Here is a 57,671-nt window from a genome sequence, read left to right as displayed (position 1 = left end):
TTTGCGTCAGGTTTAAATATATACGTTCTCCTTTGGCCGTAACCAATTCAACCATGCTATTTTCCGATTTTTTGAGTAACCCCATTCTCTTAGGGTCCTCTCCTCCATCAAAAACAACGAGCTTTCCTTCGATCGTTTTCAGCTGTTCTTCCAAGGATCGATAGAGCGGTAATGAGGTTGGGTTTATAGGGAATTGTTCATGAGTGAGCGAGTATGGTCTTTCCCCTTGAGTATAGGGGGTTAGCCATTTAAGATGATGGAGGGAAATATACATGAGCTTATATACCGGAGAGTAGAAAGTAAAGTAATCGTTGAAAACATTCATTATATAACCATGTAGAGATATTTTCCCAGTTACATAGATTTCCGAAAAGATGCCTTTCGCATACATCAACACTTTACGATAGGACATATCCGTTTTTTCTTCCGCTATATAAAACCCTATAGGGGGTGATATGTCGGAATTCTTCTGGCTATCTGTACTCAGGTTGAAGCGACGGACATGCAATATTGGAAAATAGAAAAACCGCTGTTCAGTAAATAACACGAGCATATCTGAACTAAGGTCTGTAAGAACGCCTGTAAACAGATTATGACCAATGAGTTGAAGTTCAATTTGTTTCCCAAGTAATGCTGAAGCATCACTCATTTGTCACTCCTCCTGGGGTTTCATTAGTAAAAGACCAAATGTACCCAATAAAATAGTAAAAGCAATGTCACCACTGTAGCCAACGGGATGACTCGTACGGTAACATTCACATACTCTTTCCATGTGATTTCCACTTTATTTTGTTTCAGGATATGCATCCAGATCAAGGAGGCAAGTGTACCGATGGGCAATAACAAGGAGCCCATATCACTCCCTATTATATTGGCAAGATAAATGGTTTTTAATGTGATGGGATCTAATCCCATTTCCGTCAACGTAATGGTCCCGATCATCAGGGCTTGATGATTATTGAAAATGTTCGATAGGACCGAAACAAGCCCTCCCATCACCAAACTCGCACTTAATAATCCTTTGTTGACAATCGGTTCACAGATTTGAACAAGGATGGCTGTAAGCCCTGCATTCTGAAGACCAAAAATGATGATATACATAGAGAACGCAAAGATAAGAATATGCCATGGAGTCTTCTTCAAAATATCTACGGGACTCGTGCGTAGATGATACCATCTCCAAATAAGCAATGATAATGAACCCATTACCGCAACCCACTCTATAGGTATCGATAGATAAGAAGCCACGAATAATAAACAGCGGACAATGAAGACATAGGTCAGTATCTTGAACATGAATTGTGTACGTTGCCTCTTTGTTTCCACCGTCGTATTCCCTTTTAACGGATGAAAATTTTTAGTGAAAAATCGTTCCTCAATGTCATAGGAATGGGAGGGCAATTTTTTAGGCAAATCTTTCTTGATGACCATGAACATCAACCATGACATGAATAACAGCCCCAATGTTGCAGGTACGAACATCATGGCTGTATGCATATAAAGCGTCATATCGACGATTTTCAAGGCAATCAAATTGACGATGTTACTAACTCCAATGGGTGCGCTGGATGCAGTGGCTATCAAGGCCCCACTCAAGAGATATGAAATGGTTTCGTGTTTCTTCATTCGAAGGTTTTTTAAAAGTAATATGAGGATGGGTGTCGTGATCATGATGCTCCCATCGTTATTAAACAAAAGCGTCATTAAAAAACATAATAATTGAATGTACCAATACAAACGATATCCGGAGCCTTTTGCAAGGGTTACAAGTCTCGCAGCAGCCCAATGAAAGAATCCGAAACTCTCCAGTATGACTGCCATGACAAGCGTTGCCATGATGGTGATGGAGGCACCCCCGATTTTACCGATGATATCCATTACATCCCCACGTGATACTATGCCAGTAAGCAATATGATCGCCGCGCCAAATGAAGCTGGCCAAGCTTCGTTTAGCCCTCGTGGTCTCCATAGTATGACAACCATTGTCATGACGAAGACAAAAATGGTCACCCCGATTTCAAAATGCATGATGTTCTCCCCTTTTTGGGCCTTGTGCCATTGGACCCTACTTGTCCGATTCTTATATATATATTCGTCATTAGGTATAAGGAGCGGGACAAGTAACCACGTCCACTAAATTGTGCCTTTGCCACTTTAGTGAACATGTCTCCTATGTAAAAGGGCCTAACGAAATACTTCCAGGACTCATGCCCACCATTTTTTTGAATTTCCTTGTTTAAAAAGAGAACTCTGCTATAATTTTCAGAAAAAAACTGGAAACCAGAAAGGTTGATTGACATGGAATTCACCATCCGTAGCATGCAAGTCGGCGACATCCCACAAGTTCAGCATGTCGCGAAGACAAGTTGGCATAGTACGTACGAAGGAATTATCCCCCTTTCCATCCAGGAACGTTTTTTAGATGTGGCCTATAGTGAAGAGATGATGAAAAAGAGGGTTGAACACTCTTTTGTTTTCGTGGTCGAAGTGGCTGAAAGGATTGTGGGATTTGCCGACTTTTCTCCTGTAAAGGAAGGTGGAGAAGTCGAACTGGTGGCGATTTACTTTCATCCGGAGTTTCAAGGAAAAGGTATGGGTACAGCTTTATTGCAAACAGGAATCGACCACTCCAAAGGTTGGAAAGAGCTTTTTATAAACGTTGAAGAAGAAAATGAATCGGGGACAGCCTTTTACCGGGCAAAAGGGTTTGAAGTTGTTTCTCAGTTTGATGATGACTTCGATGGACATGTCCTCAAAACAGTAAGAATGGCCCTGAAAAAGGAAGGATTCTAAAAAAGGGCTGTGAAATATTGTTATCCAAGAGAAAATGTTATTACTCTTGCCACGAACATGATAGAGTGAATATATGACTGCGCTTAACTTATGAGGCAGTGTCTAAACATTGGGAGTGAACAACTTGATAACCATCACTAAAAAGGCCCAGGAAGTCATTAAAGAGATGCAACGGAATATGGAAGAGGAAACATATTTACGGTTTGGGGTAACCAGTTCTTGCTGCAACCAGATGAACTATTATTTGAACCTTGTGCGTCATAAGACCGAATTAGAGGAAGTACTAGTTATAGATGGGATAAAGCTATTAATGAACCCTTCGGATGCCCGTTTCACGGATCAAACCGAAATTGATTTTCAAGACAATGGCTTTTTAATCAATAATCCAAATCCATTAGTATCACCGCTACAGTAAATAAACAAAAAGGGAAACCAGATGGATGGTTTCCCTTTTTTGTTTATTCCTTTATATGAAACCCTTTCAATGTATGCTCTAGGTCAACAATCAATTGCGTGACATGTTCTGTATATTTTGCAAGCTCATTGGACGAAGCGGCTTGTTCCTCCATGGATGATGCAATTTCTTCTGAAGAAGCAGATGTTTGCTGAGAGACCGCAGTTATTTCCTCCATCATTTTCACAACCGTTTCTTTTTGTTGATTAATCGATGATATGGACTGGGTTTCTTCAACAAATGAATAGGATATTTTACGAACTGAGTCCTCAAGTTCCTTCATGGCCTTGCTTACCGTCATGACTGCACTTTTTTGGTTCGCACTAATTTGATTCGTTTCATCGGTCGTCTTCAGTAGCATTTCCGTGTCTGAAAAAATGCTGTGTATGATGTCCTGGATGTTTTTTGTTGCTTCTTTCGATTCCTCGGCTAAGCTGCGAACCTCATTCGCCACGACCGCAAACCCTTTTCCGGATTCGCCCGCCCTTGCAGCTTCTATGGAGGCATTCAAGGATAATAAGTTGGTTTGCTCTGAAATCTGGGAAATCGTATTCGTCACATTCGAAATGGTTTTTGATTTCTCCACAAGACTCAAACTCATGCTTGTCACGGCTGAAAAAGCTGTCTCCAATTTTTGATAAGACGTTTCCAACTCGTTGACTTGTTCCTTCCCTGACTCGATTTTTTCCGAAGCCGTCTCCAAAACGTTTTGTGTCCTATCCGATAACTTGGATAGTCCATCGATTTCATCACTGAGTAACTGGATGGTATGGGCTCCTTCTTCTACCGACTCGGATTGATTGGCTGCCCCTGCAGCAATTTCCTCCACGGCACGTGAAACCTCAGTAATGGATGTACTATTTTCCATCGCAATTTGACTCAATCCTGCAGTGGCCTCCGTTACAGCATTCGTATTTCCTTTCACATCGTTAATCAATTCTCTTAATTTACTTAACATGATGTTATAACTTTTGGATAAGTCGCCCATCTCATCATTCGAGGCATGGTGAAATTCGGTTACTAAATCCCCGCTCGCTGTCTTCTTCATGACATGTCGAAGATTAGATATCAGCTTTTTCAACTTCCCTGATAAATAAAGGGCACATACGATACCAATCAATATACCAAATATCAAAGAGATGATTACGATACGATTGGTATCATCCAACTTAGCTTGTAAAACTTCATCGGATGTCAAGGCCACCACTTTCCAGTTTAAGTCCGGAACCGAATTCGTTTCTCCCGTATACTGTTGGTCTTTCCACTCTAACGTCTGGGCTGTTTGCTTCGAACCATCGTACATGTCCGAAACCCACTTGAACTTGGAATTGAATTGATTCGCATCCGTTACTAGGTCCCCCACTCCTTCGACCTTCCCACTTTGATTTGGATTCATATTCTTCCCGTCCATTTCCTTCATGAACGAACTTACGATAATGCCTTGCGAATCGAGGATCACAAGGTTACCATCAGAATGCCTCTCGATATCCGTACGCATCTTCCCGATGGTCGATAAATCAATATCATACCCTAACGCCCCTACCATTTTCCCGTTTTCCAAAACAGGCGTGACCACTGAAGTCATGATACTGCCATTCACGATATCTTGATACACATCCATCCATTTTGTTTTCGGGTTTTCCGATAGCTGCGTATACGTTACGGTGTCTCGAGCATCTCCAGTGAATTCCATTTTAGGGGATGCGTATAATGATCCATCCGTACCGTCCATATAATAAGCTGATAGCAAGTGATCATTGTTCAGTTGAAAAGATTCAATGGTCCTCTGAATATCTTTCAATGAGTCCCCATCCTTTAGATGGATCGTTACCAATTGCGACAATTGGTCAATTGAATCTTCATACACCTTCAAATCTGCGCTAATCTGTGATACAGCATTTTGGGCGGCGCTTTGATTTGTGGCAACACTATCTTCCTTGAACACATTGGAAACCTGGAAGTCCATTATTGAAACAGAAACACCCATCGCCAGAAAAATGGATAGACAAATAAAAAACATCCACTTTACCCGGATCGAGATTCTTCTGTGCTTTTTTTCCCTTTTAACAGTTGGTGAATTCCCCATTATGATTTCCCCTTTTTTGATTACGCGTTGGCTTGATTGTCCCTTGAAGTAAATCGCCATTTAGGATAAGCAACATGCTTGATTATAGTAGACACCTAATTTTTCCACATAACAATACTATATACCTAAAATAATATTGTCAATGACTAATACAACTCTTTATTTATAGTTATATAGTCCATACCTTAAAGAAAGACGGAATTAAAATGAAAATCATGTAATCTATCATCTTTTAATTTCAGAAAGGATATATATGGGAAACTTAATCGGAAAACGTGAAACCTTCCCTTTTAACAATCGTATATACAGAAAAAGGAAAATGAGGTAGGGGCGTGATTATTTGAAGAAGAACATTCTATTTAATCGGGGAAAATTACTACTTCCCAGCCTGGTTGCAGGAATTGGCTTCTGGAAGTTTATGAAGGCCAGATATGAAGCAAACCCTGACTATATCGTTCATTTCATTAAAAAGTATGCTGAGAGCAAAGACGTTTCTTTATTCATCCATCATAATGATGAGATGATTGCCGAGGTGAATTCAACCGTGCAGCTTCCATTAGCAAGCACCGTTAAAATCATCATGGCCATTGAATACGCTCAACAGGCTGCGGAAGGATTAATGGATCCTGATCAAAAAGTGCAAATAGCGGACCTCGAGAAATTTTACATACCAAAAACAGATGGCGGTGCACATGAAGCCTGGCTTTCCCAGGCAGGAACGAGCGGGAACGTTCCTTTATGCGAGGTCGTGAATGGAATGATTGCCTACAGTTCTAATGCGAATACAGACTACTTAATGAACCTGCTAGGGCTGGATAGCATCAATTCCGTTCCAAAAAGCTTGGGAATCCCGAACCACGAACCCCTGTATCCGATTAGCGCTTCCCTTTTCATACCCAGCACTCTCATGAAAGAAAAGAATTTCACAAGAAAAGAGACGCTGCATGCGATGGAAAAGATGGAAATGGCAGAGTATCGAAGTTGGGCGCTTGCCATTAATGAGCGATGGAAAAGCAAACCGCCTACCGAACAAGAGAAGAAAGAAGCAACGAAACTACTCTCTCTTGATTTTCAAAAAATCTGGTCTGATCGTTTGTCACGAGCCACTACAAAGGACTATGTATCGATTATGAAGATATTAAACAATAAGATGGATCTTGATCAACATGTTCATGAACACCTTGATCCCATCTTGGAGCAATTGATGAAGAATCCCAGTAATCGCAAATGGCTTTTACATGCTGGTCAAAAGGGAGGATCTACCGCTTTCGTTCTTACGGTGGCCATGTACGCAACAGATAGAGACGGAAATAGGACAGAGCTCGCCCTTTTTTCAAATAATCTATCCTCCATGAACCAAGAAAAACTTACCCGAAGTCTAAATGATTTCCAACTTCAAATCCTAACCAATCCAAAATTCCGAGCCTTCATAAAAGAAAACTTCGCTATCTCATAGAGCACTTTTTGGGGAAATTGAATTCATTCGACTACTAAAAAAATGAACAATAGGCGTTCCTGAATGGTATTATTGGATTATTCGGAATATAATTGGAGGTTTCATGCATGGTTATCAAAAAAGCCACAATGGCAGAGCTTGATTCACTTAGCGAGTTATTTGATTCATACAGGGTTTTCTATGAGCAACCCTCTAATCTTGAAGGGGCTCAGCATTTTTTAAGAGAAAGACTAGAGAACGAGGAATCGGTCGTCTTCATTGCGAGGGATGATAACGATTCATTGGGTTTTGTTCAATTATATCCTTCCTTTTCATCGATAAGCATGAAACGGTCATGGATCTTGAACGATTTATTTGTAAAGGAAAGTGCCCGCAAGAGAGGAATTGGTGAGAATTTATTACAAGCCGCCGTCGATTTTGCAAAAGAATCGGGAGCAAATGGGGTATCCCTTGAGACCGGTAAGGAGAATGTTACTGCGCAAAGGCTTTATGAGAGATTTGGATTCGTAAAGGAATCGAACTTTTTTTATCATTATTCCATCTAACATTTCGAATGACCTACTAAAAGGGGCCAATTTCAGGCCCCTTTTAGTATGCAGATAATTTTCATTTGTACAGCGCATACTAAGATCATTATCTATAGGGAGTGATACGATTGGATCAAGAACAAACGATTAAGATACTAAATAAATTCTTACAGGGAACATACATGGGCATTCACGCCTATAAACGCTTTATAGAAAAACTGCAACATTCCTCTTTAAAAGACTCGTTCATTTCGATTCAGAAAGACCAAAAAAATCATGCGACCCTCATTTCAGAGAGAATTCAGCATCTCGGTGGTACACCTGTAACGAGTGAGGGGATCATTGGAAAGATCGAGGCAGGCATTGTAAATGTAGTGGAAAATTACAATTCAGAGGAAGAGATTATTAAACATGCCATTAAAGGGGAAAACCTATATGGAATAAGAATGAGTGAGGACCTAGTAAGGGATAAATTAGATGAAGAAAGTCTAAATCTAGTCCATAGAATTCTTGATAAAGACCGGGAACATGTGGATTACCTAAAGTCTCTTCTACATTCTTAGAAAGTGAGTTTCCAATGCCCGTACATTTTATTTTCTTAGTGTTCGTTATAAATGGATCTAGCCACCTGTTAAATATTTCTTTGTGACATAGTGTGAAAAAAGCCACCTCCATATGGAAGTGGCCGACCCATTACTCAACTGAAGTCCCAGACTCAGCTATAAAGTCTTTATCTACTAAAGGTTTTCCATCTTTATCAACCATAACCGTTAACCCAGAAGTAGGACCGCCATAATGAAACATATATAGGACTCCTGTTTCATTATCACGAATTATTTTAGTAACAGCCATTTTTCCTTCTGTATAAATGTCCTCAAAACGTTTCTTTGCCACTATAACACGCTCCTTTTTTCGGATTGTTGAAGCAGCTATCTCCATCTTACTTCCAGGAAGTACTTTTCTTCCTTCATCCCTAATTATATTAGTTCCGCAAGTTCCTGATTCCAAAAAAGGAGTAGTCGTTCATGGTGGATAAGTGGCCCAACTGGCGTAGCATGGTCGAAATATTGCCTCTGTGATACGTGCCGTGGTTATCTTTGTCTTTGCTATGGTATACCGAGCGATAGTGTATAATGAAATATATTCCATTAACTGAAGGGGGTCAATCGTGTTATCCAGTAAAAATATATATGTAAGACAACTTATACTATCAGATGCTGAAAATTTACTACAATTGCTAGTGGAAAATAGGCCGTTCTTTGAACCATTTTCGACAGACCAACCAGCTAACTACTATTCTTTAGAAAAACAAAAGGAAATCATAACTTCGGGACATAAGTCAAAAGGAAATAGTAGTTACGAGTTTGGAATATTCCTGAATACTAATCATAGGTTAATAGGAACGATCAGCCTGTTTCATATTATTCGCGGGCCCCTTCAAAGTGCCACCATGGGTTATTACTTAGACCAAAAAAACAATGGGAATGGTTACACTACAGAAGCTGCCAAAATGGTGGTGGATTATGCTTTTGAAACGATTGGTTTACATAGGATTGAGGCTGGGGTTATGCCACATAACATAGGTTCCATACGCGTTTTGGAAAAGGTCGGTTTTCACAAAGAAGGAATCGCAAAACAAAGTGTAAAAATACAGGGGCGCTGGGAAGATCACCAGATATTAGCCATAATCAATCCAAATGATTAATCCGAAAGTCGGGCAAACTATCAATGTGAATTCTTCTTATGGGTAACATCATTTTTTATGTTCGAGTAAGAATGATAGGAGATTAATAGAAGAAAAAAAGCGCAACGGGTAATTTCTTCCCGTTGCACTTTTTTTACTTGAAAACTATTATTTTGCTGTTTCAAGGCTAGCTTGAATTTCTTTAATTAGAAGTTCAGCGCCTTCTTGGCTAAGGATTAACTTACCACCAGCAAGTTTCATATTGTCATCAGATGTTTCACCCGTTACTTGACAAGTCATGTTCGGTTTATATTTTTGAAGAATGATACGCTCTTGTTCTACATAGATTTCCAAAGCGTCCTTCTCTTTAATTCCTAATGTACGGCGTAATTCGATTGGAATTACCACCCGGCCTAATTCGTCAACTTTACGTACAATACCTGTAGATTTCATTTGTCATTACCTCACTATTTATTATGCATTATTATATTCGTCAAAATTCGACATTCTTTTCTCTTATTAAAGATACCACCCCTTCCCAATTTCGTCAATTACCGTATCTTAATATATTATCTACCTTCTATTAGAAGATTCTAAAAATACGGAATAAACACTGATATAATGGCATTTTTATAGGTTTCAAGAGGGTATTTTTTATCTTTTCTTATATATTAATATATTTTTATTCAAATAATCTTCAAAAATACCAACAATTACACATTGTCGTATTTTGTCGAAAATAGGTAGATTCATGATTTTAGTGAAAACGTTGTTGATTTTATTTGGTAACTGGTAGACAATTTAACAAAGAATTAGGTTTCAATATTCTGATAATTATCCCGAACTGAGTATACATCTTTATGGTACCCATTGAATCACGCGTCCGATATGATGGGGTTGGTGGCAAAAAAACAGATAGAGGTGAGTCGATTGCGACCGATTTTAATAGGGGTTTGTTCCGCTCTCTTCTTTGCGTTTACCTTCGTTCTCAATCAGTCGATGGAATTGGCTGGTGGCAGTTGGATTTGGAGCGCTTCCTTAAGATATATCTTTATGGTTCCTTTTCTGCTATGTATCGTTCTGAGCAGGAAAAACCTTCGCCCTCTTCTCCTTGTGATGAAAGAACAACCCGGAACTTGGCTACTTTGGAGTTTCGTTGGGTTCGGGTTATTTTATGCACCATTATGCTATGCTTCGGCATACTCACCTGGCTGGTTAATCGCCGGGACCTGGCAAGTCACGATCATATCCGGTGCTTTACTCGCCCCGCTATTTTTTGAAATGGTTGAAACAAAGGATGGGCTTCTAAGGCAAAAAGGCAAAATCTCCTTGAAAGGGCTTAGCATGTCCTTGATCATCCTGTTTGGAATTATATTGATGCAGGTGGAGCACACCAAGCATATTACATTCAGCAATCTCTTGTTGGGTGTCGTTCCGGTCCTTCTTGCTTCCTTTGCTTACCCACTTGGAAATCGTAAAATGATGGACGTTTCTCGAGGACGTTTGGATGCCTACCAACGGGTGTTGGGCATGACATTGGCAAGCCTCCCGTTTTGGTTTTTACTTTCGTTGTATGGTTTTTTCACCGTTGGGGCGCCAACGATGATGCAGAGTTTCCAATCACTTTTGGTTGCCCTCTTTTCAGGTGTGATTGCAACGGTCCTGTTTTTCAAGGCCACCGATATGGTGCGGGGGAACATGCAGAAACTAGCTTCCGTTGAAGCGACACAATCAATGGAGGTCCTATTCGCCTTAGCTGGTGAACTGGTATTTTTATCGCTCCCGATTCCTTCCGCCCTTTCCTGGTTAGGAATCTTCATTGTGATTCTTGGAATGATCCTGCATAGCTACGTTTCACACACGAGAGAAAAGAGAGCGGATCCTTCTTCCGAGAGCGCTTGATCACTATAAAAACGCAGTGATTGTATTCACCGCGTTTTTTTTGTTACCGCTTTTCGTATCAATGCTCTCCTTTGACAGCCTTTCTCTCCATATCATAAATATACCCAAGCTTCCGATGGTTGATCATATCTTTAGGCGTCGTGTCCCATGGAAACATGGGATCATGTAAATTGTGGCCGAATGGTCCCCCTTTTCTTGGCAAATATCTTTCCTGCCGGTTAAGGATTTTCCACATTACCCATATCCGGTCTACATTTGCATGATGCAAAAAGAAAACAGGATCATTCGGTGAGGTAGGGACAGAGCCCATATGGCCCCCAACCCAACCATGGACACGATTATGAAGTTGAGGTCCATCTATGAACCCTTCAAGTTGATTGCGAAAACTCGGGGTGCTCGTCGTATTCCAAGGAGGCGAGTCATATGGAGTGACCTTCAGCACTTCCTTCACATCTGCTTTCGTCGGTAAGGTCGCTACCGGTTCACTTGCAGCAAAGTTTCGCCTTAATCCCCCTGCAGGATTCCCCTGTTCGTCGATGACTTCCCACTGTCCCGCTGCAAAAGGTCCCTCTGTGACAAGAAAGTCATTTCTCCTGTTTCCATTCCCCCCCATAAAATCATCGTCCCAAACTGGGGATGAAGACGGATCTTCCAGTTCCGAATCAGCCGCCCAATCCCAATATGGAATGGTCACACTTGGGTCAATCTTTTGGAGATCACGTTCAAAGCGCCAAAGGAAATCGCGATGCCATGGCAAGAATGCTGGCCCCATATGTGCGGCACTTCTATGGTCTCTATGATTTCCATGTAAATTCTCCGCGACACTCCTTGCGCTTGGATTAGCATGATTGTGTGCAGGGCTTTCAGTGGTTGGATCTCCTCCCGGCGGAGTTTGAAACGCCCCTCCTGCCAAATGCCAGGCGACATATCGATCATAGATCCCTTTTTCCTTTAAGGCTAAAACGGCAGTGATGTATTTCTTTTTTTCCTTATCCGTAAGGTGTAGAACATTTTTCCTCACTTTATACTCAAGTGTCATGGGTATACCCCTTTTCTAGATGGTCATCTATACTAGTTCCTTTGATATTCTAAGTAATGGATGTTAGAAAGGTTCAGGGCGAATGCGGATAGTTGGTAAAAATGGGCATTTTTCCGTTGACCTTATATCGTATAATACGATATATTCGTTTCAGGCGATTTAAAAAGGAGGGGTAATCATGATACAGGAAATCAATGACTACTTCACGGATATCTATTTTCATTTACATCCGCAACAACAAGAAGCCATTTCCCATCAAAGCGTACGAGTCTTGCAAATAATTCAAAAAAGGAAAGATGTTATGATCCGAGATATTGCCGAACAATTATCGATTTCCCACAATACAGCTTCTGAGCATGTCAAAAAATTGGTGCAAAACGGATGGGTGCTTAAGGAGCGATCGGAAGATGATCAGCGTAAGGTGTATTTACATTTAACGGATGTCGGTGCAACCATTTTAAAAAAGAACACGGAATTGGATGAGAAAAAACTACAACAGGCGCTTAGCAAGTTATCCGTTTCTGAAAGGGAACAAATAAGAGAAGCATTCCGGTTATTAAGTGAGGTATCTACTTAATGTATTTGTTCATTAAAATAGCCAGTTCCGCGGTCATCATTGGACTTATAACGGAAATGGCCCGACGATTCCCTTTATATGGCGGGATTGTGGCTGCTCTGCCATTAATCAGTATCCTCAGTATAATTTGGCTAACGGTTCAGGGAGAGCCCACTCAGAATATCCATACATTCACACTGGGCGTTCTGGCAGGTTTTCCCGCTACAGTGGCCATGCTAGTTGTGATTAATACGGCATTAAAGCAATCCATTCATGTAGGGCTGGCTATCCCCCTTGGGCTCGTGGCTTGGGGGATATTTTTAACAGGGCAAAAATATATAATGGCTAGGTTTATTTCCTGATTGATTTCCTACTGCCCTCATTTTTTGGTATGATAAATGTGTTAAATAACATAATGAAGGTGATTTACTTTGTCTGAAGAAACTCCAAAAGAAAAAAAGGTATATGACACCACAATCATTTATGATTATGCAGAGTTTCCTGACATAGTCAGTGGTCGTTGTGATAATTGCGGCAATGCTCAGTTCAAAAGTTCCGTTAAGGATTATGTATATATTCGTACATGCAGAGAATGCGGCATGAAGAAATCGATTTGACCCTATTTAACGATAGGGTTTTTGTTTGTTCACTTTTTCTTTTTCCTCTTGAACGTATCGCTTATATATTTTCCCTTCTTATCATCATAATCGGAAAAAGTGACGGCATATGGATAGGAACAAGAAGAATTATCCAAGTACTTCTCAGTCGTGCCTCTAATGAACGACTCGACTACCTTGCCATGCTTATCAAATAACTCCACACTCACCGTACCTTGACAATAGAAGTCCACCCATAGAAAAGAATTCTCCTTCACCGAATTATGATAGATGACAGATCGCTTCTTCATCTTTACATCGTATTGCGTAAACTCCACTCTTTTCACACCGTGTGAAAAGAAAAGCTGCCATGAAAATTTCTTGTTATAGAAATCTGAATGGGATGGTGGATAAAATTGTCCGGACTGGCCGCTAGCAACAGCAGGGGCAGGCAAAAGGGATAAAGCTGTTAAAAGGAACAGGAGCTTTTTTATCATGGGATCCTCCAAAATGGTTTTCTCTTTATATCGGCAATTTCTCCCTTCTTGTAGAGAAAAAAAGAACTTGTCCAATCGAAAATTCCCATTTGCCACAAGCACTTCTTCACCCATCGTTAACATTTAAAAGTTCTTCTATAGAAAAATAAAAAAATTAAATAAAATAAGCCATATATACTAACCGTTCCTTTTTATGTTAAAATTTATGTGACTTTAGGTTGATAAATAGAGAAAGAGGAGATATTTATTATGGTTAAAAACTCGTTTTTATTCACGGCATTTTTATTTATTGCTACAATTTTCTTACATATACCTATTGCAGAGGCTGCAACGGAATATGAGTCGAATGACTCACTTTCTACAGCTACGCCAATTAGTTTTAAGGGTAGTAAAGCAGATGTTGACGGCATACTGAGCGACAGGTATGACGATGATTATTTTAGTTTCACTTTAACTGAACCAGGAAAAGTTGTATTGAAAATTAATCATAATCTGAATACAAGGTACGAAGTAAGGCTTATAAATGCGCAACAAGAAACGTTAGAGGCTTATACTACTACGTATAATGTAAATAAGGGAGTAAAAGAGCTCTTTTCACAAGGTTTAGATGCGGGGACTTACTATGTAAAAGTTGAACATTATGACGGTAACGGTGAAAGCGTTCCATATAAACTGCAGGTCGATTATACGCAAAGTAGTGTTTACGAAAAGGAATTTAATAATGATCGTTCAACCGCTAACCTAATTAATCTAAATAAGCAGTATAACGGATGGGCAGATTACGATAGTGATTACTATGTGATTGAGGTACCATCAAGTGGTGAAGTGAAAGTCGAAATGAATAGAACCTTGAAAACGAGCTACGAAATTTCTTTGTACAATAGTGCAGGAAGTGAAATGGAAAGTTGGTATACATACTACGGTAAGGATTCTATGATTCCTGTTATACATACAGGATTGCCTCAAGGTACCTATTACATAAAAATCAGAACAACTGATGGGGATAGAGATAATATTCCTTACCGCTTTAAAGTGAACTTTAAGGCGAACTCTTTATTTGAAACGGAAGACAATGATTCAATGTCTCTAGCAGATACTCTGAAAGTTAGCAAAGCTATGAATGGTGTAATCAGTTCAAGAAGTGATTCAGATTATTATAGCTTGAACTTGACCAAAAATATGAATATCGCTGTACAATTAACAGCCTCAAAGGATACAAGTTATGATGTACAAATATTTAATCAAGATAATTCCGTTTACGAAAGTTTATATACCAATTACGGAAATGGAAAGCTTAAAACGATAAAAAACCTCAATCTAAAAAAAGGTATTTATTATATTAAAATTCAAAGAAGCGATGGAGAATCGAAAAGCGTCCCTTATACGTTAAAAGTTGTACAAAGAGATACTACGCCACCCGCCACTCCATCAGTCAATAAAGTAACAACGAAATCTACAAAAGTGACAGGTAAAGCGGAAAAAGGTGCTACTGTTTATGTATATAGAGGCCAGACAAAACTTGGTCAAGCAACCGTATCAAGTTCTGGCACATATTCTGTGAAAATCCCAAAACAAAAGAAAGATACCAGCCTAAAAATTTATGCCAAGGATGTAGCCGGAAATAAAGGGAAGACGAAAACTGTAAAAGTGAAGTAATCCTAATAAGTCCCTGATAACAAGCACATCAAAAAAAACGGAGTCAGAAGTATTTCACTTCTTGACTGCCGTTTTTTTTTTTGATACCAATCAATACTTCCAGGGCCCTTATCTTCTTCTCTATATCATCAGTATCTCCTTGATGTCTTCTTCAGTAAGTGTAGAAGCTGACTGATTTCCTGAATCGATGATTTCCTCGATCAGATGCCTTTTTTTCTCCTGCAGTTCATTCATTTTTTCTTCAATCGTGCCGCGGGCCACAAGCTTGATGACCTGGACCACATTCTTCTGGCCCATGCGGTGTGCTCGGTCCGCCGCTTGTTCCTCGACGGCTGGGTTCCACCATAGATCATATAAAATCACGGTATCGGCACCCGTCAGATTGAGTCCCGTGCCGCCTGCCTTCAAGGAAATGAGAAAGACGTCACGGTCGCCCGCGTTGAACCGATTGCAAATTTCAACACGTTCTTTTGATGGGGTCTGTCCATCCAAGTAGAAAAAGGGTTGCCCCTGTATGGCCAAATCCTTGCCGATGATCTGAAGCATTTTCGTGAATTGAGAGAAAATCAGGACCCTTCTACCGGAAAGCCTTGATTCCTCCATAATCTTCATCAGCTGTTCGAATTTTGACGAACTCCCTTTATAGCCATCAACAAATAGAGCAGGGTGACAACAAATTTGCCGTAACCGGGTCAAACCGGCCAGTATCCTAATCCGGTTTTTCCGAAGCGTGTTTTTGTCCAAATGCTTCAACGTATCCTCACGCAGTTTCGCTAAGTAGGCCGCATACAGTCTCTTTTGGTCTGGAAGCAATTCCACCGATTCCAACGTCTCGATTTTTTCCGGAAGCTCCTCCAGCACATCTTCCTTCAACCGGCGTAACAAAAACGGCCGGATTCTGCGAGCAATCTGTTTTCGGGAAAGATGACTATATTCCTTCAAGCCCATGAAGAGCTCTGGAAAGACGACGTGAAAAATCGACCATAGTTCCTCCAAAGAGTTTTCTACTGGCGTACCAGTGAGAGCGAAACGGTGGTCCGCCTTGATTTTCTTCACGGAGCGTGCCGTTTGTGTCACAGGGTTCTTGAAAGCCTGGGCTTCATCGAAAAACACCGTGTGGAACTCCTGTTTTTCATACCAGAGAATATCTTTGCGCAATAACGGATAAGACGTGATTAGGGCATCCACCTCGCCCAGTTCCTTCTGCATCTTGGATCGCTCCTTTTGGCTGCCATCCATGACAACAGCTTGTATCTCCGGGGCGAATTTCATGAATTCACTCAGCCAGTTATACGTCAAAGAAGAAGGGCAAACGATGAGGACTGGAAGCTTCCTTTGTCGGATGGCGGATAATTCGGAAAGGATGAATGCGATGCTTTGCAACGTTTTACCCAATCCCATATCATCTGCCAGAATCCCTCCAAACCCGTATCCAGCAAGACTCTTCATCCACTTATAGCCGTTTCTTTGATAATCCCGCAGTATCGGCTGCAAACGCTCCGGCAGCTCGAACTCCAGATTGCTTGGGTTGCGGATATTCTCCAAGAACTGACGGAACGACTCCTCCATCCTGAATGTGCCATCAGCTGCGGAGTCAAGAAGCTGAAGTCCCTTCACGATTGGTACATTCAAGCCGCTTTCCAGATCTTCATGTTGAACCGGAAGGGCATTCAAGAACCGGTTAATTTCTTCGAATTCCCTTGTTTCCAATGAAAGTAACGAACCATTCCGAAGACGGTAATACTTCCGTTTTTCTTCGAGTGCTTCTAGGATCTCCCGTATCTGCTTGTCAGGGATCCCGTCCATTTCAAACTTGAATTCGAGCCAGTTGGTACGTTCTTTTTTAATTTTTATCCGCACCTGCGGAGGAGGATTCCCTCTGGCAATTCGACTTCTTACAGCAGTCGTCGCATAAAGTTGGACGAGCTTTTGCAGTTTTGGCACACTGTGGTACAAAAACTCGTATTCCAGTTCTTCATTATGTAAGAAGTAGCCACCCTCATTCTTGGCAAACTGACTTTCTTCCATCAACGTAAGAATAACCTTTTCCTTCTCCACATCCCTTATGAGCATGGAGACCGCTTTGTTTTCCCGGCTTTCCAAGGGATTCATCACAATATTGCCATAGTGGAACTCGAGCCCGGCAAGCAATTTGTTATTTACACGATCCAAGTATAACTTGGCAATCAGGGGAGTTTTCACAAACTGCTCGGTAATCGAATCCGAAATATGGACAATTCCTATTTTCTTCAACCCCGGGACCACTTTTTCAAGGAATACATCCAATTGGTCCCAGGCGATTGGAATTCGATTCGCCCCGGAAGTCTCCAGCATCGATTTCAATTCGATAAGGCGTTGGCAGTCTTCTTTTTTCAAAGAAAACAGCTTGCCATCAGCCAAAACGAAATCATAGGCATTCATCACGATTACCGAATCCATCCCCTTGATATTCAACTGGTAGCCCTTGCTTTCAGTTTTGGTAAAATCAAACTGGAGTGGCAGTAAGTCTTCCGATATTTGGAGTCCGTCCACGATTGTCCCGTCATGCCGTAGTTTCACCATGGGAGCTTGGATGAGGAGCGGAAAAAGCCTTTTCCAAGAAGAGGGCGGAAGAAGCAATAAGGAATGAATCTGTGTGTAGCCCGATTGACCGGAAGCATCCAGATAGACCTTTTCATCAGAAATGACCGTGATCATCTGCTGAATGACGGCATCATTTTCTTTTTGAAAGCAGTGCAGGCTTGGGTCATAATGAAAGGATAGGGAGACGGTGGAACGCCTTCTTTCCTTTATCCTCATCAGGAAATCCCTGATATTTGGCACATCGATCGTTCCAATCTTCATTTCAATCCCGAACATATACTGCCCTTTAGATACCATCACAGGTTTACATATAAATTCCGTATCAAGCACTTCCCTATTTTCAAAGTGAAGTTGATGTCCGCTTGAACGCACCGGCTGATGATTGAAAAGGTTCAGCAATCCATCCGTCAGCTCCTGGCTCGACTCGGACTGAATAGTCGGGACGGTCCCTTGGCGCTGATGATGGTATACCGCAAGTAAAACGGCCGCGATATGCTGACAATCCTTGGAGAAAGAGGCGAGTGTAGGGCAACTGCACTTCGTATGGAAGCCCCCGATTTTATCCACATCAATGGTGACGTGAAAATCCTCGACTCCTGAAACCGTCGCTTCGCAGCCACTAGGGCCATATGAGTCGAATAATACTTTATTAGCACGATAAAAAGCGTCCCCTCTTTTGAAGGAGACCGTACCGCACATATCTTTTATGATGTTCACGTTCAATTTGGTATTCATTGCCTTGCTCCTTCCTGAGGTCCTATACACTTTTGTGCGTGGTGAATGTATTCATATTCTTCAATCGTACCATAGTTCTCTTTTTTTGAGCGAACGATCTTACCTGTCACTGCCCACCAAGTCGTATGAAGAATTATCCCATTGTCCAACCCGATGATGCAAATAAGCTCAATTTCTCAAAAACTCCTTAATCGGACTTACTAGGTATGTATTCTCAGGAAGAAATTCGCTCAAAGCAAATGGTTATCCAAAATGGAGATAAATAAGTCCAAATGAAAAAAAAATCACCTTATCTTGAGATTTCAAGGTAAGGTGATTTTTTTCTTTTCATTGGTGGAATTCCTTTTCTAAAGAATGGATCGTATCCTTCTAGAGGGCCTAATTGATCACTAAATGGATTTCATTTCCCGATGGATCAGTAATGACATACCCTTCATCATTTTGTATGGTCTCTACTCCTATTTGTTTCAGCTGTCCGATCACTTTATTTCGCGCCTCTTCGTCTGCATAAACAAGAGTAAACCAGTTCAGCCCTACACTGTTTTTCTTAGGAGTAGGTACACCCACACCGTTCCATACATTTAACCCGATATGATGGTGATAATCCCCGGTTGATGTAAAGAGTGCCCCTTCGTAACGGGTCACGACCTTGAATCCAAGTCCCGATGTATAAAATTTCTCCGTGTCTTTTAGATTGGCTACATGCAGATGAATATGCCCCATCAATGTTCCGGCGGGCAAACCACTCCATGCGGCATCACTTTCTGCCAGAATACTATTACCGTCTAACGGGTCTGTCACCATTTTAACTTCCCCATTCGCCCATTCCCATTCGGACGATGGACGGTCATAATACACTTCAATCCCATTTCCATCCGGATCCGTAATGTATAGTGCTTCGCTCACAGCATGATCCGCCGCTCCGAAACGATATTGGGTGGTAAGCAAATGCCGTAAAAAGACCGCTAAGTCCGCACGTGTCGGCAGCAAAAGGGCAAAATGATACAACCCTGATGTCCGTCCTTCTTTTGGAATAACATCTTCCGGCTGCTCCAGTGTTAATAGAGGCGTTTTTCCGTCCGTCGTTAACACGGCTTTACGATTCGTCTTTTCCAATACTCGAAAACCGATTATTTCTTCATAAAATGCAATGGCATCCGCCAAATTCAGGACATTGATACTCACTTCCCCAACAAACGTTACTGGTTTTCTATGAAATTTACTCAATCGTTACACCCCCTTCTTTATTTTTAAAAAGTCTATAGCCAAGTGAGAAACGAGTGCGATTTGCAGAGGCGAGGCAAAGGGACATAGCCAACAACGCCAAATCAAACTCGTAACCAAAAAACTCATCAGGTAATTTTGCTGTGAAGATGGCCCCAACCATGATGACCGCAAATAAAATGGAAATAATTCGTGTGCCCATGCCTAGTATCACCGCAAGGCCACCAACTAATTCTATACTTGCGACCATATAAGCCATGAACCCTGGTATTCCGAGACCTTCGAAATAGCCTACCGTATTATCGATTCCACCTTGAAACTTTGAATATCCGTGAATGAAAAAAATCAGTCCTAAAATAATGCGTAAAAAAATCAAACCCAATTCGTTCCTAGTCAACTTCCATTCCCCCTATCTAGTTACTTTATGTAAGTAATTATATTTTAGTAACTTGTAATTGTCAAGGAGGTTTCTAGATTGATATGAAAGCACAAAGGTGATTCCAGTATATTTATTCAGATTTTCCCTTAGAATACGGCCGGTTACTGCTTATATGTATAAAATACCGTTGAATTAATAATGAAGGAATCTGCAACGGTCCTGCCTGCTTCTTCACATGAAACCGTCTGGAATTTCGTTGCATCAACTGGTTCATATAGCAATTGATGAATCCCATCAACAGAGCGGATAGCCACAAGTGCTTCCGGATTCGTTTCAAAAATCCTTCTTACTATCTCCTCTTTATTCGGTACGAGGCTGGCAATCCAAACGAGATCCAGTCCCTTATAATCATGCAGCGCTCCATCTTTCAAGATGTAGTCGGACGTTCCATCCCTATCCAGGTCTTGAATGAAACGTCGCCCATGTTCATGGGCCTGGACATCCAGGTCGAGGCACGTCATTTCAGCCCCCATTTCCTGTTTTAGCAACAAGGGGCTTAAAGGTAAAGGGCCTGTCCCTACAAATGCAAAGGAATTCACATCCCTCTTTATCCTTTTCAATTCTTCCATTTCCGTCTTGATTAGTTCTACATAGTTATCCCAATAGATGAAAGAACCAAAGTCATGTATCGATTGCACTTTATCCCTAAATGTTTGGGCATAGTACTCTTCCATCAAGCACTCCGCCAAAGACAGCTTTTGCAGCATGTCTTTTCGTATCTGCTTGATTCCCTCATCACCTAGAATTTCGTCAGCTTCCGATTGCTTCATCGGTTTAGATAAAGTGGAAACCAACTCGGATAAAACGCGGTTGATGGTCTCGTTACGGGGAGATAAATCTTCTTCCTCTACCAAAATTCGATAACTATCCTTATACATATGGATGATTTTTTCTTGTTTGTTAGCCCATTCTATTGTCTTCAAATTCAACACTCCTCTTAGGAAATAATTTTCGACTTAACTGTGGAATATAGAGAACCAAGAATACTGAACGTCCTAAACTAAATAGGATGAACGCCAGCCACACTCCATGGTTTTGAAATTCAGGAATCAACAAATATAAAGCCAGTAAAAAGACAAGTAAGGAGTACACCATGGAATTTCGGACCGGTCCTGCTTGAGTTGCCCCTGTAAAAACGCCATAAAACACGATGCCCACGCTTGCTGAAAGTGGAAATAAGAGCAACCATGGGCTGTAAATGGTAGCTAGGTCCACAACACTCGGTGTGCTCGTGAAAAAGGATATAATCCAACTATTCCCTACGAAATAACTGCCTGCAATTAGGAGGGAAGATAGAATTCCCCACTGCCATGACAATCTAATGGTCCGTTTAAATAAAGACCGATCATTCGAGCCAATTGCCTTTCCTGCAAGAATGCTTGAGGCGTTGGCCAATCCATCGAAAAAGTAAGCCATGATGTAATGGATTTGGATGAGAACGGCATTTGCCGCCAATACTTCCGTGCCATATGAAGCTCCTTTTGCCGTAAAGATATTGAACACCATTAAAAGACAGAGCGTCCGGATAAATAAATCGCGGTTCACCGCCATCATTTTTTTAAAGGATAACGGGTCAAACAGGTTTCTCCATGAAGGGATTTGGATACCTGGCAATGCTCTTACGATGAAGAATAGCCCGATGAAACAGGCTGTCACTTCGGATAATAGCGTTGCGATGGCCACTCCCGATACTCCCCATGCAAATACTGTGACGAACAACAGGTCGAGGACAATGTTCATGATGTTCATGAATACTTGCAGCATTAAAGAAACCTTGATTTTGGACATCCCCATCAGCCATCCCAGAATGACGTAATTCATCAAAGTAAATGGCATACCCCATATTCTGATGGTAAAATAATCAGAAGCGTATTGTCGCACGTCATCTCCCGGGCCGATTAAGGCTAACGAAGCCATTTCAATAGGTCCTTGAAGAAGAATGAAGAATAACCCCACAGCAATCGCGAGTAAAAATGGTCTTGTAAAAGCGAACATCCCTTGCTTTTCATCATTTGCTCCAAGTGCTTGTGCGGCAAATCCTGACGTACTGACACGCAAAAATCCAAATAACCAATACATGGTGTTGAAAATAATCGTGCCTACAGCCACACCGCCCAGGTAAGCAGGATTAGGTAAATGCCCCACGACAGCCGTATCCACCGCACCCAAAAGTGGTGTTGTGATTGTCGAAAGCGTCAGGGGAAGCGCTATTGCCAAATATGACCGATGGTTCAAAATAACCTCCTCCTCAATTTGTTAGTTCTTCATTAATCAAAATGATTACGATTTAAGCCTTAAAAAAATCACTCAAACACGGAAATCAAATCTTGTGTATAGGAGTGACGTGCCCGCGAGAAAAGTTGTTCTTTTTCAAATCTATCCACAATCGTGCCCTCTTTCATCACGAGGAGGGTTTGGCTCATTTCATGTACAGCCGCTAAATCATGGGAAATAAATAAGTAAGAAATTTCTAGTTTTCGCCGCAGTTCATCCAATAATCTTAGTACAGCCCTTTGAGATATGACATCAAGACTCGATGTCGGTTCATCCAATATGATGAGCGAAGGTTCTATGCTTATGGCGCGGGCGATGGTCACACGCTGTTTCTGTCCTCCACTCAGTTCATGCGGATAGCGTTCCGCCATTTCTTTGGTAAGTTCAACGGCCTCCAACAATTGAGCGACGAATGCCTTTTCACCCGTATACGGAAAATGGTTCATCTTCGCCTGACTGCCGTATTGTAAAAATGGATCGAGTAACGAATCTTTTATTCTCAGCTTTGGATTCAACGATGCCGTAGGGTTTTGTAAAACTGCCTGAATGTTTTTTCGATATGGTTTTAACTGGCGTTCATTTTTGTCATGCAGTGACACCCCATCGAAAACGACGCTTCCTGAATGGAAAGCTTCAATTTGCAAAAGGCAACGGGAAAGTGTACTCTTCCCACATCCACTTTCCCCGACGATTCCTAGGCATTCCTTTCTATCCAACGCAAAAGAGATGTTCTTCAGTACGTCCGTTCCGCCATTGAAGGTTTTGGTTAGGTGCTTCACTTCCAACAGACTCATCTCACCACCTCATACGTGATTGATTCATGCCTCGGTCTAAGAGGTGGAGATGACCGAATCAATTGATCCGTATAAGCATGCTTGGGGTGGCTCAACACTTGGTGCTTATCACCGGTTTCAATGATTTCCCCATCCTTCATGACGGCAATCCTGTCTGCATAGTTCCTTACATGGCGTAGATCATGGGTAATGAACAAGATGGCACACCCGGTTTCTTTTTGCAGCAGGGATAATACCTGTAAAACCTTGAAAGAGGATACACTGTCCAAGGCCGTCGTCGGTTCATCCGCTATCAAGATATCGGGTTTAAGTAGCAAGGCAAGCGAAATCGAGACCCGTTGGAGCTGCCCTCCACTAAGTTGAAAGGGATATCTATGATAGATTTCTTCGGAAAGCCCCACCGCTTTCAGTGCATGTACCGCTTGCTGCCGCCGAGCTTTTTTAGACAGCGACAGATGCGCCTTTTGATATTCTTCAAAATGTTTTCCTATCGTTAGAAACGGAGTGAATGAACCTTGGTAATCTTGAAAAATATAAGCTATACTTTTTCCCCGGAGCTTACGCATTTGAGAATGTGATAGTGTCAATAGATTGTCCCCTCTGTAACTGATCACCCCTGTTGCCTGAAGATTAGGAGCCAATAATTGCCCGATGGCCATGGCCGTCAAGCTTTTGCCGCTCCCACTTTGCCCAACAAGTGCGAGCCATTCCCCCTCACGGATATCCAAGAAAATATCCTTAACGATTCTATTTTCCTTAGAACTAACCGAAAGATTTTCCATCTTTACAATGCTCATGACCCCACCTCCTTTTTCACATCAAATCTATCACGCAAATAATCTCCGAGTAGATTGGAAAGTAGGACAACCCCTGCAATCGCGATTCCCGGATAGATCATCAGCCATTGGTTGTTCTGAAAATAGGGACGGGCATCATTTAGCATCGCCCCCCATTCCGGTGCGGGAGGCTGTGCGCCAAGGCCGATATAGGAAAGTGAGGAAATAAGCAAGATGATTTTCCCCAGATCGAGGCTTGCAAGTACAAGTACATGGCCAATCAAGTGCGGCAACAGGTGTTTTCGCAAAATACGGAGTGAACTCAACCCATTTATTTTCGCTATCGTGACATAATCCTTTTGGCGTTCAGCAATGACTGTACTACGCACTAGCCGGGCATAATTCACCCATTTCACGACGACAATCGCAAGGAGCAAGTTCCCGATTCCCGGACCTAATATTCCACTCAGGACAATGGCCACGATTGTATCCGGAAACGAAAGAAAAGCGTCAGCAATCCTCATGAAGACTCGATCCACCAGCCCTCCCTTGAATCCGGCAATCATACCAAACGGCACACCGACCCCCACGATTGCCAAAAGGGCAAGTACCCCATAACCGACCGTCAACTTCGCACCAAGTAACAGGCGCGTTAACACGTCACGTCCTAGATGGTCCGTCCCAAGCGGATGTTCCAGGCTTGAAGGCCCTAGTCTCTCTTCCAAATTGACGAGTGCTGGATCATGCTTCAAGTAGTGAAAGACATACACATACATGCCAACAGCCAGCAACGAAATCACTGTGGTGGTTAGAACGGCCGCTTTCTTTTTTCGCTTGATTTGGTGTCCACATACTGCTTCCATCACAATCCGTCCTTTTCCTTTAATCTAAGTTCCGGGTTTACATATCGGTATGACACATCTACAGCGCTATTTACGATAAACACCAGAATGGCCATGATCACCATATATCCTTGGATGACCGGGTAATCACGCGAACGAATGGAATCAACGACCATCTTGCCCATACCAGGATAAGCAAAAATCACTTCGATCACGACGACGCCGCCTATCAAGCTGCCAAGACTTACACCAAAAACCGTGATGACCGGTGGTAGGCTATAGCGAAAAGCATGGGAGAAGAATATTCTTGTTTCTGATATCCCCCTAGACCTGGCTGCTCTAATAAATTCGTGGCTGAGCGAGTCTATTAAACTTGAACGGATCAAACGGACATATGCACTTGATATCGCAAGACCCAACGTAACGGAAGGAAGGACCATGGATTGAATCCCGTCCCTTCCCATCGTGGGGAACAAACCCCATCGCACCGCCAATAAGTCAATTAAAAGCAAGCCCAGCCAAAAACTCGGAATGGCGGCCCCCACCATCGAGAAAGCCCGGCTAAATTGATCGATCCAACTTTCCCGGTACAATGCGGCGAGCGAGCCAAGAGGGAGGGCAACACTAACCATCACAAGCAAGGCTCCAATCGACAACTCCAGCGTCGCGGGCATGCCGCTTATGATCATGGTCATCACAGGCTGTTTCGTGATATACGATTGACCGAAATCCATCCGGATGAAATCCATGAACCAGTGACCATATTGCACAAGCAAAGGATCATTAAACCCCATTTCTTCACGGAGCTCATCGACTTGGTCGCTTGTTATGGATACATCATCCACTTGAAGAATCGTTAGCACCGGATCCCCTGGGGCGAGACGCACGAAGAGAAAACTGACAAACGTGATGGCGAGAATAAACAAGGTCACTTCTAGAAATCGCCGTCCGAAAATGCGGAACATTTACAGCACATCCAGTTCATTCGTCAACATGTAATACTCACTCCGCGACGTGACCCAGTTCTTCACTTTATCGGAGTCATAGGCGACAAGTGTATTCGGATGTAAAATAAAAGAATTATACACCTGTTCATCCACATACATCGCAATGCCCTCTGCTAATTCCGAACGCTTGTCCTGGTCAACCGTTACGTTTAACGTATCGATCAGTGTCGTCAAATGATCGTCAATCACACCACTGAAATTCAAGGCACCTTTTGGATGGTATGTCGCATTCAAGTAATATCCTGCATCTCCGCGCGGTGCGGTTAAATTACTGTACGTCGCTAAATCCCAATCTCGATTCGCAGCCATGTATTCTTCCGGTATATCGATTTGTTTAATCTCCACATCAATTCCTAATCTGCCAGCATCCGACTGAAAAACTTGGGCGATTAACGGTAAATCGGCCCGCGAGCTGTAGGTCAACAACGATAATTTTAGCGGTTTCCCGTTTCTTTTCAGGACTCCACCCACTTTCCTATATCCCGCTTTTTCCAGATACATTCGAGCCGCTTCCATGCCACTTTCCTTCTTGGGGTAATCTGGCGCAAAAGAAAAACTGGAGGGGAATGGCCCTTTTGCCACCTCAGCATGCCCTTGTAATATCGTATCGACGATCGATGGACGGTCGATCACCGCATCGATTGCCTTCCGCACATGGATATCTTGCAAAGCCTTCTTTTCCAAGTTCATCGTTATTTGATGGACACGGAACGTGGGAGTGGAATCCACCTTGATGGTATCCATTGCTTCCAGATCAGCGAGACTTTCCACCTCCGGACGAAAGACGATATCTGCATCACCCGATTTCAGTGCAAGAGAGCGTGCATTGGCATCTTCATTGAAAGAAAACCTGGCTGTCTCCAATTTTGCGGCCCCATCCCAGTAAGAATCATATCTGACCAAATCGACCCTAGTACCCGGCATGAAATTCGCCACGGCAAACGGCCCTGTCCCAATCGGTTTGTTCCTATAATCACGTTCTTTTACGTCAATGATCGACGTATTCGGATGGACCAACTCAGAGGGGAATTCCGGGAAAGGCATCTCCGTTCTGATGATCAGGAGATTTCCCTTCGCTTCAATTGATTCAATGCGCAAAGCATTCTTAACGGCCAGGCTATCTTTCATCGCCCTCTCCAAAGATGCCTTCACCGCCTTTCCGTCCATCGGCTTCCCATTTTGAAAGGTCACCCCCTCCTTCAGGCTAATTTCCCACACTTGCCCATCCTGACTCTTCCAACTCTTTGCAAGCCACGGCTCAATAGATAAATCCTCGTCATTAAGATGAACCAACGTTTCCGTGATCCCTGCACGAAGCGATACATAACTTGTATCGACATGTGGATCCAATGAATTCGTCGAAAAGTTAAATAAGACATTCACTTCTTTTTCCCCTTCCTTTGCAGACTCAGAAGCACAAGCCGCCAAAAGGAAAAACATGAAAAGGAATAGTGGCAATGCCCGGTATGTATGTAACATATAAACCTCCATTTTTAATTTTTTTATGTATCACCCACGAATATCAATTCTCCACCTGCCTTTCCTCTTCCTTAGTCCATTAATAAATCAAAATGATTACGATTTAAATCATAAACCGTAATCATTACTGTTTGCAAGAGTTTTTTATATCATTCTTCTTTCCCGTTCTAAATAAGGAAAAAAGCACCATGGTTTTACCCCTGGTACTTTTGGAGAGATTGGTAGGATTTAAAAGCGACTGAGTTTAATTGTAGGTCACGATGAATATGGAAGCTCCTCAATCCGGTAAGCAGCAAAAAAGGACCAGACACCCCTAGGCATCCAGTCCCGCTCCTAACATCATTAGTCTATACTTGTCGTTAAAGTTTTCCCTTCCGTGCCGTCGCGGAGCTCATGATATAGTAGCCGATAATCAACACTAAAATCGATAACGTATAAAGAAGGGTATGTACCGGATTTTCATGGTAGACAATGATGAGCCGGATCATGGCCGTTATGCCAATATAGAGAAAATATCGTATAGGAAAATGATAATCCTCTTTGAAATATTTCACGATCATCGCGATGAATTCAAAATACAAAAAGAACATCAAAATGCGTTCCAAGAGTTCGAATTCTATCCGTATTTCCGGATCATAAAGCGCCATCTTTATGAAATAGAAGATTTCCTTAGCAAGTAACACGCATAAAGATAAAGCCAATAAGATCAAGGCCGTATTCAAGGCTAGTTGAAGAACTTCCGCTATTTTAATGTCCTTCCATTTGTTTTGTTTACTGTGACCCAATGTGTCTTCCCCCTGAATATCAAAGTTTCTTTGTGTCTCTATACTACCATTTGTTTTTTAAGTGTATGTAAATTTTCATTGAACTGTTGGTTACAGTACACTTTCTTGTATACTAAAAAGAGAAGAAATCTCTAAAAAAAAGGAGGAGGAATATGAAAGAAACCATTAATTGGGCGGTTTTAGCATACGACAAATGGCATCTATACATAGCGAAAACGAAGAAAGGCCTCTGTTATGTCGGTTCACCTGGTCAGTCTTATGAAGATTTGGAAAAGTGGATACAAAAACGGTTTCCTCAGTCGATTCTTTTGGAGAGTGAAGAAGCGTTACATCCTTATCTTACTGAACTATATGAGTATTTCGAGGGAACACGACGGACTTTTTCATTACCTGTGGATGTGAGGGGAACCGCTTTTCAAGTAGCCATTTGGGAAGCATTGAACCAGATTCCATACGGGAAAACCACTTCTTACTCCGAAATTGCGAGGATGATTCAAAGACCCACCGCTGTTCGTGCGGTCGGAACGGCCATCGGGGCCAACCCCGTGCTGATCACCGTTCCATGTCATCGGGTCATCGGAAAAAATGGGGCAATCACCGGATACCGGGGCGGATTGGAAATGAAGGAATTCTTACTGCAATTAGAGACGCAAAACGGGGACTGACTACCGCGGAGGACTTATATAAGCTCGTTTTTTTCTATCAAAGGAGCGAGTTTATCTTCTTAAAATGGAAAGATATCTTCCCAAAGGGGATTTGTTTCGTCGAAAAACCTCCATATATCGATTTTTCGACAAAAACCATCAAATCCCTGACTTTTTTCTTATTTTAATTCACGTTTAATCGACTGGATCAAGCCTTCGTAATAGGAAGTTTCGTGCGGAACGAATCGATCCCTGCCTACATATCGATCGACGGTAACGCGCTGACCCAGATCATTCATTTCGAATCCCTGAATATGTATCTCTTCTATAGGACCGAACCATAGCTTTTCGAAATCCTCCAGTTTAACCTTCACGATTCCCGACACTTCTTCCTTTTGCAAGGTGAAATCACTCAGCGGATTCGTGCTCTTATATATAAATAGATGGACCAGTTCTTTATCGATGAAATTCTCCATCATCGCACAGTCTTCCATCACCCCTACTGACACCAACTCATCAAAAGATAACGCGATGCCTAACTCTTCTTTAATTTCTCTTACACCATCTTCCACCGTTTCGTGAGCCAGTAAATGACCCGCAGCCGTGATGTCCAACAAATCCGGATAATCCTTTTTCATAGAACAGCGATGTTGGAGATAGAGATAATCCACTTCATCTTCCCGACTGACGAACCAGCAATGGAACACCTCATGCCAATGTCCGAGCCTATGCACTTCTTCCCTCGTTGCTTCACCGATATGGGTTCGGTCTTCATTGAATATTTTCAACATTTCAGTTTCGATGATTCTCACCTTCCCGTTTCTTTCTCCAATTCTTTGGATGGAGGTAACTTTTATATCTCGCTGCCACTTCTTTTCCAACCAAAATGGCTCCTACCCAAAACATGATTTCGGCGATGATGATGGCTCCACCAATGATCATCGCCTTTATGTTTGTCGAAAAAGGCGTAAATGGCGCCACAACCGGAATGAGCCAAGTGAGCAGAGATAGCATCAGAAGGACCATCCCTATTTTATAATACTTCTTTTTTCTTTCTTTTTTTACGATGACAACTTCTTTCTCCATAAAAGTGGGCCTCCTCTCTTCCATTTGTTAAGGTGATGGAAACTCTTCCTTGTATATGACCATCGCACTAAAAAAAAATACCGGACTACCAAACTTAATATCCACAACATTAATGGATGGGACCGCCGCTAAGAATTCATTCACTTTTTTATCCATTCCTTTTTCCGTCCAGCCATAAAACGTCTTGATTTTCATCCTATCCGCCTCCTAAAGAAGTGATTTTATTACGTATACGATTGAAACGTCATTCCGTTCCATAAAACATGGAAAAATCCAGAATACGAAAAAGGACTGTCTATTCGACAGTCCCGGTTTATCTTAGGCTTTATACCGCTTCATCGGTAACGACATCAAGGCTTGTCCCGTCGCGGCATCGGTCAGCCTGTCTTCTAAAGTGAAAGATTCGACTGGTTCGATGCGGGCGTATTTCTTCACGAATGTGGTGAGGGCAATTTTGGCTTCAAGTCGGGCGAGCGGTGCCCCTAAACAGAAATGCACGCCATTCCCAAACGTTAAATGTTTCTTATTATTAGGTCGGTGGATGTTTACCGTGAAAGGATCTTCAAACATGGCTTCATCCAAGTTCGCCGCACTCATCCAAACGATCACGACGTCACCTTTCTTAAGTTCCACGCCCAATAGATTATTATCTTCTTTGACCGTGCGATCCAATTTGACTAAATTGAACCGGTACCGTAGCATTTCTTCGACCGCTTGTGGTACCAATTCCGGGTTTTGGTGCAGTTCTTCATAAACGGTAGGGTCATCATACAAAAGCGAATAAAACGAGTTGGCCAGCAAGTGGCTGGTCGTTTCCACTCCTGCTCCCAATATCAGCATCGTCGTCCGTACCACTTCATCATCTGTGAACGTTTCTCCATCCACTTCCGCCTTCAATAAATCGGAAATGATATCATCTGCTGGATTCAAGCGCTTTTCCAAAACGATAGGATAAATATATTCATAGTATTCCTTTGCGGCTATTTGCTTCTTTTTATTAACTTCTTCCTCTTTTTCCTTTTCAAAAGGAAGGAATAAGATATCGACCCATTTTTTGAAGAGCAATCGATCTTTAGAAGGCACCCCCAGCAAGTCAGACATAATAATGATAGGAAGGGGGCTTGTCAATGAATGGACAATATCCATTTCGGAGTCCCCTATGTCCTCGATCAGTTCATTCACGATCTCTTGAATGCGAGGCTCCCAGTTTTGTAGGCTCCTGGGCGTGAAGGCAGCCGCTAAAAGCGAACGATGTTTTCTGTGTGAGGGTGGATCCACCCCAATCAAGTTAATCTTGTCAGGGATGGCCCCTTCTTTACTATCTGCACCAACTGAAATCGTGGTCCGTTTTCGTACGCTCGAAAAGTGCTTGTAATCGCTGAGTACAAGTTTAACATGGTCATATTTAAAAGCATTCCACGTATCCGTTCCCTCGTGATAGATCACAGAATCATTTTCTAGCATCTTTTTGCACCAATCGTACGGGCTGAATTCCTCTGTACGTGTCTTAAACTGTGGGATTTCTTTTACGGCAATAACTTCAGTCATGATATCGACCCCTATCTTTTCAAAATTCCTACTAGAATCGTCATGTTCCACTATGTAATTTCTAAATTTACCTTTAATAGTAAACTACACCATTATAAGATAAATACCCAAGAGTAACCATGAACCTTCCATCCCACCACTTTTTACCCACCCATTCTATAATTTTATGAAGTTCCTTACATAAAAAAAACCGGCAGCAATTATGCTACCGGCTAAAAATTCATTCCACTATTTCACTTTCAACCTGAGAGGCTATCCATTCGTTATAAAAGGCCGCCATCGTTGTCCCAATATAAGGAACCAACCATAAGAATCCAATTCCTATCGTGAATAAACAAAGAATTCCCCACCCTATAAAGCTTAAGCACATGAGAAAGTATTTCCATTTAAGGCCGTTCATCCTTCTTCGGCTCTCCGTAATCGCTTCAAGCGTCGTTAAGTGCGGATGATCTTTTAATAAGAAAAACACTTGGGAATACGCCAAAGCTTTGATAATCCCGGGTATGAGTAGTAATAAAGACCACAAAAAGACGAATATTCCTTGCACAATGGATACAATGATCACTTTTGAAAACATTTTCCCATCCTTATAAATCGAAAATGTTTTCTCGAACGATGTACTTTCCATTCTTACCAGGTCAAGATAAAACCAGTAAATACCTATCGAGAACGGTATTATTAAAATCGATATAAGCATATCCATTGCAGACGCCCATATCGGCGTCACTTCCTGGTTTGACCATTCTGCCCACCCTCCACTTAACATGATTTCTAATGTGGTGGGTATGACAATGCTAACCAAGAACATGATTAACGAAAGTGCTAATGCCGTTCCCCAGTTCCCTTTCAATGAAAGCCTTGCTTCTCTTTTTAATTCTGATATTTTCATAGTTGAATGACACTCCTTCTTAATACTTAGTACTGTTACATGAATATGTAAGATGTCCCAATAAAATTCATAAAACATACTGAGGTTACTTTATTTGGGTTATTATTTTATTCTACCATAATTGTTCTTAGATGAGATTTAATCCCCAAGAGTATATATAGGTATATCGTTTCATTTATTTGAAGCCTTCTTTTTGAGTCCTACGCTTCAAAAGGAATTTTTTTACATGTGGTGGTATTATGGAGGAAGCACCAGGCAGGAAGTCCGAGGAACGGGCAACAGCTAGACTACTAAACAATAGAAATGGGGAAGTCGATTGGAACATGGCACGCAGAAAATCTTCTCACCACCAAAACACATCGTCTCAGCAGCAACGATTGTAATCAATGAGCAAGGGGAAATTCTATTAATCAAGGGGCCCATGCGAGGTTGGGAAATGCCTGGGGGACAAGTTGAAGAAGGCGAGTCCTTGAAAGAAGCCGCCATAAGAGAAACGAAAGAGGAAACAGGTATGGATATAGAGGTTTTGAAATTTTGTGGGATCTTTCAAAATGTTGAAGAGTCCATCTGTAATACACTATTTTTAGCTAAACCAGTTGGAGGAACAGTAACAACGTCACCAGAGAGTTTGGAAGTGGGGTATTATCCCATTGAGCAGGCTTTGGAAATGGTGACTTTCAGGAATTTCAGTCAGAAAATTGAATGCTGTTTGGATGAAAGCACCCATCCATTCTATATAGAATTTTAGGATACCTCTCGCCTAATAACAAGGGGCTTCCAGAGAGGAAGCCCCAGATATAGAGCACTGTACAAGCGCCTTCTCTTGCTTTTGAACATCACCCTGCTATTTCTTTTGAAAGACCCTCTTACCGGCCATATACGCTTCTTCAACCTGCACTTCCCCTATTTCTTCCGGTTTGATGGTCAAAATGTCCCTATCCAGGACAATAAAGTCGGCATGAAAGCCCGGTGCAAGCTGGCCAACATCCGGGATGCGCGTGACTTCCTGTGCCGCTTTTGTATAAAGCATGATGGCCGTTTCAATGTCTATGCGTTGTTCCTGCCCTGTATCCGTTCCATCATAGGCCTTACGTGTGACGGCTGCCATCATCCCGACAAATGGGTTGACCGGATCTGCCCACGCCGTTGCAGGTGCATCAGATGAGAAGGCCACCATGATACCCGCATCTAACATGGAACGAATTGGATACGTTTGCTTCGTACGCTCCGCCCCAAGGTTAGTAAGGTACGATTCAATTTCAGCGTAGAGAAAGATCGGTTGTGGGACGAATGCGATTCCCATTTCACTCGCTTGTTGAAGGGCCTTCCTAGAAGGCATGGCCGCATGCTCTATCCTGATGGAAGGGCCATCTTCCATCCAGCCCTTCTTGCCATGAAAGGTATCAATGATTAAATCGATCGCCTGCTCACCCATGGCATGTATGACCAATTGGATACGATTCTCCTCGGCTGCTTGACCGGCAAGTAGCAACTCCTCCTTAGTGGTCATCGGGATGCCATAGTTCTCGCCTTCCCCTAAAAATGGCGGATTGACCCAGGCCGTTTGGCCAGAAACGCTTCCATCGGCGAATAACTTGATTCCTCCAATATGATTGTCCTGGTCTCTATTCGTTTTGTTCTTGGCTAAAATCGGATCGTCCTTAATGGTTTCCCATATGTAATACAGGACTGTACGCTGCTTCATGCCCTTTTCCGTAGCAGCACGATACATGTCTAAATAATCCGCAGGTTTAGGCTTTGCCATCAAATCCGTAATGGCCGTAATGCCGTGCGATAGCAATTTTGGGCTTAATTCCACAAGTCCTTCTATTTCTTCCTCAACAGTTTGTACGGGCATTACTTGTTGGACTAAATCTTTTGCGTTTTCACGTAAAACGCCCGTCGGTTCACCGTACGGATCTCTATCAATTTTTCCACCCACTGGGTCTGGTGTATCTTTGGTGATGCCGGCGAGTTCCAGTGCCTTACTGTTGACCACAACCATGTGAGTGCATGTGCGCGTGATGATAACGGGAACCTTCGTCGTGGCTTGATCTAAATCCCAGCGTGAAGGCGAACGACGCTCTTTTAATTTCCCCTCATCATATCCCCATCCTTCTATCCAACCCCCGGAATCTTGTGATTCGCTTGCCTTACGAACTTCGTCAATTAAATCTTCCAGTGATTCGACAACAGGCGGCATACAGGAAATTTGCTTGGAAGACCCGGCTAGATACAATGGATGCAAGTGTGCATCGATGAGCCCCGGCAACACCCGGCGTCCTTGAAGGTTCATGCGCTCTCCAGTCATCCCTTTGGTTTCTTCTTCTTCCCCAATCCAGTGTATGCGCCCATCACGAATGGCCATAGCACTTGCATAAGGTTGTGTTGGATTGGCTGTGAATATTTTTCCGTTCACATAAATGATGTCATGATTCATTCTTTCTCCTCCCCCCTATATGAACACATTTCATTTGTACCGCTTTGATTTTGGATTTCCTTTATCCTTGCAGACGAAAAAGAGCATTCCAAAATGGATAAGCCTACGCTTTTTTTTGGAATACCCTTTTTTCATGACTCAGAATCAGTAAGCGACATTAAGCTAAAACTTTTTTAATACGGGCAATAGCCCAATCTAGTTCTTCCTTCGTAATCACAAGTGGCGGAGCAAAGCGGATCACGGTATCATGCGTTTCCTTACACAGTAAGTTTTCTTCTTTTAATTTTTCACAATAAGGCCTTGCCTCCACCGTTAACTCCACTCCGATAAATAAGCCTTTTCCCCGTATATCTTTAATCTTTGGATTATTGATTTCATTCAAGCTTTCTTTAAAGTATTCGCCTAATTCCAACGAGCGTTCCGCAAGTTTCTCTTCTTCAAGAATCTCTAAGGAAGCGATGGAAACCGCACAAGCCAATGGATTGCCCCCAAATGTAGAACCATGTGAACCAGGATTGAAGACGCCTAGGATGTCACGATTGGCCGCCACGCAAGAGATTGGGAAAACCCCACCACCAAGTGCCTTGCCTAAAATGTACATATCAGGAACAACATGATCCCAATCGGAGGCGAATGTTTTACCTGACCGGCCAAGGCCCGACTGAATTTCGTCCGAAACGAACAATACATTATTTTCTTTACACAGTTCAAATGCCGCTTTCAGGAAACCGGCTGGTGGAATGATGATGCCCGCTTCCCCTTGGATCGGTTCAATCAGGAATCCAGCCGTTTGCGGTGTGATGGCCGCTTTCAATGCCTCAAGGTCACCATAGGGAATCAACTTGATTCCTGGCAACATCGGCCCGAATCCCCTTCTATATTCATCATCGGAAGATAAAGAAACGGCTGTCATCGTCCGGCCATGGAAGTTGCCGATACAAGCGATAATTTCCGCTTGGTCTTCAGCGATTCCTTTTACATCATAGCCCCAGCGTCTAACAGCCTTGATGGCCGTTTCAACTGCTTCAGCCCCCGTGTTCATCGGAAGGGCCATGTCTTTTTGGGTAAGATGGGCCACCTTTTCGTACCACGGACCCAATTGATCACTATGAAACGCTCGGGACGTTAACGTTACACGATCCGCTTGGTCTTTTAGCGCTTGAATGATTTTTGGGTGCCGATGACCTTGGTTCACGGCTGAATAGGCACTAAGCATATCCATATACTTGTTTCCTTCTGGATCTTCTACCCATACTCCTTCTGCCTTTGATATGACGATGGGAAGTGGATGATAATTGTTTGCCCCATATTGTTCAGTTTGTTCAATAACCTTTTCCGTCACAGTTTTCATATAAATTCCCCCCTATGATTTAAGCGTTTCCGCTATGATTTACGTTGTAGATGAAGATGTAGCATATTTCAGGATTGAAAAATCAGTTCAGGTCCCCCTATCTATCAACCAGCAAGTTCCATGCCAAAAATAAATGCCTCTATCAAAAACACCCTAACTCAAAGAAAAAATATATTTCAGGAAAGGGGTTTCACCCATTTTTTTCATAAAATCCGCAAAAATATTTGGCACCTTTCCGCCATGCATTCTTGCAGTGCAAATAATAATTGCACCAATATTGGATTTACTTTACAATTAGCTTCAACAAAAGGAAAAACCTGGAGGTGCCTCATGGATTTAAACCAGATGATGAGAATAGAAGGTTTTCAAACGATTCTCCATTCACTTGTGGATGTGATTGATATAGGCATACATATTATAGATAGGAACGGCTTGACGGTCATCTATAACAAAAAGATGGCGGAGATTGAGGGAATGGATTCAAAAGATGTATTAGGAGAGAAGATTCACGACATCTTTAAGTTCAAAGAAGAAACGGAAAGTACACTGGTCAGGGCCCTTCACTCCGGCCATGCAACCGAAAACTCGAAACAGACTTACTTCAATAGCCTGGGGCAGGAAATCTCGACCATCAATAATACCTATCCGATATTCGACACCAGTCAAAATATCATCGGGGCCATCGAAGTAGCCAAGGATATTACCAACCTGGAACGAATCATCAAGGATAATATATTAAATAAGGGCGACACCAAATATACCTTTGACTGTATCCTAGGTGTCAGTGCGAATTTCTTGGAGGTCATCGAGATGAGCAAGCGTTCGACAAGAACCTCTTCCACCATCCTCATCGTTGGGGAAACCGGAACGGGAAAGGAACTTTTTGCACAAAGCATCCATAATGGAAGCAGTCGCTCCAAACACCCGTTCATCAGCCAGAACTGTGCAGCACTTCCTGATAGTTTAATAGAGGGAATCCTTTTCGGAACGAAGAAAGGTGCCTTCACCGGCTCCGTCGAACGACCGGGATTGTTCGAACAAGCGGAAGGCGGCACCCTCCTTCTAGATGAGATCAATTCCCTGAACCCCAATTTACAGGCAAAATTATTGCGGGCCCTTCAAGAAAGGAAGATTCGTCGCGTAGGTGATACGAAAGATAAGAATATCGACGTCCGCGTCATCGCAACCATCAATGAAGATCCGATTGACGCCATATCAAACGGCCATTTACGTAAGGATCTTTATTACCGCTTAAGCGTTGTGTCTTTATTCATACCCCCGCTTCGGGAACGGAAAGAGGATATTCCATTGCTCGCCCAATCGTTCATTAATAAATTCAATGCGCTTTTCGAATTGGACATCGAAGGAATCAGTGAAGAAGTCTACGAACTTTTTTATGATTATGACTGGCATGGAAACGTGAGGGAACTTGAACATATCATCGAAGGGGCCATGAATTTGCTAGAGCCTGGCGATAAGAACATAGAAATCTCGCACCTTCCCACTCTCTTCAAAAAGAAAGCGAATAGGGAAGAAGCGGAACCAAAAAGCATTGTGGATCCCATCCCTCCCGTGGGAACGCTCCCTCTTGAAGATTATATTGCGCATACAGAAAAGCTCTATTTGGAAAAGGTATTAAAAGAACATGACCAGAACATCTCACAAGCCGCGAAAGCCTTGAATATTAGCCGGCAAAGCCTACAATACCGCTTAAAAAAGTATCAAGCCAAAAATCCCCTCACTTAGAAAGTGGGGGATTTCCCTTCTTTATAGGAAAGTAGGAACCTGTCTTTTTATAGCGTCTCCAGCATATGAACACATAGATCATGGCCACCGTAATAAAACAGACAAGATAATACATCAACATCTCATTCGTCATCATAATTTGAAAAACGTCTTCCCAGCTCATTTGAAGATATATTTTGTATGGATTCTCTTCACTGTAAGAAATCGGGACCGGCTGATCTTTATAAGCATGGTAGGTATGGCTTGTGACTTCTTTCGTCACGTACACGGTCTCGCTCGCTTGATTCTCAAAGCTGAGTGCCAAAAAATAATCACTATCTGCATAACGGCCTACATCCAGGTCGGCAAAGTGATCGGTCACAACGGCTGTAGTTTCGATTCGGTCCTCATCCGTATATTTATCATAGGCGTTCATCGCCATTTGACCCATATGATAGAACCCGAATGATAGACCTAAAAGCATGCCCCCGTAAAACAAACCATATAAAAGGACGCCTAATAAAGAATTGAACAGTCTTTTTTGCTCCATCCGATGAAAAAAGGTTACCACAAACTTAACTTTACTCAACCAATACGAGATATAACCAAAGATATAAATGCTGACGAAAGCCAGGCCAATATAATAGGAAGAATACTCCCCCTTTAAATCCTCTTGATTATGAAAAGTACCATCGATTTTGAATCCGCTAACCGTATCTCCGATTTCGAGTTTGTCAAATTCCTCTTTCTCCACATACGCCCTCTGTCCAATATCCAAATTCCAAGCAACCTTACCTGTGAGTTTTTCATTGAGTAAAACCATGTAATACGTTTTTCCATACAATAGGTCCTGTGCCGCCGTTTTTTCATAAACCACGGCCGTCATCGGTTCGCTTTCATCCTCTCGCTTCAGCTCTTTATATTCTTGGAAATTCTCAACGGTTTTGAATAGCACGAAAACAAATACCCCAAAAGCAAAGAGCATCCATCCTATCCGCTTCAGATCATAGTTATATCTCATAAATGAACCCCTTTTTCATTCGTTTACCTATCCTTACGGGTGGAGGGAATGTTTTTTCTTTAGATTTGGAATCAAAATAGGTTTCCCTTCATATTTATCTACAAACAACATGATTACCAACATCTATTCTATTCGGCAAAAATCTGTTATCTCCTATTTGGGACTGACTCTTTTCAGATTCTTAAATTTGACCCATGAGCATGATATCCTCTATACTTACTGTAATGTAACTAAATAAATGAATTCTTCTGTTAAGGGGAGTAGCTATACAGTAAAGTCGTCAGTACAGGATGTCCATCCTCGGCTTTATTGGCAACTAATTTACAGTTGTTTGCAAGACCTTGCCGATTTTTTGGTGAGGTCTTTTTCGTATCTAAGACGGTATAACCAAGATAATCGGTTATACCGTCTTTTTTTGTATCATCAATCTTTTGGAGAGGTGTGAAGGAGTTGTCACAATATTATAGGTTGGCTCAAAGTGTGAAAATCGCGAACGATAAAAACCATACATTGATTGAGGCCGATGATTCATTGTCGCTAATCGGCAAAGGACGAAGCGCATATGTATTTAGAATCCAAGATACCGACCTAGCCTTGAAAGTATTTTTCCCGGCTCATACCCACACGGCTAAAATAGAAGCGGATATTTACCGGGCCGTTCAGCATATCGAGTACTACCCGACCCTATTCGATGCAGGGGAGCGTTACCTCGTGATTGATTACATCGAGGGTCACACGCTTTTTGAACATTTGACGATGGGCATCCCGGTAACGGAAGAAAAGGTGAAGGAAATCGATCATGCCCTGAACTTGGCCAGAAAGGTAGGCTTGAATCCATCCGATATCCATTTACGGAACATCTTGATAACGTCCGATAAGAAAGTGAAGATTATCGATCTTGCGCGGTTCCGACAGACAAAATCCTGCAAGCAATGGCATGATTTAAAACGCGTATTCCACCTTTTCTATAGGAGGCCCTACTTTCCCAAGAAAATCCCTACCTTTATTCTCAATTCCATTGCGGCCATCTATAAGAAAAGGTTCTTGCCCATTTAATAAACCATACAGGAGGAAAAACATGAAAAAAATACTTATGCTATGTACATCACTTATCTTATTAACCGGCTGCTCGCTTCTAGGGGAAGTCAATTCATCATTAGACTATGCCGATACCGCAACAAGCTATGTCGGTACCGTAAAAGAGTTTGCCAATGAAGTGCCCGCCCTCTCTAAGGATGCTGTCACCGACAAGGAGGCAATGAAGACACTTGAGAATGAACTGCAAACGATGAAAACGGAAATCGAAGAATTCAATGAAACCGAACCGCCCCAAATCGCTGATGGCATTCACGATAAAATCGTCAGTTCCAACCAACAGCTTCAAGACGGAATCGATTTATATCTAAAAAATATGGAAGATGGGACATTGGATCCTGCGGTCCTTGAAGATTCGGAAATCATGAAGACGATTGATAACATTACAAGCCTGACCAACCAAATTGAAAAATTAGGGAACTAAATACCTGAATACTCCTTTTAACCGAGGAGTATTTTTTACATTCGGGATGATTGCCCCTTTGAAGTGCTGACTTCCTAAAAAAGAATTTCACCTCCAACCCCCTCCATTTCTACCCTTCAAAAAAAATATCTTTAAATCATACTATTTATCGCTGGTAAAATAGTAATAAATGATGTATCATACTCTAGTATTTATTATTCAGAGTAGATTAATAGGAATTGGGGAGGATTTAAAATGATTGGTTATGTTTTTCTGAATATCGCCATAATGATTGTCCTGTTGGGCCTTCTATTTTATATGAACAAAAAACATATTTCCTTTACGAAAAGAGTGTTTACGGCACTAGGGTTAGGGATCATATTCGGTCTGCTTTTGCAGTACTTCTATGAACCTGGTTCGGTTGCAATCGTGAAATCGACCGATTGGTTTAGCATCGTAGGTTCGGGTTACGTGAAATTTCTACAAATGATCGTTATGCCGCTTGTATTCATTTCGATTTTGTCGGCATTCACGAGATTGAAGCTTACAAGCAATATCGGTAAAATCAGTGTCTTGATCATCGGGATCTTGCTTGGAACGACTGCCATTGCAGCAGCCATCGGTATTACATCGGCCACAGTATTCGATTTGGAAGCCGTTCAAATTGAACAAGGTGATGCAGAAACGAGCCGTGGTGCTGAAATAACGGAAAAAACGGGTACCATCGAAGATAAAATGTCGATGCCACAACAAATCATCGAGTTAATTCCAGCCAATCCGTTTCTTGATTTAACGGGTGCTCGCTCGACTTCTACGATTTCAGTGGTCATCTTTGCTGCATTTCTTGGTATCGCCTATCTAGGGGTTAAAAGAAAACAGCCTGAACACGCAGAGTTTTTCTCTAAAATCGTCGATGCCCTGCACAGTATCATTATGCGAGTGGTGACGTTAATTTTACGCTTGACTCCTTATGGAATCTTGGCGATCATGACAACTACGGTCGCAACGAGTGACCTCGATGCCATCCTTAAATTAGGAAAATTCGTGGGAGCTTCTTATGTAGCCCTTATCGTGATGTTCTTGATTCATCTGCTATTGCTGATGATTGCAGGATTGAATCCAATCACTTATTTAAGAAAAGCATTCCCTGTCTTGTCATTCGCTTTCACAGCTAGATCGAGTGCAGGTGCACTACCTATGAACATTCAAACGCAAAAGCAACTAGGTGTCTCTGAAGGGATTGCCAACTTTGCCGGATCATTCGGGTTATCCATCGGACAAAATGGGTGTGCTGGTATTTATCCAGCCATGCTTGCCGTCATGATTGCACCGACAGTGGGAATCGATCCGCTTTCTCCATCCTTTATCGCCACTTTGATCCTTATTGTGGCCATCAGTTCCTTTGGAGTGGCAGGTGTCGGTGGCGGTGCAACATTCGCAGCCATCCTCGTCCTTTCCGCAATGGACTTACCGGTAGCCTTGGCAGGACTATTAATTTCGGTTGAACCATTAATCGACATGGGTAGAACCGCCTTGAACGTTAGCGGAAGCATGACGTCAGGTGTGCTGACTAGTAAAATCACGCATGACCTGGATAAAGAACAATACAACGAAACATCTGTTAAACTAGACACTGAAATGTAATTACTTCTCCCCCATCTCGTTACTGAGATGGGGGTTTTGTTTTTCATGAAGTTATTCAAAAGAAAATCCACTCTAAAGGGTGGAAAGACTATATAATAAATGTTAGATAATGGATACATATGGAGGGTGAGTATGAAAAATAGTTCCTCATTAATCATCGGGGTGGCCATCATCATGGGTTTTACAATCCTAGGTTTATTTCTGATGGCCTCATCTAAAGAAGATTCAAAGGGTGCAAGTCATGAAGATCGATATGAATTAGTCCCTGTAAATGAAAATAATATGATCATCTTTGATAAGACGTCAGGGGCATATTGGAATAAATTCGTCCCGAGCGATGAAGGCCCTACGACATGGGAAAAAGGCGATTCTCCCATTAAGAAGAGCAATAACTAAAAAACACTACAATATACACGAAGGAAGTACTAAAAAGGCTTGGTTGAATAACCAGGCCTTTTTCATCCATTTAAATCCCCACCACTCTTTCTGTCTTTAATTGTATGAAAATGTCGGTAGTTTAAATTTTCTAAAAACTAATCTTACTATATTTTCCATGTTATATTGTTAAAGATAAAAAATCCAATAGAAATGTTAGGTGAGTGAACTGACAATAGAAGTTTTAATTTTGCACTATATTCAAGAAACACACCAAAAGCCTTTTCATGCTGATGAATTATTAGATTACATTCAAAAAGAATACGTGAGCGGGAATTTATCTATTTTCCAATACAAAGACCTCTGCAAGGAACTATATAGACGCGGCGCAAAGAAACAACTTCATTTAGGATGATTGCCCATCGAAGGCTTGCAACAATCGCAAAAAGGACTGCCCACTATGAAGACAGTCCTTACTATTTTTTTATAGGTCACTATTTTTCATTCTATTTTTCATTCGAGCTGTTCTAATGTGGTTAACCTGAACGCTCATTCCACCATTGAACATAAACTGGGCAGCAGCATATACCGCACAGGCGACAAGAATCCCTGCCAATGCATCCAGGATGGCATGCTGTTTCGTGAATAATGTGGAGAGGATAATAAGGGTACCCATAACCGTCACACATGCGTATTCCCGCTTGAAGTCCTCTTTTCTGTTATATACGATGATCATCATGATAAACGTCGTCATTACATGAATACTAGGTAGACAGTTGACAGGCTGGTCATGCATATAAATGAAACGGACCAGGTTTGCAAAGATATCGTCCCCGACCACGTCCGGCCGCGGTACAGTCGTTTGCCAGAAAACATAGACGACAAAACAAATCAATTTACCGGATATCAAACTGCTTATCGCCACGAAATATTGCTTTCGGTCAACAAAGCAATAATAAATCAATAATCCATACATAAACGGATACCAAAGTAAGTAAGGAATGATGAATTCCTTGATAAAGGGAATCCCCTCATCTATTTTCGTCGTGACATCGACCGCATCACTCGGCAATTGATTGATGATGGAGTATATGAAACTAGTAAGGATAAACAATAATAAATAACTTAATGGGTAAAGGATTTTCATGTTTTTTTTCATAGCTTACTCCGTTTTTTTATTGAATTTATATTATAGGATTTACCCCATATCTTTTCATATGAATCATGTATTCATCTATCGTATTTAAAAGCTATGATTATGTCAAAATCTTTATTCTTGGAGGACAAAACCCTATACAAGAAAAATTTATAACGTGACAAGCTAAAAAAAGGTACTTAAAACCCTTTCCCTAACCCTGACATGACTATCATTAAAACCCCGATAACTACTACGACAACCGGTCCTACAACAAATAATCCGAATAATAACGATAAAACAGCATCCATAAAAGTACGGCCGGGGCCTGCATTCTCTTTTCTTCCAGTAATTAATAAGTTTTCAAGAGATGCAACCTTTTGTTTAAGTTCCTGTAACTCTTGAACAACTTTTGCATTTTGGTCCAAACCCCCAACTCCCTGCCTCATTTTCTGTCGTTAATTATATCATGAGTCCCCATACAAAGTATAAAATGGTAAAAAATACTTACAACATGGAACTAAATATAGGAATAAATAAATCTATGATTTCAATTAATTATAGGAATGTTACAATAAAAAAGTTGAGTGGACATCAATCTATAGAATATGTGGGGTACTATTACATTTTATGAAAACATTACGACTACTAAGAAGCTTTAACTTTTTATACTTTGGTTTACTTGCCATTTTCATTCCCTTTCTTCCGGTCTATCTGGATGATCAAGGTCTATCGCCAGGTCAAATCGGTTTCATCATCGGTACGGGCGGGTTTGTGACTTTGATCACTCAACCTTTGTGGGGAATGATCAGCGACAAAACAAAGACCATTCGCAAAGTCCTGTTGTTGCTGATTCTCTGCTCAAGCATACTCGGGTATTTCTTGTACGATTCGGGAAGCTATCTCCACCTGATTCTATTTGCCATGTTGCTATACTTTTTCCTGATGCCGATTGACCCGCTTACGGAAAGCCTCAATTTCACGATTGCAGAATCGAATGGAATCAGTTATGGCTCCATCCGTACATACGGTGCTTTAGGATATGCCGTAATCTCATTGATTACCGGCTATGTCATGTCCCATTTCGGTGCTACTAGTCTAGCTTGGCTCTTTTCTGGCATTGCCATTATCGGTTTTGTCATCATCTGGATGATGCCCGATGCTCCCGTTTCCGGGAAGCCCGTCACGATGAAAACGCTCAAGCACTTTTTCAGTAATAAAGAAACGCTGCTATTCCTCTTACTGGTCTTTATATGTGCCGTTCCAGCCAGGATGAACGATACGTTCCTTGGTGTGTACATTCGGGAACTTGGTGGAAGTACCACTCTCGTGGGTCTCACATGGTTCTTGGCGGCCGGAAGTGAAATTGTCGTGTTTGCCTTAAGCTTCTGGTGGCTTCGCAAAGGGAAGGAAATCATCATCATCTCATTCGCGGCCGCATTTTTCTTCATTCGGTATTTCGTCTCGGCCTGGTTAACCGACCCGCACCTGCTAGCTTACTTGCAGATCCTGCAACTGTTAACCTTCCCGATTTTCTACTCGGCGGCCATACAGTATTTGTACCGGATCGTCCCAGCCGAATGGCGTGCCACTGGTCAGACGATATTGGCCTTGCTGTTCTTTGGGGTATCGGGAATTCTCGCCTCATATGTAGGGGGCGCCATCTACGGTGCTTTTGGAGGAAAAGTCCTTTATCTTTCGATTTCTTCCATCTCATTCGTCGGAATGGTGTTCGCCTTGATTCTTTACCGGATTTATGGGAAGAAAGAAATTCTGGTGAAAGCAGAATAAGACACAAAAAAAGTCGACTCCTGTTACAGGAACTCGACTTTTTTTGTGTCTTTCATATCAATCAGCATAGCCATTTACAAAGAAGCCCACTGTCTCCCTTTCACTTTCGGTTAGATCACGGTTAAGCTTCGTCGCCAGTTCCCGCTCCATTGCTGCTTGATCCCCCTGATGTTTGCCGACAAGGCTGGCACAATCTTTGAATAACTTGAACTCCTGCTCCATTTCCTGCTTCGTGCAAGGCTGATCATGATGGGAAAGGATATACGTATCGGCATCATAGGATTCAATCTTCTCAACGAGCCTCAAGGCTTCTTCAGCGGTATAATTCCATTTATCCGCATAAAGATTGGCATACAGGCAATCTCCCAGCATTAAGGTCTTTTCCTCTGGGACATACACGATGCAAGAATCAGCGGCGTGATCCCCACCTACGTGTTCAACGATGCATGTGATATCCCCAAGATCGATTGTTAGTGACTTTTCAAAAACAATATCAGGAAGCTTCTTCGAGATATCCCGCTTCGAACCGAACTCCAATTTAATGGCATCGGCACAAAATGGAATCTCGATTCCTTCCTCGACCCGTTGATCTAATGCGTGATCGTCCCAAGAAAGAGACTGCATCTCTTTCACGTTTCGGTACGTTCGTTCCTGGCAAATCACGGGAATGTCCACATGTCCCAATCCGAATACATGATCCCAATGAGAATGAGTAAGAACAAGCATGTCCCCACTCCAATCGATCTTCGCCAATTCAGCTTGAAAAAGTTGCGCATGTAAAACAGAATTCCCCGCATCAATGATGAGCGTTTTCTTCGCTCCTGAAACAGCGACCAAAATTGGCCGGTCGGTTACCTCCACTCGCGTCAGGTAAACGATATGGTTGGATACATGTTCTAAAGTTTGCATGGATTAAGTTCTCCTTTGGAACGTCGGATTATCTTCTTCAATCAGTTTGCTTACAGTATAGCAAACAAATACAGGGTACGATGTAATATTTCATTTACCTATCCTCTTCCAGAATGATCTATGGTACATTAAATGATGAATTATCAGAATAATCAAATGAAGATGGGCGGTTTCTCACATGGAAAACTATTATTTATTTATCATGATGTGCATTCTTCTCATCCTATTGCCCGGTCCTGATACGGCGATTGCGACTAAGAACACCTTTTCGATTGGAAAAACGGGTGGCCTCCAAACGATGCTTGGTACGTGTTGTGCCTTGCTCATTCATACATCCGCCGCTGTCTTAGGACTTTCAGCAATCATCGTCAAATCAGCTTTATTATTTTCCATCTTTAAATATGTCGGGGCCGTGTACTTGATTTATCTAGGCATCAAGACATTATGGGGATTGAGGAATAAGGAAGTGGCAGTAACCGATGAAAGGAAGGATGAAGATAAATACGGAAGCAAGTCTTGTTTTAAACAAGGGTTCCTGACCAATTTGCTCAATCCGAAAGTGGCCGTGTTCTTTCTAACATTTCTCCCACAATTCGTGAATCCCGGACAGGATACATTCCTGCCATTTCTATTGATGGGTGCCACTTACACCGGACTGACTGCGCTCTGGTTCTTCTTCTATATCTACTTACTTAACCAGATCAGTGCTTTCATGAAAAGACCGCGAACTCAAAAGGTTTTTGAGGGCATCACAGGCATTGTGCTAATCGGATTTGGAATGAAACTGGCGTTGGAAAAGGCCCAGCATTAACCTAACCTTAGGTCTTGGTCATTATTGCCATATTGATACCTTTGTATCTTTTATTCAAAAGTGTATACAACAAAAATAAAGATTTGCTAAATAAATAAAAGGGGCTGTCTAATAAGTCCTTATTCCAGCAAAAAATAAAGAGGCAGAAATGTTGTTAAATTAACGTTTCTGCCTTTTACTATTTATTCAATTTCGGTGTACTTACCCCTTTTGGTTTATTCCACATGACGGGCCCTTCCGGAACTCATCCCGAATATCATGACTAATGCAGAGATAAGGATAAGTGCAAAAAGCGGAATGGTCCAATCTTGAGCCACATCGAACAAGTATCCAATGAATATCGGTCCTACGGCTGCAAGTAGATAGCCTGTTGATTGGGCCATTCCCGATAACTCGGCAGCTCGCCTCGCATTCCGTGCGCGAATGCCTATATAACTTAGCGCCAACGGGAAATTCCCTCCCAATGCGATACCGATTAACGTGATACTGATGATGAGGATAGGAAAAGAAGATCCAAACCATAACCCTGCATATCCGACAACCGAGCATAACCCGAGCCCGAATGCTACCCACACCTGGGAGGTAAGTCGTGCGGCGAGAACAGGGATGAAGAAGCTTGAAGGCAACCCGATGATTTGCGTAAATGATAGCAACCATCCAGCCGTCCCCCTGCTTATCCCATGACTGATCAAGATTTCAGGTAACCATGTAATCGTGACATAAAATAAAAACGATTGAAATCCCATGAATAACGCGATTTGCCAAGCAAGTGGTGAGCGCCAGATTTTCGTAGCGCTTAAGCTCACACTTTTAATGGGAATGCCTTTTCCTTGATCCAATCTGATGAGGTACACCCAGATCAATATGGCCAAGACGGCCGGGATTCCCCAGACAATCAGGGCCCCTTGCCAACCAAGGTTCAATCCACTGGCTAATGGTACGCTGAGTCCTGATGCCAGAGAAGCAACCAACCCCATGGACGTAGAATAGACACTGGTCATCAAACCGAATTTCTGCGGGAATTTATCTTTTATCACGACGGGCAACAGAACATTTCCGATGGAGATTCCCATACCAATGAAAACGGTACCAAAAAAGAGAAAGACTGACATCGAAACCGACCGAATGCAAACCCCGATCAGCAGAACGCACAACCCCACCAACAATGTCTTCTCGTTTGTTAAGCGATTGGCGATTTTGGGAACGATAGGCGACATGATGGCAAACGTAATTAATGGAACGCTCATCAAAAGCCCTGCACTCCAATGGGCAAGTCCAAGATCAGCCTGAATCACACCGACTAACGGTCCCACTGAAGTGATGGCCGGGCGTAAATTGAAGGCAACGAGAACGATTCCCATGGTGAAAAAAAATAAGAATAATGACTTTTTTTGTTTTTGAACAACGGTTTTTTGTATCTCCATTCAAGAATCCTCCTACCAATCCACAAACTTTCTAGATGATATCACAATAGAATATCACAATATTTGCAGAATAAGTTGGAGTAATTTCCCTTTTGTAAAAAAATGCTCATGGTTATATTCGATTCCGAAACCAGTTACGCCAATCCTCTCCATAATATGGACACCTTCGAGAGTGCATTTAATAGGATAGCCCGATAAGACTTGTCCTTTTTCTCATCTTTAGGCGTGTCTATCTTCTTTTTCTTATCCGCCACTAACGTGCTTTTATCGATTTTGTCATGAATAGCCTCTGTCAACTGTACCGCGAATTCCTCGCTATCTATAATCACCATCGAGTCCGTGCTTAAAACGGTTGATCGTGAATCAAGGTTGAAGGAGCCAACTGCACTTAGCCGTTGATCAAAGACCACCGATTTAGCATGTAAGGAATGCTTATCGGCATATTCATAAAGTCTTACCCCAGTCTTTATAATGTCGTCTCTCATATCCAAGTATCCTGAGAAGGCCATAACATTGGGAGTGGATTTCACGGAATTGGTTAGTAGGGTCCAGTTGGCAGTCGAATTCATATTTTCTGGTACATATCCCTTCATTTCTTTTGTAGGGACAACATATGGACTCTGAATCAGGACGGACTTCTTCGCTTCCGTCGAGATATCAATAAGCATTTGCCAGACAACGGGTTGTTTTTTGAAGCGCTCGATTGGATTGTGCAGAAAGCTCACCCGTTTTGTTGGGGTGGTGATGGCCATCCAGTTCATCGATGGTGAAACAAAATGTTCATTTTCTTTAATGGCGGTTTTGTATTGATGGGTTAGCTTATCTTTTTCCTTTTTCCCTTTAGTACTCTGCCTTTTTGAAAGGTCCGAGAAGGGGTCGCTCGTGTATGGGTGGTTCCATAATTCATTCATATACTTGTTCATCTGAACGATCACGTTTTCTCCAGTTCGCGTGGCATGAAAGATGATGACATCACGGTCATGGACGAAATTCTTAGGTGGTTTTTTCGCTAAATACTTATCGGCGATATTTCGCCCTCCAATGATGCCCAACCGCCCGTCGACCATCATGATTTTGTCGTGAAGCCGGTTGTTCCATGTCCAAGGCTTGAATATCTTGAACGATTCATAATACCTTAATTCAATATTTTCATGTGATGCCAAGGCGAAACGGGCATCACTCATTTTAAATCGCAGACCATGGCTAATCCCATCCAATAGGACCCGAACCCTAACGCCCCGGTCCGCCGCATCAATAAGGGCACCGAGAATCAGCTCAGTCGACTTACCTTTTGCTATCGAATAATAGGCGATATCAATCGTATCAGTGGCTTCCTGAATCATTTGCATCCGTGCACGTCCCGATTCATACCCATTTTCCAGGAGCAACACTCGATCTGAAGAATCTCCCTGCCCCATAAAACCACTTATATCGTTAGGGGGTGCCTCCCCTTTTTTATCCAAAGGAAAATAGAACAGAACAACCGCCGTAGCCACTGCATAAAGGACGTATAATAGACATACAAACAGTGCTCCTTTCACGATCTTTTTTGTCATGAAATCCCTCCCCCTAACTTTCCTAATACTATTTGTATAAAAGAAGAACTCTATACAATGGTAAAGGGAATGAACCACTGGATTGGCAAGTGTATATCAACTTGTATAAAGTTCGATAACAAAAAAAGGATGCCTCTCAGTGGAATACCACTTCGAGACATCCTTGATGTGTCGTTTTTTCCCTAACTTATGGGGTAGTAGAGAATAAAATAGTTGCTGCTACACCACTTGCAAATGCTCCGTCACCAGTAGTGATTCGTACAGATATTAAATCGCATTGCTGAACAGCAAAACTAGAGGTTGCGACTGCACAGCAATTTGGGGATGCATCTGAATTAGGTCCCGTTACTGTAGCAATGATACCAGTTGCCACAGGAGCATCAAAACCACAATCCGAACTTATATATATCTCAGCCGTTGCTGTTCCACCGACCCCTAAAGCATTATCACGGATATTTAAAATCAAACCTGTAAGGGTGGCATCCTGTGGAACAACCAAGGTGTTTCGTACAAAGTCTGCTGAAGAAGTACCTAATCCTAGAAAATCATTATTACCAATGGATTGGTCTGTTCCAAGGAAAACTGTCAGTCCTCCTGGGCCGGTTTCCCCTGTCGCCCCAGTCGCTCCTGATGCTCCCGTTGCTCCTGCTTCTCCTGTCGCTCCTGGTGCTCCCGTTGCTCCTGCTTCTCCTGTCGCCCCTGGTGCTCCCGGTGCTCCCGGTGCTCCCGGTGCTCCTGCTTCTCCTGTCGCTCCTGGTGCTCCTGTTGCTCCTACTTCTCCTGTCGCCCCCGTTGCTCCCGGTGCTCCTGCTTCTCCAGTCGCTCCTGATGCTCCCGTTGCTCCTACTTCTCCTGTCGCTCCTGATGCTCCCGTTGCTCCTACTTCTCCAGTCGCTCCTGATGCTCCTGTCGCCCCTGGTGCTCCCGTTGCTCCTGCTTCTCCCGTCGCTCCTGGTGCTCCCGTTGCTCCCGTTGCTCCTGCTTCTCCAGTCGCTCCTGGTGCTCCCGTTGCTCCCGTTGCTCCCGTTGCTCCTACTTCTCCAGTCACTCCTGGTGCTCCCGTTGCTCCTACTTCTCCAGTCGCTCCTGATGCTCCTGTCGCCCCTGGTGCTCCCGTTGCTCCTGATGCTCCTGTCGCTCCTGGTGCTCCCGTTGCTCCCGTCGCTCCTGGTGCTCCCGTCGCTCCTGGTGCTCCCGTCGCTCCTGGTACTCCCGTTGCTCCTGGTGCTCCCGTCGCTCCTGGTGCTCCCGTTGCTCCTGGTGCTCCCGTCGCTCCCGTTACTCCTGTTGCACCGATGGACACGTTTGGTACGTCCACCTTTATTTTTACGTTTTGTTGAACCCTTTGAGTTTTACATTGGCAGTTTGTATGATTACACTTTTTGCATTTTTTGTGTCTTTTCTCATGGTTGTCCTTCCCCACTTTTTGATTCCACTCCCTTTCCAGTTTATAGCACATTATACGACTTCAATTTTTTTTGGATTGGGCTCATACAATGAGTTTTATGATTTTTCTTAATTTTAACTTTCATAAAATACTTCGTATGAGGGAATAACTCAATAAATTATATAAAAACGAAAATACTAATAAAGTACTTGGAATAATCAAAGGATATCTTCATTAACACAAATTTCGTTTCATAAAGGAGTGATAGTTTGAGAAAAATAATTGGTTTCATTACGATATTGCTTTTTCTTGTAGCCATGGATTCCTCACGTCATACCTTGGCTGGTGAACGGCCGGATGGTAAGAGAAAGACAGTGGACATACAAGTTCTAACCTTCAACATCCATCATGCTGTTGGAATCGATGGGGTTCTGGATTAGACCGGGTCGCGAATACAATCGAAGGAGAACATGCCGAAATCATTGGGTTACAGGAAGTGGACAATCATTGGTCAGAGCGGAGCCTTTTCGAAGATCAAGCAAAATGGTTGGCCAAATGCTTGAATATGCATTATGCATACATGGCCAACTTGGAACGTGATCCTTTGAATCACGGGAAACACCGACGACAATATGGAACGGATTGATTATATTTTCACTTCAAAGGAGATAAAAACATCTCAAGCGAAAGTGATTTATACTCCAGGATCTGACCATTACCCCATTATCGCCACCCTGGCTTTGGATAAGAACACCCACACTCGCCGTTCCAACTAAGGATGGCGAGTTTCATGTATTACTTACACCCCGCCCCTTTTTTGTTCATCACTTATATTCCCCAGGAAACTTTGTATCCCACAAAAACCCCTGCCAAATGGATTATTTTTCAAAAAATAAATGTGTCTAACTTGTGAACAAGATGGATATCGTTTAATATATATATAAAGAGGGAGGAATTTCCATGATTAAGCAACCTTCAAAAGTAAGCGTTTTCAATTATGGTTTTGCATTAGGTATATCGGAAGTGTTTTTTTTAACCAGCTTCTATCTCAGCATTCTTGATGTTTCCTACTTTGCCCTGGCCTTACCGTTTTCGGCTGTATTTCTTTTAGTGTCCTTATACTTCTTTATCCGCACTGATAAAGTCGCAAAGACCTTATACAAACAGCGCGTAGAAAGAGAAGCTGTCTATTCATTTTATCATAAGTCTTTCGGAATCTTCTTAATCATATTCGCTGCATTGCTTTGCATAGCACTTGCTTATTTACCTTTTATACAACAAGGAGGACACTTCTACATTCTTTATTGCGTCCCAATGGCCGTCTTATGTTTGGTTCCTTGCATCACATCGTATAAAGGAATGAAATTGTCCAAAATTAACATTGAAAAAACGCCACCTCATGTAGATATGAATTAATGTCGAATCGAATAAAAAAGCAAGAGGATGGGTCATGTTCTTCTACAATCTAGAAGCATGCCCATCCTCTTTGCATAGAAGGCTCCATCTTCGAAATGCCACATACATACACTTCACTCTTAGCCCCTAACTTCTAACAATATCCTTTAAAACAAAATAAAAAAACATGATCATGAGCCTCTCCTCCAAAAAGGAGATGACCATGATCATGCTTATATTATCTTATGATGTTTGTTTTTCCCTTTTAGCTAGCTTATCTTCTGCAGGCCAAGCGCGCTTAATGAAGAATGTTAAGATTAGCGCCAATCCAGCGATGAAGGTTGCAACAAGGAAGGCAAAGTTAATGCCATCTAACATCGCTTGCATCCCAACTTGCGCTTGCATTTGAGTCATAATCTCAGCTGTAGGCTGACTTGTTAATTTGCTCATGGCCGCAGTCATTAGGTCTTCACCAGACGAAGTGGCTCGGTTAGACATGACCGTAACGAGCAATGCTGTTCCGATTGCACCTGAAACTTGGCTCAGCGTGTTATTCATCGCCGTACCATGTGGATTCATCCGGGCCGGCAATGAGTTTAACCCATTTGTCATGATTGGCATCATGGCCATGGACAATCCGAACATCCGTACAGAATACAGTACCATAATACTTCCATACGTTGTTTCCATTGTTAACTCACTAAAGTAATAGGTAGTAACAACGGTGATAAGCAAACCAACAGCAGCAAGAACGCGTGCTCCGAACTTATCAAAGAGCTTACCGGTAATTGGGGACATGAGTGCCATGATGATGGCTCCTGGAAGCATCAACAGTCCCGAATCGAACGGTGAAATGCCACGAAGCGTTTGGATATACATCGGCATCAAGATCATGGCCGAGAACATTGCCATGTTAAGGACAATGGAAATGGTCGCTGATAAAGCAAACATTGGATGTGTAAAAATCCTGAATTCAAGCATTGGTGTTTCCATTTTAAGCTGACGTACAATGAAGAGAATCAGCGAAATGGTACCGACGGCTAACGTTCCGTAAACCCAAGGGCTATCCCAGCCTTTAGTACCCGCTGAACTGAAGCCGTACAACAATCCACCGAAACCTAAACTAGATAGGACGACAGACAGAATATCTATTCGAATATCTACTTTTTCTTTCTTGTCTTTCAGTTTAAAGAAGCCAAGAATAAGAACTAGTAAAGCGAGTGGAGTAATAAAGTGGAAAAGCATTCTCCAGTTGTAATGTTCCACGATCCATCCGGATAGCGTTGGTCCGATAGCAGGGGCAGCCATCATGACTAAACCGAATAACCCCATTGCCGATCCACGCTTTTCAACAGGGAATGACGTTAAAAGAACATTCATTAATAATGGCATCATGATCGCTGAACCAGCCGCCTGAACCATCCGTGCACCTAATAATAATGGGAATACATGTGCTACACCAGCAACAATGGTCCCGATTGAGAATAGCAACATCGCTGTCAAGAACAGGTTCCGCACAGAATACTTTCTAATTAAGAAGGCTGTCGTAGGAATCATGATTCCATTCACCAGCATGTATCCCGTTGCCAACCATTGTACGGTTGCCGTCTCGATTTCAAGGTCTTTTGATATTGATGGTAATGCAATATTCAAAAGAGTTGAGTTAAGTATGGATATGAATGCCCCAATCATCAAGATGGCTAAGATGCCATAAGGGGCCTTTTTTTCTATCGTTTGAGTAGTACTCACTTTTTATCTATTCCTCCATTCAAACTGTTGGTTCATTTTCTTATACGGTAAGTCTAACTTTCTGCATAAAATATATAATATACTCCTCGCCCATATTTTGCAATATATATTTCTTAAGGGAATATCGGGTTTGTGATGTTATTGAAAATAGTATACGATTACATTTATACAGGCATTATAATGGAAATAAGGGTGATCATATGAATGAACGCAAGCAGAATGTCATCGATACAGCTCATAAATTGTTTATTGAAAAAGGCTATCAAGCGACATCCATCCAAGATATTTTAGATGGCAGTGGCATTTCCAAAGGTACATTTTATAATTATTTCCCCTCCAAGGGAGAATTATTTATGGCCATTTTCAGTTCCTTCTATAAAAAAATCCGCTATGACCGGGAAGAACTATTGATTGGTCAGGATTTAGCGGATATTGAAATATTCATTAAACAGCTAGAAATACAAATGACGGTGAATATACAAAGTAAATTACTCGTCTTGATTGAAGAAGTACGTGTATCAAACGACGAAGAATTGAAAGAATTCATCAAGCGCATCCAATTATTAAGCATACGTTGGATGTATGGTCGTTTTATCGATATCTTTGGGGAAAGTAAAAAACCTTATTTATTGGATACCGCCATTCTCTTTAACGGAATGATGGCCCATATGAGTTATTTCAGCTTCCATGCCAAAGATACCGCTACACCAGAAATTAAAGTCATCCGCTATTGCATGAACCGGATCGTCGATTTAGTTGACGGAGTGGCCAAAAGCAAAGAACAAATACTTAATCCGGAATTAATCGATACATGGCTTCCAACCTCTAAAAATAGTTTACATCAATGTCATAATGAGTTAATGAAATCCACCTTGGCCCTAAAAAAGGCAACACACAGATCGCTCCCTTGTCGAGAAGATCACTCAAAAGCAAATGAACTAATCGACTTCATTCAAGAAGAGCTGATGCAAACCAGTAAACCACGGGTATTTTTAATAGAAAGCTTACTCCATGTTATAAAGACCCAATATGCCTCCAAGTCCAAACAAGATATGGAACAATTCGAAGAAAACGTCAACACCTGCCTGCGCCTATTGGAAAAAGAAATCTAAGGAGACAACAAAAAACACCTTGTCATGAAGGAATTGCGCACACCTTTCATTTCTTAGGTGTTTCCTTATGGAAGAATGAAGAACCTCTTCCTCCCTTCTAGTACCCCATTTGTTGGGCACTTCTACCTTCATTTGAATAATTGGAACCATTTACCTTTTGAAACGTAGAGTTACCTAAGATGAATAAGGGGTGGGGCGATTGCTAAAGGTATTCATGATTATTGGTGTGGTAGGAATAAGCCTTTCAGGAATCTTTATAGGGGCCTGGACGACCGGGCCTGAACAAAGAGCTAATTTCCATTCGGAAACGAGTGAACATCGGCAGTTCAGATTAAACATGTCATTGTATACCGGGATTATTGGCATACTGTCATTAGGCATTGCCGGGTTGATATGGTACTTCTAACAGAAAACGAAAAAAAGAAGGTCGCCATTGGTGACCTTCTTTGTCGTCTCATTCAGCCCATTTCTCATCATCGGAAATCTGTTCTCTTTTCTTCAAATCAAAGGACTCATAATCATCGTGGAAACAAAAGTAGGAAGGCAACTCAATCATTTGTCCATTCGCTTTTTCCCAACACTCTGCAAACCATTTTGTGATGGCTTGTTTCTCTAATGTATCCAGTTCTTCATCGTTCTCCTCGTAAAAATTCCAAAAGTCATCTATTTCGTTACCTAAGACGATGGAAAATGGTACATCTTCTACAATTCCCACACTACCTGAAAAAATGCTAGAATCCTTTCCCTCATAAAAGACCTCATTAGCTACTCGATCCATGGAAAACATCGTGATGGATAAATAAAAATCATTCCGATCAGCCACGAAATCCAAGAGCTCCACTTCAGAGTAAAAGTTGTATGTTTGTACCTTTTTAAGCTTTTCGATCAAAGCATCCGAATTCGCCTCAAGGTTACCTTCTACGGACTTTATATAGTCGGCAACCGTATAACTTGAATGGACTTCTTCCTTCCCCGTTTCTTCTATAGTATTATCAGTACTATCGACATGTTCTGCACGATCTACTGCCTCTGACTTGGCATCGTTGTCCAGGTTACAACCACCCAACAAAACAGCCCCCACTAATACGATCATGAACTTTTTCAAAACTTCCCCTCGCCTCTTTGTTTTTGCCGCCCATTTATTAAGCAGGAATTTCCATTATAACAAAAGTTTACTATTGCACCATAAGAATGTTAAAAAAGAAACGGAATCTTGAAAACCCTAGCATGCTGCTTTAAGAATATGAGCTAATGCAACTTGTTCCATTACCATTCAAAAACAATTTAACTCAGGAATAATTGACTATACTCACACTTTTTTAGGTAATATATACCCATTTATTAAGTTATTTTCCACGTGTTACCATATAGATACCGTGACTATTATCACCATACCTATAAGCATAAGGGGCTGAAAACATTGTCCTACCTAACCGAATTACAATCCGAATTAACCCTGAAGAAGCAACAAGTCGAAAAGTTAAAAACCTGCAAGCATGAATTAGACAGTCTACAAGGAGAATTCCTTCAGAACGAAAGAGTAGTAACGAAACCAGCGCTCTCTTCCCAAACATGGCATGGAACCTTAGCCACTGATTTTACTGAAGTTCGTGAAGACCTAGAATTAGCCTATAAAGATCTATCTCAATCTCAGTTGAATGCAGCGATAACGGCCATCGAAAATAAAATAATGAGCCTTCAATCAGAAATTACTTCATTAGAAACCAGGATTACGGCTGAAATCGAACGACTTGCTAGAGAAGAAGAAGAAAAACGAAGACAAGAAAAGCTAAGAAAGGATTGAATGGTTTGAGTCAAGAAATAAAAGTGAATGGTGAAGATGTAAAATCAGCCATCTCAACAATGGACCGTACAATGGAATCCTTCAAAACGAAATTACTAGAAGATTTCGCAGCCGGAAATGAATTAGACGTTGTAAAAAAAATCAAGGAACTAAACCATCAATTAGAAAAGATTGGCCAAACCTATAAAGAAAT

At 42.1% G+C, this 57,671-nt stretch carries 63 protein-coding genes (2 of these 63 cut by a window edge); 28 read left to right on the top strand and 35 right to left on the bottom strand.

All coding sequences use genetic code 11. From position 1 onward, the window contains the following. Together ACQKL0_RS14500 and ACQKL0_RS14495 are read right to left on the bottom strand one after the other, a co-directional pair. A protein-coding gene (locus tag ACQKL0_RS14500; RefSeq protein WP_427688271.1) for a DUF2642 domain-containing protein crosses the window boundary here: on the bottom strand, positions 1–649 show its 5' portion. Its footprint begins 23 nt before the window's first position; only the first 649 of its 672 coding nucleotides appear in the window; its start codon is at positions 647–649; the stop codon falls past the left edge of the window. A 23-nt stretch (positions 650–672) separates the two neighbouring features. Next, the gene (locus ACQKL0_RS14495) at positions 673–2,028 is read right to left on the bottom strand and encodes an arsenic transporter (protein ID WP_427688269.1); all 1,356 of its coding nucleotides are present in this window, start codon (positions 2,026–2,028) and stop codon (positions 673–675) included. 270 nt (positions 2,029–2,298) lie between these two features. Here ACQKL0_RS14495 and ACQKL0_RS14490 point away from each other — a divergent pair, with 270 nt between their 5' ends. Together ACQKL0_RS14490 and ACQKL0_RS14485 are read left to right on the top strand one after the other, a co-directional pair. Beyond that, positions 2,299–2,793: an N-acetyltransferase family protein gene (locus ACQKL0_RS14490; RefSeq protein ID WP_427688267.1), complete on the top strand. Its 495-nt coding sequence runs from the start codon at positions 2,299–2,301 to the stop codon at positions 2,791–2,793. 124 nt (positions 2,794–2,917) lie between these two features. Further along, positions 2,918–3,208 carry a HesB/IscA family protein gene (locus ACQKL0_RS14485; RefSeq protein ID WP_402873870.1) on the top strand — a complete coding sequence of 97 codons (291 nt, stop codon included), beginning with the start codon at positions 2,918–2,920 and terminating at the stop codon, positions 3,206–3,208. A 43-nt stretch (positions 3,209–3,251) separates the two neighbouring features. Here ACQKL0_RS14485 and ACQKL0_RS14480 read toward each other — a convergent pair whose 3' ends face one another. Next, a complete protein-coding gene (locus ACQKL0_RS14480; protein ID WP_427688264.1) occupies positions 3,252–5,333 on the bottom strand; it encodes a methyl-accepting chemotaxis protein in 2,082 nt (693 codons plus the stop codon). 340 nt (positions 5,334–5,673) lie between these two features. Here ACQKL0_RS14480 and ACQKL0_RS14475 point away from each other — a divergent pair, with 340 nt between their 5' ends. From ACQKL0_RS14475 to ACQKL0_RS14465, 3 genes are all read left to right on the top strand, one after another. Continuing rightward, positions 5,674–6,789 (top strand): serine hydrolase, encoded by a 1,116-nt coding sequence (locus ACQKL0_RS14475; RefSeq protein ID WP_427688262.1) that lies wholly within the window; start codon positions 5,674–5,676, stop codon positions 6,787–6,789. Between the two features lie 107 nt (positions 6,790–6,896). Next, positions 6,897–7,334: a GNAT family N-acetyltransferase gene (locus tag ACQKL0_RS14470; RefSeq protein ID WP_403122263.1), complete on the top strand. Its 438-nt coding sequence runs from the start codon at positions 6,897–6,899 to the stop codon at positions 7,332–7,334. Positions 7,335–7,435: 101 nt separating this feature from the next. After that, positions 7,436–7,879 carry a DUF2383 domain-containing protein gene (locus ACQKL0_RS14465; protein ID WP_427688260.1) on the top strand — a complete coding sequence of 148 codons (444 nt, stop codon included), beginning with the start codon at positions 7,436–7,438 and terminating at the stop codon, positions 7,877–7,879. A gap of 130 nt (positions 7,880–8,009) precedes the next feature. Here the strand turns inward: ACQKL0_RS14465 and ACQKL0_RS14460 are convergent, their stop codons facing one another. After that, the gene (locus ACQKL0_RS14460) at positions 8,010–8,210 is read right to left on the bottom strand and encodes a DUF6440 family protein (RefSeq protein WP_402986757.1); all 201 of its coding nucleotides are present in this window, start codon (positions 8,208–8,210) and stop codon (positions 8,010–8,012) included. 88 nt (positions 8,211–8,298) lie between these two features. Then, positions 8,299–8,373: a hypothetical protein gene (locus tag ACQKL0_RS14455; RefSeq protein WP_402958067.1), complete on the bottom strand. Its 75-nt coding sequence runs from the start codon at positions 8,371–8,373 to the stop codon at positions 8,299–8,301. Positions 8,374–8,484: 111 nt separating this feature from the next. Here ACQKL0_RS14455 and ACQKL0_RS14450 point away from each other — a divergent pair, with 111 nt between their 5' ends. Beyond that, the gene (locus ACQKL0_RS14450) at positions 8,485–9,021 is read left to right on the top strand and encodes a GNAT family N-acetyltransferase (RefSeq protein WP_402873854.1); all 537 of its coding nucleotides are present in this window, start codon (positions 8,485–8,487) and stop codon (positions 9,019–9,021) included. 147 nt (positions 9,022–9,168) lie between these two features. On the opposite strand, the gene ACQKL0_RS14445 is transcribed toward ACQKL0_RS14450, so the two are convergent. Further along, positions 9,169–9,453, bottom strand: coding sequence for an AbrB/MazE/SpoVT family DNA-binding domain-containing protein (locus ACQKL0_RS14445; RefSeq protein ID WP_402873851.1), 285 nt, complete (start codon positions 9,451–9,453; stop codon positions 9,169–9,171). A gap of 477 nt (positions 9,454–9,930) precedes the next feature. Between ACQKL0_RS14445 and ACQKL0_RS14440 the strand changes: the two genes are divergently transcribed. Continuing rightward, positions 9,931–10,902, top strand: coding sequence for a DMT family transporter (locus ACQKL0_RS14440; RefSeq protein ID WP_402873940.1), 972 nt, complete (start codon positions 9,931–9,933; stop codon positions 10,900–10,902). 58 nt (positions 10,903–10,960) lie between these two features. Here ACQKL0_RS14440 and ACQKL0_RS14435 read toward each other — a convergent pair whose 3' ends face one another. Next, positions 10,961–11,941, bottom strand: coding sequence for a tyrosinase family protein (locus tag ACQKL0_RS14435; protein ID WP_402957898.1), 981 nt, complete (start codon positions 11,939–11,941; stop codon positions 10,961–10,963). Positions 11,942–12,119: 178 nt separating this feature from the next. Between ACQKL0_RS14435 and ACQKL0_RS14430 the strand changes: the two genes are divergently transcribed. From ACQKL0_RS14430 to ACQKL0_RS14420, 3 genes are all read left to right on the top strand, one after another. Then, positions 12,120–12,518, top strand: coding sequence for a MarR family winged helix-turn-helix transcriptional regulator (locus tag ACQKL0_RS14430; RefSeq protein WP_402957900.1), 399 nt, complete (start codon positions 12,120–12,122; stop codon positions 12,516–12,518). Then, positions 12,518–12,859 carry a DUF3147 family protein gene (locus ACQKL0_RS14425; protein WP_427688257.1) on the top strand — a complete coding sequence of 114 codons (342 nt, stop codon included), beginning with the start codon at positions 12,518–12,520 and terminating at the stop codon, positions 12,857–12,859. The genes ACQKL0_RS14430 and ACQKL0_RS14425 overlap by 1 nt, the downstream gene beginning before the upstream one ends. Positions 12,860–12,928: 69 nt before the next feature. After that, entirely contained in the window at positions 12,929–13,114 is a 186-nt protein-coding gene (locus tag ACQKL0_RS14420) for a hypothetical protein (protein WP_402873837.1), read from the top strand. 29 nt (positions 13,115–13,143) lie between these two features. On the opposite strand, the gene ACQKL0_RS14415 is transcribed toward ACQKL0_RS14420, so the two are convergent. Continuing rightward, positions 13,144–13,713, bottom strand: a complete 570-nt coding sequence (locus tag ACQKL0_RS14415; RefSeq protein ID WP_427688255.1) for a hypothetical protein — start codon at positions 13,711–13,713, stop codon at positions 13,144–13,146. 126 nt (positions 13,714–13,839) lie between these two features. Between ACQKL0_RS14415 and ACQKL0_RS14410 the strand changes: the two genes are divergently transcribed. Next, positions 13,840–15,246 (top strand): Ig-like domain-containing protein, encoded by a 1,407-nt coding sequence (locus ACQKL0_RS14410; RefSeq protein ID WP_427688253.1) that lies wholly within the window; start codon positions 13,840–13,842, stop codon positions 15,244–15,246. 120 nt (positions 15,247–15,366) lie between these two features. On the opposite strand, the gene ACQKL0_RS14405 is transcribed toward ACQKL0_RS14410, so the two are convergent. The 11 genes from ACQKL0_RS14405 to psiE all read right to left on the bottom strand — a co-directional run bounded on the left by ACQKL0_RS14405 (position 15,367) and on the right by psiE (position 28,184). Then, positions 15,367–18,564: an SNF2 helicase associated domain-containing protein gene (locus tag ACQKL0_RS14405; RefSeq protein ID WP_427688251.1), complete on the bottom strand. Its 3,198-nt coding sequence runs from the start codon at positions 18,562–18,564 to the stop codon at positions 15,367–15,369. A 378-nt stretch (positions 18,565–18,942) separates the two neighbouring features. After that, on the bottom strand, positions 18,943–19,791 hold the full coding sequence (locus ACQKL0_RS14400) for a VOC family protein (protein ID WP_427688249.1): 849 nt from the start codon (positions 19,789–19,791) through the stop codon (positions 18,943–18,945). Next, a complete protein-coding gene (locus ACQKL0_RS14395; protein WP_427650723.1) occupies positions 19,784–20,185 on the bottom strand; it encodes a DoxX family protein in 402 nt (133 codons plus the stop codon). The genes ACQKL0_RS14400 and ACQKL0_RS14395 overlap by 8 nt, the downstream gene beginning before the upstream one ends. 143 nt (positions 20,186–20,328) lie before the next feature. After that, positions 20,329–21,150, bottom strand: coding sequence for a nicotianamine synthase family protein (locus ACQKL0_RS14390; protein ID WP_427688247.1), 822 nt, complete (start codon positions 21,148–21,150; stop codon positions 20,329–20,331). Beyond that, on the bottom strand, positions 21,128–22,462 hold the full coding sequence (locus ACQKL0_RS14385; RefSeq protein WP_427688245.1) for an MATE family efflux transporter: 1,335 nt from the start codon (positions 22,460–22,462) through the stop codon (positions 21,128–21,130). Before ACQKL0_RS14385 ends, ACQKL0_RS14390 begins: the two co-directional genes overlap by 23 nt. Positions 22,463–22,530: 68 nt before the next feature. Then, positions 22,531–23,295 carry an ABC transporter ATP-binding protein gene (locus tag ACQKL0_RS14380; RefSeq protein WP_427688244.1) on the bottom strand — a complete coding sequence of 255 codons (765 nt, stop codon included), beginning with the start codon at positions 23,293–23,295 and terminating at the stop codon, positions 22,531–22,533. Beyond that, positions 23,292–24,092: an ABC transporter ATP-binding protein gene (locus ACQKL0_RS14375; RefSeq protein WP_427688242.1), complete on the bottom strand. Its 801-nt coding sequence runs from the start codon at positions 24,090–24,092 to the stop codon at positions 23,292–23,294. Before ACQKL0_RS14375 ends, ACQKL0_RS14380 begins: the two co-directional genes overlap by 4 nt. After that, entirely contained in the window at positions 24,089–24,934 is an 846-nt protein-coding gene (nikC, locus tag ACQKL0_RS14370; protein WP_427688241.1) for a nickel transporter permease, read from the bottom strand. The genes ACQKL0_RS14375 and nikC overlap by 4 nt, the downstream gene beginning before the upstream one ends. Next, positions 24,934–25,878 (bottom strand): nickel ABC transporter permease, encoded by a 945-nt coding sequence (nikB, locus tag ACQKL0_RS14365; RefSeq protein WP_427688239.1) that lies wholly within the window; start codon positions 25,876–25,878, stop codon positions 24,934–24,936. The genes nikC and nikB overlap by 1 nt, the downstream gene beginning before the upstream one ends. Then, on the bottom strand, positions 25,879–27,399 hold the full coding sequence (gene nikA / locus ACQKL0_RS14360) for a nickel ABC transporter substrate-binding protein (RefSeq protein WP_427688237.1): 1,521 nt from the start codon (positions 27,397–27,399) through the stop codon (positions 25,879–25,881). Between the two features lie 359 nt (positions 27,400–27,758). Then, on the bottom strand, positions 27,759–28,184 hold the full coding sequence (gene psiE, locus ACQKL0_RS14355; RefSeq protein ID WP_402957911.1) for a phosphate-starvation-inducible protein PsiE: 426 nt from the start codon (positions 28,182–28,184) through the stop codon (positions 27,759–27,761). Positions 28,185–28,336: 152 nt separating this feature from the next. Between psiE and ACQKL0_RS14350 the strand changes: the two genes are divergently transcribed. Then, positions 28,337–28,849: a methylated-DNA--[protein]-cysteine S-methyltransferase gene (locus tag ACQKL0_RS14350; RefSeq protein WP_427688236.1), complete on the top strand. Its 513-nt coding sequence runs from the start codon at positions 28,337–28,339 to the stop codon at positions 28,847–28,849. Positions 28,850–29,007: 158 nt separating this feature from the next. On the opposite strand, the gene ACQKL0_RS14345 is transcribed toward ACQKL0_RS14350, so the two are convergent. The 5 genes from ACQKL0_RS14345 to ACQKL0_RS14325 all read right to left on the bottom strand — a co-directional run bounded on the left by ACQKL0_RS14345 (position 29,008) and on the right by ACQKL0_RS14325 (position 32,351). After that, positions 29,008–29,709 (bottom strand): NUDIX hydrolase, encoded by a 702-nt coding sequence (locus ACQKL0_RS14345; RefSeq protein WP_427688234.1) that lies wholly within the window; start codon positions 29,707–29,709, stop codon positions 29,008–29,010. Then, positions 29,621–29,914 (bottom strand): transporter suffix domain-containing protein, encoded by a 294-nt coding sequence (locus ACQKL0_RS14340; protein ID WP_402957917.1) that lies wholly within the window; start codon positions 29,912–29,914, stop codon positions 29,621–29,623. Before ACQKL0_RS14340 ends, ACQKL0_RS14345 begins: the two co-directional genes overlap by 89 nt. Before the next feature lie 27 nt (positions 29,915–29,941). Further along, positions 29,942–30,109 carry a sporulation protein Cse60 gene (locus tag ACQKL0_RS14335; RefSeq protein ID WP_402957920.1) on the bottom strand — a complete coding sequence of 56 codons (168 nt, stop codon included), beginning with the start codon at positions 30,107–30,109 and terminating at the stop codon, positions 29,942–29,944. Between the two features lie 123 nt (positions 30,110–30,232). Next, positions 30,233–31,465 (bottom strand): cytochrome P450, encoded by a 1,233-nt coding sequence (locus tag ACQKL0_RS14330; RefSeq protein WP_427688377.1) that lies wholly within the window; start codon positions 31,463–31,465, stop codon positions 30,233–30,235. A 217-nt stretch (positions 31,466–31,682) separates the two neighbouring features. Next, a complete protein-coding gene (locus ACQKL0_RS14325) occupies positions 31,683–32,351 on the bottom strand; it encodes a DUF975 family protein (protein WP_407408263.1) in 669 nt (222 codons plus the stop codon). 316 nt (positions 32,352–32,667) lie between these two features. Between ACQKL0_RS14325 and ACQKL0_RS14320 the strand changes: the two genes are divergently transcribed. Then, on the top strand, positions 32,668–33,099 hold the full coding sequence (locus tag ACQKL0_RS14320; RefSeq protein ID WP_427688232.1) for an NUDIX hydrolase: 432 nt from the start codon (positions 32,668–32,670) through the stop codon (positions 33,097–33,099). Positions 33,100–33,195: 96 nt separating this feature from the next. Here the strand turns inward: ACQKL0_RS14320 and ACQKL0_RS14315 are convergent, their stop codons facing one another. Next, a complete protein-coding gene (locus ACQKL0_RS14315; protein WP_427688230.1) occupies positions 33,196–34,791 on the bottom strand; it encodes an amidohydrolase in 1,596 nt (531 codons plus the stop codon). Positions 34,792–34,948: 157 nt separating this feature from the next. After that, positions 34,949–36,142 (bottom strand): ornithine--oxo-acid transaminase, encoded by a 1,194-nt coding sequence (locus tag ACQKL0_RS14310; protein WP_427688228.1) that lies wholly within the window; start codon positions 36,140–36,142, stop codon positions 34,949–34,951. 330 nt (positions 36,143–36,472) lie between these two features. Here ACQKL0_RS14310 and ACQKL0_RS14305 point away from each other — a divergent pair, with 330 nt between their 5' ends. Beyond that, positions 36,473–37,888 carry a sigma-54 interaction domain-containing protein gene (locus ACQKL0_RS14305; RefSeq protein WP_427688226.1) on the top strand — a complete coding sequence of 472 codons (1,416 nt, stop codon included), beginning with the start codon at positions 36,473–36,475 and terminating at the stop codon, positions 37,886–37,888. Here ACQKL0_RS14305 and ACQKL0_RS14300 read toward each other — a convergent pair. Further along, a complete protein-coding gene (locus tag ACQKL0_RS14300; RefSeq protein ID WP_427688225.1) occupies positions 37,881–38,888 on the bottom strand; it encodes a hypothetical protein in 1,008 nt (335 codons plus the stop codon). The two genes, ACQKL0_RS14305 and ACQKL0_RS14300, sit on opposite strands and share 8 nt — an antisense overlap. 441 nt (positions 38,889–39,329) lie before the next feature. Between ACQKL0_RS14300 and ACQKL0_RS14295 the strand changes: the two genes are divergently transcribed. The 5 genes from ACQKL0_RS14295 to yppF all read left to right on the top strand — a co-directional run bounded on the left by ACQKL0_RS14295 (position 39,330) and on the right by yppF (position 42,820). Then, complete coding sequence (locus ACQKL0_RS14295) at positions 39,330–39,944, top strand: protein kinase domain-containing protein (RefSeq protein ID WP_407406926.1); 615 nt, start codon at positions 39,330–39,332, stop codon at positions 39,942–39,944. 22 nt (positions 39,945–39,966) lie between these two features. Next, the gene (locus tag ACQKL0_RS14290; RefSeq protein WP_407406924.1) at positions 39,967–40,407 is read left to right on the top strand and encodes a DUF6376 family protein; all 441 of its coding nucleotides are present in this window, start codon (positions 39,967–39,969) and stop codon (positions 40,405–40,407) included. 234 nt (positions 40,408–40,641) lie between these two features. Further along, positions 40,642–42,030 carry an L-cystine transporter gene (locus ACQKL0_RS14285; protein WP_402957935.1) on the top strand — a complete coding sequence of 463 codons (1,389 nt, stop codon included), beginning with the start codon at positions 40,642–40,644 and terminating at the stop codon, positions 42,028–42,030. A gap of 132 nt (positions 42,031–42,162) precedes the next feature. Then, positions 42,163–42,426 carry a hypothetical protein gene (locus ACQKL0_RS14280; protein ID WP_402873788.1) on the top strand — a complete coding sequence of 88 codons (264 nt, stop codon included), beginning with the start codon at positions 42,163–42,165 and terminating at the stop codon, positions 42,424–42,426. A 199-nt stretch (positions 42,427–42,625) separates the two neighbouring features. Next, positions 42,626–42,820 carry a YppF family protein gene (gene yppF / locus ACQKL0_RS14275; protein WP_427688223.1) on the top strand — a complete coding sequence of 65 codons (195 nt, stop codon included), beginning with the start codon at positions 42,626–42,628 and terminating at the stop codon, positions 42,818–42,820. Positions 42,821–42,889: 69 nt separating this feature from the next. On the opposite strand, the gene ACQKL0_RS14270 is transcribed toward yppF, so the two are convergent. Beyond that, positions 42,890–43,564 carry a phosphatase PAP2 family protein gene (locus ACQKL0_RS14270; RefSeq protein WP_427688221.1) on the bottom strand — a complete coding sequence of 225 codons (675 nt, stop codon included), beginning with the start codon at positions 43,562–43,564 and terminating at the stop codon, positions 42,890–42,892. Between the two features lie 176 nt (positions 43,565–43,740). Beyond that, on the bottom strand, positions 43,741–43,968 hold the full coding sequence (locus tag ACQKL0_RS14265) for a hypothetical protein (RefSeq protein ID WP_427688220.1): 228 nt from the start codon (positions 43,966–43,968) through the stop codon (positions 43,741–43,743). 202 nt (positions 43,969–44,170) lie between these two features. On the opposite strand from ACQKL0_RS14265, the gene ACQKL0_RS14260 reads away from it, so the two are divergent. Next, positions 44,171–45,331, top strand: a complete 1,161-nt coding sequence (locus tag ACQKL0_RS14260) for an MFS transporter (RefSeq protein WP_402873777.1) — start codon at positions 44,171–44,173, stop codon at positions 45,329–45,331. Positions 45,332–45,388: 57 nt separating this feature from the next. Here the strand turns inward: ACQKL0_RS14260 and ACQKL0_RS14255 are convergent, their stop codons facing one another. Then, positions 45,389–46,240, bottom strand: coding sequence for an MBL fold metallo-hydrolase (locus ACQKL0_RS14255; protein WP_427688217.1), 852 nt, complete (start codon positions 46,238–46,240; stop codon positions 45,389–45,391). A 178-nt stretch (positions 46,241–46,418) separates the two neighbouring features. On the opposite strand from ACQKL0_RS14255, the gene ACQKL0_RS14250 reads away from it, so the two are divergent. Further along, positions 46,419–47,051 (top strand): LysE family translocator, encoded by a 633-nt coding sequence (locus tag ACQKL0_RS14250; RefSeq protein ID WP_427688216.1) that lies wholly within the window; start codon positions 46,419–46,421, stop codon positions 47,049–47,051. 215 nt (positions 47,052–47,266) lie between these two features. Here the strand turns inward: ACQKL0_RS14250 and ACQKL0_RS14245 are convergent, their stop codons facing one another. From ACQKL0_RS14245 to ACQKL0_RS14235, 3 genes are all read right to left on the bottom strand, one after another. Next, positions 47,267–48,475: a CynX/NimT family MFS transporter gene (locus ACQKL0_RS14245; RefSeq protein ID WP_427688214.1), complete on the bottom strand. Its 1,209-nt coding sequence runs from the start codon at positions 48,473–48,475 to the stop codon at positions 47,267–47,269. A 134-nt stretch (positions 48,476–48,609) separates the two neighbouring features. Next, entirely contained in the window at positions 48,610–50,031 is a 1,422-nt protein-coding gene (locus tag ACQKL0_RS14240) for a phospholipase D-like domain-containing protein (RefSeq protein WP_427688212.1), read from the bottom strand. Positions 50,032–50,218: 187 nt separating this feature from the next. Then, on the bottom strand, positions 50,219–51,334 hold the full coding sequence (locus ACQKL0_RS14235) for a hypothetical protein (protein ID WP_427688211.1): 1,116 nt from the start codon (positions 51,332–51,334) through the stop codon (positions 50,219–50,221). A 353-nt stretch (positions 51,335–51,687) separates the two neighbouring features. On the opposite strand from ACQKL0_RS14235, the gene ACQKL0_RS14230 reads away from it, so the two are divergent. The 3 genes from ACQKL0_RS14230 (at position 51,688) to ACQKL0_RS14220 (ending at position 52,834) form a co-directional block, all read left to right on the top strand. Next, positions 51,688–51,858 (top strand): hypothetical protein, encoded by a 171-nt coding sequence (locus ACQKL0_RS14230; protein ID WP_427688209.1) that lies wholly within the window; start codon positions 51,688–51,690, stop codon positions 51,856–51,858. Positions 51,859–51,914: 56 nt separating this feature from the next. Continuing rightward, positions 51,915–52,064, top strand: a complete 150-nt coding sequence (locus ACQKL0_RS14225) for a hypothetical protein (protein ID WP_427688207.1) — start codon at positions 51,915–51,917, stop codon at positions 52,062–52,064. Positions 52,065–52,378: 314 nt separating this feature from the next. Then, positions 52,379–52,834: a hypothetical protein gene (locus ACQKL0_RS14220; RefSeq protein ID WP_402873753.1), complete on the top strand. Its 456-nt coding sequence runs from the start codon at positions 52,379–52,381 to the stop codon at positions 52,832–52,834. 222 nt (positions 52,835–53,056) lie between these two features. Here ACQKL0_RS14220 and ACQKL0_RS14215 read toward each other — a convergent pair whose 3' ends face one another. Next, the gene (locus tag ACQKL0_RS14215; RefSeq protein ID WP_427688375.1) at positions 53,057–54,505 is read right to left on the bottom strand and encodes a DHA2 family efflux MFS transporter permease subunit; all 1,449 of its coding nucleotides are present in this window, start codon (positions 54,503–54,505) and stop codon (positions 53,057–53,059) included. Between the two features lie 257 nt (positions 54,506–54,762). On the opposite strand from ACQKL0_RS14215, the gene ACQKL0_RS14210 reads away from it, so the two are divergent. Next, positions 54,763–55,674, top strand: coding sequence for a TetR/AcrR family transcriptional regulator (locus ACQKL0_RS14210; RefSeq protein ID WP_427688205.1), 912 nt, complete (start codon positions 54,763–54,765; stop codon positions 55,672–55,674). Between the two features lie 199 nt (positions 55,675–55,873). Next, on the top strand, positions 55,874–56,080 hold the full coding sequence (locus ACQKL0_RS14205) for a DUF5316 family protein (RefSeq protein WP_402986798.1): 207 nt from the start codon (positions 55,874–55,876) through the stop codon (positions 56,078–56,080). A 48-nt stretch (positions 56,081–56,128) separates the two neighbouring features. Here the strand turns inward: ACQKL0_RS14205 and ACQKL0_RS14200 are convergent, their stop codons facing one another. Beyond that, a complete protein-coding gene (locus ACQKL0_RS14200) occupies positions 56,129–56,779 on the bottom strand; it encodes a hypothetical protein (RefSeq protein WP_427688203.1) in 651 nt (216 codons plus the stop codon). A 315-nt stretch (positions 56,780–57,094) separates the two neighbouring features. Between ACQKL0_RS14200 and ACQKL0_RS14195 the strand changes: the two genes are divergently transcribed. Both ACQKL0_RS14195 and ACQKL0_RS14190 read left to right on the top strand, forming a co-directional pair. Next, the gene (locus tag ACQKL0_RS14195; protein ID WP_427688202.1) at positions 57,095–57,478 is read left to right on the top strand and encodes a YwqH-like family protein; all 384 of its coding nucleotides are present in this window, start codon (positions 57,095–57,097) and stop codon (positions 57,476–57,478) included. A gap of 5 nt (positions 57,479–57,483) precedes the next feature. Then, positions 57,484–57,671, top strand: the 5' portion of a protein-coding gene (locus ACQKL0_RS14190; RefSeq protein ID WP_427590717.1) for a DUF5344 family protein. It continues 91 nt past the right edge of the window; the window shows 188 of its 279 coding nt (coding positions 1–188); its start codon is at positions 57,484–57,486; the stop codon falls past the right edge of the window.

This window comes from Peribacillus sp. NPDC097264 (assembly GCF_050277925.1).
Taxonomy (GTDB): domain Bacteria; phylum Bacillota; class Bacilli; order Bacillales; family DSM-1321; genus Peribacillus.
Note: the sequence above shows the minus strand (reverse complement) of the source record. Positions and strands in the feature narration are given on the sequence as shown.

Bases quoted from the DNA above. Each gene is read 5' to 3' on its own strand.
- ACQKL0_RS14495 (WP_427688269.1), bottom strand. From the start codon at position 2,028: ATGCATTTTGAAATCGGGGTGACCATTTTTGTCTTCGTCATGACAATG.
- ACQKL0_RS14490 (WP_427688267.1), top strand. From the start codon at position 2,299: ATGGAATTCACCATCCGTAGCATGCAAGTCGGCGACATCCCACAAGTT.
- ACQKL0_RS14480 (WP_427688264.1), bottom strand. From the start codon at position 5,333: ATGGGGAATTCACCAACTGTTAAAAGGGAAAAAAAGCACAGAAGAATC.
- ACQKL0_RS14470 (WP_403122263.1), top strand. From the start codon at position 6,897: ATGGTTATCAAAAAAGCCACAATGGCAGAGCTTGATTCACTTAGCGAG.
- ACQKL0_RS14445 (WP_402873851.1), bottom strand. From the start codon at position 9,453: ATGAAATCTACAGGTATTGTACGTAAAGTTGACGAATTAGGCCGGGTG.
- ACQKL0_RS14435 (WP_402957898.1), bottom strand. From the start codon at position 11,941: ATGACACTTGAGTATAAAGTGAGGAAAAATGTTCTACACCTTACGGAT.
- ACQKL0_RS14430 (WP_402957900.1), top strand. From the start codon at position 12,120: ATGATACAGGAAATCAATGACTACTTCACGGATATCTATTTTCATTTA.
- ACQKL0_RS14425 (WP_427688257.1), top strand. From the start codon at position 12,518: ATGTATTTGTTCATTAAAATAGCCAGTTCCGCGGTCATCATTGGACTT.
- ACQKL0_RS14415 (WP_427688255.1), bottom strand. From the start codon at position 13,713: ATGTTAACGATGGGTGAAGAAGTGCTTGTGGCAAATGGGAATTTTCGA.
- ACQKL0_RS14410 (WP_427688253.1), top strand. From the start codon at position 13,840: ATGGTTAAAAACTCGTTTTTATTCACGGCATTTTTATTTATTGCTACA.
- ACQKL0_RS14405 (WP_427688251.1), bottom strand. From the start codon at position 18,564: ATGAATACCAAATTGAACGTGAACATCATAAAAGATATGTGCGGTACG.
- ACQKL0_RS14380 (WP_427688244.1), bottom strand. From the start codon at position 23,295: ATGAGTCTGTTGGAAGTGAAGCACCTAACCAAAACCTTCAATGGCGGA.
- ACQKL0_RS14375 (WP_427688242.1), bottom strand. From the start codon at position 24,092: ATGAGCATTGTAAAGATGGAAAATCTTTCGGTTAGTTCTAAGGAAAAT.
- nikC (WP_427688241.1), bottom strand. From the start codon at position 24,934: ATGGAAGCAGTATGTGGACACCAAATCAAGCGAAAAAAGAAAGCGGCC.
- nikB (WP_427688239.1), bottom strand. From the start codon at position 25,878: ATGTTCCGCATTTTCGGACGGCGATTTCTAGAAGTGACCTTGTTTATT.
- nikA (WP_427688237.1), bottom strand. From the start codon at position 27,399: ATGTTACATACATACCGGGCATTGCCACTATTCCTTTTCATGTTTTTC.
- ACQKL0_RS14350 (WP_427688236.1), top strand. From the start codon at position 28,337: ATGAAAGAAACCATTAATTGGGCGGTTTTAGCATACGACAAATGGCAT.
- ACQKL0_RS14340 (WP_402957917.1), bottom strand. From the start codon at position 29,914: ATGGAGAAAGAAGTTGTCATCGTAAAAAAAGAAAGAAAAAAGAAGTAT.
- ACQKL0_RS14335 (WP_402957920.1), bottom strand. From the start codon at position 30,109: ATGAAAATCAAGACGTTTTATGGCTGGACGGAAAAAGGAATGGATAAA.
- ACQKL0_RS14325 (WP_407408263.1), bottom strand. From the start codon at position 32,351: ATGAAAATATCAGAATTAAAAAGAGAAGCAAGGCTTTCATTGAAAGGG.
- ACQKL0_RS14315 (WP_427688230.1), bottom strand. From the start codon at position 34,791: ATGAATCATGACATCATTTATGTGAACGGAAAAATATTCACAGCCAAT.
- ACQKL0_RS14310 (WP_427688228.1), bottom strand. From the start codon at position 36,142: ATGAAAACTGTGACGGAAAAGGTTATTGAACAAACTGAACAATATGGG.
- ACQKL0_RS14305 (WP_427688226.1), top strand. From the start codon at position 36,473: ATGGATTTAAACCAGATGATGAGAATAGAAGGTTTTCAAACGATTCTC.
- ACQKL0_RS14300 (WP_427688225.1), bottom strand. From the start codon at position 38,888: ATGAGATATAACTATGATCTGAAGCGGATAGGATGGATGCTCTTTGCT.
- ACQKL0_RS14290 (WP_407406924.1), top strand. From the start codon at position 39,967: ATGAAAAAAATACTTATGCTATGTACATCACTTATCTTATTAACCGGC.
- ACQKL0_RS14285 (WP_402957935.1), top strand. From the start codon at position 40,642: ATGATTGGTTATGTTTTTCTGAATATCGCCATAATGATTGTCCTGTTG.
- ACQKL0_RS14280 (WP_402873788.1), top strand. From the start codon at position 42,163: ATGAAAAATAGTTCCTCATTAATCATCGGGGTGGCCATCATCATGGGT.
- ACQKL0_RS14270 (WP_427688221.1), bottom strand. From the start codon at position 43,564: ATGAAAAAAAACATGAAAATCCTTTACCCATTAAGTTATTTATTATTG.
- ACQKL0_RS14260 (WP_402873777.1), top strand. From the start codon at position 44,171: ATGAAAACATTACGACTACTAAGAAGCTTTAACTTTTTATACTTTGGT.
- ACQKL0_RS14255 (WP_427688217.1), bottom strand. From the start codon at position 46,240: ATGCAAACTTTAGAACATGTATCCAACCATATCGTTTACCTGACGCGA.
- ACQKL0_RS14250 (WP_427688216.1), top strand. From the start codon at position 46,419: ATGGAAAACTATTATTTATTTATCATGATGTGCATTCTTCTCATCCTA.
- ACQKL0_RS14245 (WP_427688214.1), bottom strand. From the start codon at position 48,475: ATGGAGATACAAAAAACCGTTGTTCAAAAACAAAAAAAGTCATTATTC.
- ACQKL0_RS14240 (WP_427688212.1), bottom strand. From the start codon at position 50,031: ATGACAAAAAAGATCGTGAAAGGAGCACTGTTTGTATGTCTATTATAC.
- ACQKL0_RS14220 (WP_402873753.1), top strand. From the start codon at position 52,379: ATGATTAAGCAACCTTCAAAAGTAAGCGTTTTCAATTATGGTTTTGCA.
- ACQKL0_RS14215 (WP_427688375.1), bottom strand. From the start codon at position 54,505: ATGATTGGGGCATTCATATCCATACTTAACTCAACTCTTTTGAATATT.
- ACQKL0_RS14210 (WP_427688205.1), top strand. From the start codon at position 54,763: ATGAATGAACGCAAGCAGAATGTCATCGATACAGCTCATAAATTGTTT.